The sequence below is a fragment of the Novosphingobium aerophilum genome, from assembly GCF_014230305.1.
In the GTDB taxonomy this organism is placed as follows: Bacteria; Pseudomonadota; Alphaproteobacteria; order Sphingomonadales; family Sphingomonadaceae; genus Novosphingobium; species Novosphingobium aerophilum.
The window spans coordinates 169471-225844 of the sequence record NZ_JACLAU010000001.1 but is presented as its reverse complement, the minus strand read 5'-3'; the positions used below and the strand labels follow the sequence as shown (position 1 = coordinate 225844).

Annotated in this window: 54 protein-coding genes (2 of these 54 running past the window's edge); 32 read left to right on the top strand and 22 right to left on the bottom strand. The window is 68.8% G+C overall.

What is annotated here, in order from left to right; all coding sequences use genetic code 11:
- The 13 genes in view from H7F49_RS01035 to H7F49_RS00975 are tightly spaced (at most 27 nt apart) and all read right to left on the bottom strand, a layout consistent with a single transcriptional unit that may run on beyond the window.
- Positions 1–182: the 5' portion of an acyl-CoA dehydrogenase family protein gene (locus tag H7F49_RS01035; RefSeq protein ID WP_185681695.1), read on the bottom strand. The gene continues 892 nt to the left of window position 1, outside the view; the window shows 182 of its 1074 coding nt (coding positions 1–182); the start codon lies at positions 180–182; the stop codon falls past the left edge of the window.
- 17 nt (positions 183–199) lie between these two features.
- A complete protein-coding gene (locus tag H7F49_RS01030; protein ID WP_185681694.1) occupies positions 200–1105 on the bottom strand; it encodes an SDR family oxidoreductase in 906 nt (301 codons plus the stop codon).
- 26 nt (positions 1106–1131) lie between these two features.
- Complete coding sequence (locus H7F49_RS01025) at positions 1132–1575, bottom strand: nuclear transport factor 2 family protein (protein WP_185681693.1); 444 nt, start codon at positions 1573–1575, stop codon at positions 1132–1134.
- Between the two features lie 19 nt (positions 1576–1594).
- Complete coding sequence (locus H7F49_RS01020; RefSeq protein WP_185681692.1) at positions 1595–2746, bottom strand: acetyl-CoA C-acetyltransferase; 1152 nt, start codon at positions 2744–2746, stop codon at positions 1595–1597.
- Entirely contained in the window at positions 2739–3770 is a 1032-nt protein-coding gene (locus tag H7F49_RS01015; RefSeq protein WP_185681691.1) for an acyl-CoA dehydrogenase family protein, read from the bottom strand. The genes H7F49_RS01020 and H7F49_RS01015 overlap by 8 nt, the downstream gene beginning before the upstream one ends.
- A gap of 17 nt (positions 3771–3787) precedes the next feature.
- Positions 3788–4948 (bottom strand): acyl-CoA dehydrogenase, encoded by a 1161-nt coding sequence (locus tag H7F49_RS01010; protein WP_185681690.1) that lies wholly within the window; start codon positions 4946–4948, stop codon positions 3788–3790.
- 14 nt (positions 4949–4962) lie between these two features.
- Positions 4963–5718 (bottom strand): enoyl-CoA hydratase family protein, encoded by a 756-nt coding sequence (locus H7F49_RS01005; RefSeq protein ID WP_185681689.1) that lies wholly within the window; start codon positions 5716–5718, stop codon positions 4963–4965.
- A 27-nt stretch (positions 5719–5745) separates the two neighbouring features.
- The gene (locus H7F49_RS01000) at positions 5746–6813 is read right to left on the bottom strand and encodes an NAD(P)H-dependent flavin oxidoreductase (protein WP_185681688.1); all 1068 of its coding nucleotides are present in this window, start codon (positions 6811–6813) and stop codon (positions 5746–5748) included.
- A complete protein-coding gene (locus H7F49_RS00995; protein ID WP_185681687.1) occupies positions 6813–7712 on the bottom strand; it encodes an enoyl-CoA hydratase in 900 nt (299 codons plus the stop codon). The genes H7F49_RS01000 and H7F49_RS00995 overlap by 1 nt, the downstream gene beginning before the upstream one ends.
- 10 nt (positions 7713–7722) lie before the next feature.
- Positions 7723–8526 (bottom strand): CoA-transferase subunit beta, encoded by an 804-nt coding sequence (locus H7F49_RS00990; protein ID WP_185681686.1) that lies wholly within the window; start codon positions 8524–8526, stop codon positions 7723–7725.
- Complete coding sequence (locus H7F49_RS00985; protein WP_407940277.1) at positions 8526–9419, bottom strand: CoA transferase subunit A; 894 nt, start codon at positions 9417–9419, stop codon at positions 8526–8528. Before H7F49_RS00985 ends, H7F49_RS00990 begins: the two co-directional genes overlap by 1 nt.
- On the bottom strand, positions 9416–10357 hold the full coding sequence (locus tag H7F49_RS00980; RefSeq protein WP_235981510.1) for a VOC family protein: 942 nt from the start codon (positions 10355–10357) through the stop codon (positions 9416–9418). Before H7F49_RS00980 ends, H7F49_RS00985 begins: the two co-directional genes overlap by 4 nt.
- Complete coding sequence (locus H7F49_RS00975; RefSeq protein ID WP_298196381.1) at positions 10354–11118, bottom strand: SDR family oxidoreductase; 765 nt, start codon at positions 11116–11118, stop codon at positions 10354–10356. Before H7F49_RS00975 ends, H7F49_RS00980 begins: the two co-directional genes overlap by 4 nt.
- Before the next feature lie 339 nt (positions 11119–11457).
- Between H7F49_RS00975 and H7F49_RS00970 the strand changes: the two genes are divergently transcribed.
- From H7F49_RS00970 to H7F49_RS00935, 8 genes are all read left to right on the top strand, one after another.
- Positions 11458–12288, top strand: a complete 831-nt coding sequence (locus H7F49_RS00970; protein ID WP_185681684.1) for an alpha/beta fold hydrolase — start codon at positions 11458–11460, stop codon at positions 12286–12288.
- Complete coding sequence (locus H7F49_RS00965; RefSeq protein ID WP_185681683.1) at positions 12275–13087, top strand: fumarylacetoacetate hydrolase family protein; 813 nt, start codon at positions 12275–12277, stop codon at positions 13085–13087. The genes H7F49_RS00970 and H7F49_RS00965 overlap by 14 nt, the downstream gene beginning before the upstream one ends.
- 11 nt (positions 13088–13098) lie before the next feature.
- Positions 13099–14034, top strand: coding sequence for an acetaldehyde dehydrogenase (acetylating) (locus H7F49_RS00960; RefSeq protein WP_185681682.1), 936 nt, complete (start codon positions 13099–13101; stop codon positions 14032–14034).
- A 110-nt stretch (positions 14035–14144) separates the two neighbouring features.
- On the top strand, positions 14145–15185 hold the full coding sequence (gene dmpG, locus H7F49_RS00955; protein WP_185681681.1) for a 4-hydroxy-2-oxovalerate aldolase: 1041 nt from the start codon (positions 14145–14147) through the stop codon (positions 15183–15185).
- A gap of 151 nt (positions 15186–15336) precedes the next feature.
- Positions 15337–16788, top strand: a complete 1452-nt coding sequence (locus tag H7F49_RS00950; protein ID WP_185681917.1) for an FAD-dependent oxidoreductase — start codon at positions 15337–15339, stop codon at positions 16786–16788.
- 25 nt (positions 16789–16813) lie between these two features.
- Positions 16814–17587 (top strand): SDR family oxidoreductase, encoded by a 774-nt coding sequence (locus H7F49_RS00945; RefSeq protein ID WP_185681680.1) that lies wholly within the window; start codon positions 16814–16816, stop codon positions 17585–17587.
- Positions 17588–17600: 13 nt separating this feature from the next.
- Positions 17601–18137 carry an SRPBCC domain-containing protein gene (locus tag H7F49_RS00940; protein ID WP_185681679.1) on the top strand — a complete coding sequence of 179 codons (537 nt, stop codon included), beginning with the start codon at positions 17601–17603 and terminating at the stop codon, positions 18135–18137.
- Positions 18138–18142: 5 nt separating this feature from the next.
- The gene (locus H7F49_RS00935; RefSeq protein ID WP_185681678.1) at positions 18143–18676 is read left to right on the top strand and encodes a nuclear transport factor 2 family protein; all 534 of its coding nucleotides are present in this window, start codon (positions 18143–18145) and stop codon (positions 18674–18676) included.
- 6 nt (positions 18677–18682) lie between these two features.
- Here H7F49_RS00935 and H7F49_RS00930 read toward each other — a convergent pair whose 3' ends face one another.
- The 3 genes from H7F49_RS00930 to H7F49_RS00920 all read right to left on the bottom strand — a co-directional run bounded on the left by H7F49_RS00930 (position 18683) and on the right by H7F49_RS00920 (position 22739).
- The gene (locus H7F49_RS00930) at positions 18683–19492 is read right to left on the bottom strand and encodes a sugar phosphate isomerase/epimerase family protein (protein WP_185681677.1); all 810 of its coding nucleotides are present in this window, start codon (positions 19490–19492) and stop codon (positions 18683–18685) included.
- A 52-nt stretch (positions 19493–19544) separates the two neighbouring features.
- Positions 19545–20300: an SDR family NAD(P)-dependent oxidoreductase gene (locus H7F49_RS00925; protein WP_185681676.1), complete on the bottom strand. Its 756-nt coding sequence runs from the start codon at positions 20298–20300 to the stop codon at positions 19545–19547.
- A 72-nt stretch (positions 20301–20372) separates the two neighbouring features.
- Positions 20373–22739, bottom strand: coding sequence for a TonB-dependent receptor (locus tag H7F49_RS00920; protein ID WP_185681675.1), 2367 nt, complete (start codon positions 22737–22739; stop codon positions 20373–20375).
- A 276-nt stretch (positions 22740–23015) separates the two neighbouring features.
- Between H7F49_RS00920 and H7F49_RS00915 the strand changes: the two genes are divergently transcribed.
- From H7F49_RS00915 to H7F49_RS00905, 3 genes are read left to right on the top strand one after another with little or no spacing between them, the layout of a single operon-like run.
- Positions 23016–24656, top strand: a complete 1641-nt coding sequence (locus H7F49_RS00915; RefSeq protein ID WP_185681674.1) for a choline dehydrogenase — start codon at positions 23016–23018, stop codon at positions 24654–24656.
- A gap of 5 nt (positions 24657–24661) precedes the next feature.
- Positions 24662–25768 carry a zinc-binding dehydrogenase gene (locus H7F49_RS00910; protein ID WP_185681673.1) on the top strand — a complete coding sequence of 369 codons (1107 nt, stop codon included), beginning with the start codon at positions 24662–24664 and terminating at the stop codon, positions 25766–25768.
- A complete protein-coding gene (locus tag H7F49_RS00905) occupies positions 25765–26613 on the top strand; it encodes a nuclear transport factor 2 family protein (protein WP_185681672.1) in 849 nt (282 codons plus the stop codon). The genes H7F49_RS00910 and H7F49_RS00905 overlap by 4 nt, the downstream gene beginning before the upstream one ends.
- Before the next feature lie 37 nt (positions 26614–26650).
- Here H7F49_RS00905 and H7F49_RS00900 read toward each other — a convergent pair whose 3' ends face one another.
- A complete protein-coding gene (locus H7F49_RS00900) occupies positions 26651–27430 on the bottom strand; it encodes an SDR family NAD(P)-dependent oxidoreductase (RefSeq protein ID WP_185681671.1) in 780 nt (259 codons plus the stop codon).
- 137 nt (positions 27431–27567) lie between these two features.
- Between H7F49_RS00900 and H7F49_RS00895 the strand changes: the two genes are divergently transcribed.
- Complete coding sequence (locus H7F49_RS00895) at positions 27568–28320, top strand: SDR family NAD(P)-dependent oxidoreductase (protein WP_185681670.1); 753 nt, start codon at positions 27568–27570, stop codon at positions 28318–28320.
- 49 nt (positions 28321–28369) lie between these two features.
- Here the strand turns inward: H7F49_RS00895 and H7F49_RS00890 are convergent, their stop codons facing one another.
- From H7F49_RS00890 to H7F49_RS00880, 3 genes are all read right to left on the bottom strand, one after another.
- Complete coding sequence (locus tag H7F49_RS00890) at positions 28370–29149, bottom strand: SDR family NAD(P)-dependent oxidoreductase (RefSeq protein ID WP_185681669.1); 780 nt, start codon at positions 29147–29149, stop codon at positions 28370–28372.
- A 49-nt stretch (positions 29150–29198) separates the two neighbouring features.
- Positions 29199–29651 carry a nuclear transport factor 2 family protein gene (locus tag H7F49_RS00885; protein WP_185681668.1) on the bottom strand — a complete coding sequence of 151 codons (453 nt, stop codon included), beginning with the start codon at positions 29649–29651 and terminating at the stop codon, positions 29199–29201.
- Between the two features lie 106 nt (positions 29652–29757).
- Entirely contained in the window at positions 29758–32283 is a 2526-nt protein-coding gene (locus H7F49_RS00880) for a TonB-dependent receptor (protein ID WP_235981508.1), read from the bottom strand.
- A 369-nt stretch (positions 32284–32652) separates the two neighbouring features.
- Here H7F49_RS00880 and H7F49_RS00875 point away from each other — a divergent pair, with 369 nt between their 5' ends.
- From H7F49_RS00875 to H7F49_RS00860, 4 genes are all read left to right on the top strand, one after another.
- Positions 32653–33072: a steroid Delta-isomerase gene (locus H7F49_RS00875; protein WP_185681667.1), complete on the top strand. Its 420-nt coding sequence runs from the start codon at positions 32653–32655 to the stop codon at positions 33070–33072.
- Positions 33073–33191: 119 nt separating this feature from the next.
- Positions 33192–34355, top strand: coding sequence for a sulfotransferase family protein (locus H7F49_RS00870; protein WP_185681666.1), 1164 nt, complete (start codon positions 33192–33194; stop codon positions 34353–34355).
- A gap of 215 nt (positions 34356–34570) precedes the next feature.
- Positions 34571–36313: an N-acyl-D-amino-acid deacylase family protein gene (locus H7F49_RS00865; RefSeq protein ID WP_185681665.1), complete on the top strand. Its 1743-nt coding sequence runs from the start codon at positions 34571–34573 to the stop codon at positions 36311–36313.
- 79 nt (positions 36314–36392) lie between these two features.
- Entirely contained in the window at positions 36393–37271 is an 879-nt protein-coding gene (locus tag H7F49_RS00860) for a Coq4 family protein (RefSeq protein WP_185681664.1), read from the top strand.
- Positions 37272–37515: 244 nt separating this feature from the next.
- Here the strand turns inward: H7F49_RS00860 and H7F49_RS00855 are convergent, their stop codons facing one another.
- Positions 37516–39207: an FAD-dependent oxidoreductase gene (locus H7F49_RS00855; RefSeq protein WP_185681663.1), complete on the bottom strand. Its 1692-nt coding sequence runs from the start codon at positions 39205–39207 to the stop codon at positions 37516–37518.
- Positions 39208–39363: 156 nt separating this feature from the next.
- Here H7F49_RS00855 and H7F49_RS00850 point away from each other — a divergent pair, with 156 nt between their 5' ends.
- From H7F49_RS00850 to H7F49_RS00800, 11 genes are all read left to right on the top strand, one after another.
- The gene (locus H7F49_RS00850; protein WP_185681662.1) at positions 39364–40125 is read left to right on the top strand and encodes an SDR family NAD(P)-dependent oxidoreductase; all 762 of its coding nucleotides are present in this window, start codon (positions 39364–39366) and stop codon (positions 40123–40125) included.
- A gap of 27 nt (positions 40126–40152) precedes the next feature.
- Entirely contained in the window at positions 40153–40866 is a 714-nt protein-coding gene (locus tag H7F49_RS00845) for an EthD domain-containing protein (protein WP_185681661.1), read from the top strand.
- 69 nt (positions 40867–40935) lie between these two features.
- Positions 40936–41808, top strand: a complete 873-nt coding sequence (locus tag H7F49_RS00840; protein ID WP_185681660.1) for an SDR family NAD(P)-dependent oxidoreductase — start codon at positions 40936–40938, stop codon at positions 41806–41808.
- A 119-nt stretch (positions 41809–41927) separates the two neighbouring features.
- Positions 41928–43352, top strand: a complete 1425-nt coding sequence (locus tag H7F49_RS00835) for a cytochrome P450 (protein WP_185681659.1) — start codon at positions 41928–41930, stop codon at positions 43350–43352.
- 13 nt (positions 43353–43365) lie between these two features.
- Entirely contained in the window at positions 43366–43698 is a 333-nt protein-coding gene (locus H7F49_RS00830) for a 2Fe-2S iron-sulfur cluster-binding protein (RefSeq protein ID WP_185681658.1), read from the top strand.
- Positions 43699–44055: 357 nt separating this feature from the next.
- Complete coding sequence (locus tag H7F49_RS00825) at positions 44056–44931, top strand: SDR family NAD(P)-dependent oxidoreductase (protein ID WP_185681657.1); 876 nt, start codon at positions 44056–44058, stop codon at positions 44929–44931.
- A gap of 2 nt (positions 44932–44933) precedes the next feature.
- Complete coding sequence (locus H7F49_RS00820; RefSeq protein WP_185681656.1) at positions 44934–45410, top strand: nuclear transport factor 2 family protein; 477 nt, start codon at positions 44934–44936, stop codon at positions 45408–45410.
- Positions 45407–46309: an NAD-dependent epimerase/dehydratase family protein gene (locus H7F49_RS00815; RefSeq protein WP_185681655.1), complete on the top strand. Its 903-nt coding sequence runs from the start codon at positions 45407–45409 to the stop codon at positions 46307–46309. Before H7F49_RS00820 ends, H7F49_RS00815 begins: the two co-directional genes overlap by 4 nt.
- Before the next feature lie 35 nt (positions 46310–46344).
- Positions 46345–47274, top strand: a complete 930-nt coding sequence (gene estDL136 / locus H7F49_RS00810) for a chloramphenicol hydrolase (RefSeq protein ID WP_185681654.1) — start codon at positions 46345–46347, stop codon at positions 47272–47274.
- A gap of 29 nt (positions 47275–47303) precedes the next feature.
- On the top strand, positions 47304–48182 hold the full coding sequence (locus H7F49_RS00805) for a Coq4 family protein (RefSeq protein WP_185681653.1): 879 nt from the start codon (positions 47304–47306) through the stop codon (positions 48180–48182).
- Positions 48182–49927, top strand: a complete 1746-nt coding sequence (locus H7F49_RS00800; protein ID WP_185681652.1) for an N-acyl-D-amino-acid deacylase family protein — start codon at positions 48182–48184, stop codon at positions 49925–49927. Before H7F49_RS00805 ends, H7F49_RS00800 begins: the two co-directional genes overlap by 1 nt.
- Positions 49928–50202: 275 nt before the next feature.
- Here H7F49_RS00800 and H7F49_RS19435 read toward each other — a convergent pair whose 3' ends face one another.
- Positions 50203–50754 carry a TetR/AcrR family transcriptional regulator gene (locus tag H7F49_RS19435; RefSeq protein WP_328806418.1) on the bottom strand — a complete coding sequence of 184 codons (552 nt, stop codon included), beginning with the start codon at positions 50752–50754 and terminating at the stop codon, positions 50203–50205.
- Positions 50755–50986: 232 nt separating this feature from the next.
- On the opposite strand from H7F49_RS19435, the gene H7F49_RS00790 reads away from it, so the two are divergent.
- The 5 genes in view from H7F49_RS00790 to H7F49_RS00770 are tightly spaced (at most 3 nt apart) and all read left to right on the top strand, a layout consistent with a single transcriptional unit that may run on beyond the window.
- A complete protein-coding gene (locus tag H7F49_RS00790) occupies positions 50987–52042 on the top strand; it encodes a zinc-dependent alcohol dehydrogenase (RefSeq protein WP_235981501.1) in 1056 nt (351 codons plus the stop codon).
- A 3-nt stretch (positions 52043–52045) separates the two neighbouring features.
- Positions 52046–53335 (top strand): sulfotransferase family protein, encoded by a 1290-nt coding sequence (locus tag H7F49_RS00785; RefSeq protein WP_185681650.1) that lies wholly within the window; start codon positions 52046–52048, stop codon positions 53333–53335.
- Positions 53336–53338: 3 nt separating this feature from the next.
- Positions 53339–54595, top strand: a complete 1257-nt coding sequence (locus tag H7F49_RS00780) for a DUF1214 domain-containing protein (protein ID WP_185681649.1) — start codon at positions 53339–53341, stop codon at positions 54593–54595.
- Positions 54595–55458, top strand: a complete 864-nt coding sequence (locus H7F49_RS00775; protein WP_185681648.1) for a sugar phosphate isomerase/epimerase family protein — start codon at positions 54595–54597, stop codon at positions 55456–55458. The genes H7F49_RS00780 and H7F49_RS00775 overlap by 1 nt, the downstream gene beginning before the upstream one ends.
- Positions 55455–56374 carry the 5' portion of a Gfo/Idh/MocA family protein gene (locus H7F49_RS00770; protein WP_185681647.1) on the top strand. Its footprint extends 214 nt past the window's final position, so the window shows 920 of its 1134 coding nt (coding positions 1–920); its start codon is at positions 55455–55457; the stop codon falls past the right edge of the window. The genes H7F49_RS00775 and H7F49_RS00770 overlap by 4 nt, the downstream gene beginning before the upstream one ends.

Here is a 56374-nt window from a genome sequence, read left to right as displayed (position 1 = left end):
AGTCCCACCCCGGCGAGCCCCAGTTCACCGGCGAAGGCGCTCCACAAGGCGCGGTCGAGCCCGGCGTCGCGGCCGGTCGCGGCCATGGCGGCGCGGGTGCGGTCGCTCGTCGCGTTGTCGGCGAAGAAGGTGCGCACCGTCTCGCCGATCATCGCCTGTTCTTCGGTGAAGGCAAATTCCATGGCTGCCGGGTTCCTGCTCAGGCCGTGCCCCAGACCTTGCGCGGCGGGACGCGCTCGGCCAGCAGGCGATCGACCACGGCGCCGACCTCGGCCGGCTGCCACTGGGCGCCCTTGTCGGCCACCGGGCCTTCCCGCCAGCCGTCCTCGAGCATGATCTTGCCGCCCTCCAGCTCGAACACGCAGCCGGTGACGTGCCCGCTCGCCGCGCTGCCCAGCCAGACCACGGTGGGGGCGACATTGGCGGGGTCCATCACGTCGAAGGCCTGGCCCTCGGTCGCCATCTTCTCGGCGAAGGCCTGCTCGGTCATGCGGGTCCGGGCCGAGGGGGCCAGCGCATTGGCGGTGATGCCATAGCGCGCCAGCTCGGCCGCCTGGACCAGGGTCAGCGCGGCGATCCCGCCCTTGGCGGTCGAATAGGCGGCCTGGGCGATCGACCCCTGCAAGCCGGCGCCGGACGAGGTGTTGATGATCCGGGCCTGCGGATCATGCCCGTCCTTCTGCTTGGCCCGCCAGTAATTGACCGCGTGCCGCGACAGGCAGAAGTGCCCCCGCAGGTGGACGTGCATCGTCGCGTCCCATTCCTCGACCGTGGCCGAGACGAACATCCGGTCGCGCACGATCCCGGCATTGTTGACCACGGCATGGAGGTCCCCGAAGGCGTCGAGCGCGGCCTGGACGATCCGTCCGGCGGCATCCCAGTCGGTGATGTCCTCGTAATTGGCGACGGCCCGGCCGCCGACCGCGCGGATCTCCTCGACCACCGCGTCCGCCGCGCTGGTGTCGCGCCCGTCGCCGCCCAGCGAGGTGCCGATGTCGTTGACCACCACGTTGGCGCCCTCGGCGGCGAAGGCCAGGGCATAGGCCCGGCCCAGCCCGCGCGCGGCGCCGGTGATGATGACGGTGCGGTTGTCGCAGATACCCAACGGAACTCTCCTTGAAATGCGATGGATCAGCCGACCGGCAGCAACAGGTGCTGCGAGACGTCGCCCAGAAAATCGAGCAGCGAGTAATCCCGGGTGGCGAAATGCCAGGTGCCGTCCTCGCCGCGCGCGAAACTGTCATGATAGCGACCGCCGCAGATCGCCTGGAACGGCAGGTCCGGGGTCTGCTGGAACACGGTGTAGCAGGACCGGCAGGTCGCCGTGCCGCCCGCCGCGTCGATCTCGACGATCGGGTTGGTCACCACGTGACGGGTCCGCGGCGTGCCGCAGGGATAGATCCGCACGAACCGCCGCCACTGCTCGAGCATGGGAGCCGCACCCTCCAGCACCACCCCGCCGCTCAGCGTCACCCGGGCCCGGGCGAACAGGGCGGCGGTCTCCTCCAGCCGGCCGGCATCCATCAGCTCGGCGTAGCGGTAGAGCAGGTTGGTGATGGGGGTTTCCGGGCTCATCGGAGCGTCCTGTCCCGCCTCACAGCCGTTCGATGATCGTGACGTTGGCCTGGCCGCCGCCCTCGCACATGGTCTGCAGGCCATAGCGCCCGCCGGTCCGCTCCAGCGCGCCGAGCAGCGTGGTCATCAACCGGACCCCGGTGGCGCCGATCGGGTGCCCCAGCGCGATCGCCCCGCCCTGGACGTTCACCTTCTCGTGCGGGATCCCCAGTTCCTGCATCCAGGCCATCGGCACCGAAGCGAAGGCCTCGTTGCATTCGAACAGATCGATGTCGGCCACGCTCATCCCGGCCTTGTGCAGCGCATACTGCGTCGCCGGGATCGGCCCGGTCAGCATCCACACCGGGTTCGCCGCGCGCACCGAAATGTGATGGATGCGGGCGCGGGGCTTCAGGCCCAGTTCCCTGACCGCCCGCTCACCCGCGATCAGCATGGCCGCGGCGGCATCGCAGTTCTGGCTCGCGACGCCAGCGGTGATCACCCCGCCCTCGCGCACGGGCTTCAGTGCGGCAAGACCCTCCAGCGTGGTGCCGGAACGGATCGTCTCATCGTGGTCGAGCCCCTCGAGCGGTGCCACCTCGTCCGCGAACCACCCGGCGTCCCAGGCGGCCTGGGCGCGCTGGTGGCTGGCCAGGGCGAAGGCCTCCATCGCCTCGCGGCTGATGCCCCACTTGGCGGCGATCATCTCGGCCGAGCGGATCTGGTTGACCTCCTCGTCGCCATAACGCGCGTCCCACCCGCGCGAACCGAGGAACGGACTGGTGAAGCCATAGGGCTCGCCCGCGAACATCGCGGCCGAGATCGGGATCGCGTTCATCGCCTGGCTTCCACCCGCCACCACCAGGTCCTGCGTGCCGCTCATCACCCCCTGGGCGGCGAAGTGTACCGCCTGCTGCGATGATCCGCACTGGCGATCGATCGTCACCCCGGGAACCTCCTCGGGCATGCCCGCGGCGAGCCAGGCGGTGCGGCCGATGTCGCCCGCCTGCGGCCCGATCGTGTCGCAGCAGCCCCAGACCACGTCATCGACCCGGGCGGGATCGATCCCGGTGCGGGCGACCAGCGCCTTGATCGGGTGCGCGCCAAGATCGGCGGGATGGACCTGGGCGAGCGTGCCCTTCTTGCGGCCGACCGGGGTGCGGACCGCATCGATGATATAGGCTTCAGGCATGTCTCGCCTCTCTGGCAAAGGTCTGGTCGGGGCCGGCGGTGCGGGTGAACAGCCGTTCGGCCACGCGGCCGCGATGATGGGCGGGCGTGCCCCAGGCATGGGTCAGCGCCAGGGTCCGCTTGAGGAACAGGTGGACGTCGACCTCCCACGAATAGCCCATGCCGCCATGGACCTGGATCGCCGACCGCGCGGCCAGGTCCGCCGCCTCGAGCGCGACGATCTTGGCGTGGCTCACCCGGGCGCGCGAATAGACGTCCTGCGCGCCGATCCCGGCGGCGGCCGCCAGCACCACCGGGCGGGCGAACTCGATGGCCACCTGGGCACTGGCGAGGTGGTGCTTGACCGCCTGATACGATCCGATCGGCTTGCCGAACTGGGTGCGATCCTTGGCATAGGCCACCGCCAGATCGACGCTGCGCTGGGCCATGCCCAGCCCTTGGGCCGCGGCGAACAGCGCCGCCCGGTCGTAGGCCAACCCCCAGTCGGCCGGGCCGAGATCCTCGGCGGTGGCGGGATTCCACTCGATCCGGAACACCCGGCGCAGCGGGTCGATGGTTGGCGCCGCAACCAGCGTCACCGCCTCGCGCGGGGCCAGCCAGGCATGGCCATCCCGCTCGATCAGGATCGCCCGGGCCTGGTCGGCCGCGGCCACCACCGGGTTGATCGCCGGGGCCGGGGCGACGATCGCGGCCGGATCGGCCAGCAACGGATGCTCGGGCGCCAGGGCCGCCAGCATCGGCATGGCCACCCCGGCGCTTTCGGCCAGCGGTTCGGGCAGGGCGACATAGCCGGCCTCCTGCGCGATCAGCGCCATGTCGAGCTCGGCCAGGCCCAGCCCGCCCGCGCTTTCCGGCAGCATCAGCAGGGTGAAGCCGTTCTCCACCAGCGCGGCCCAGCGCGCCGGATCGAAGGCGCTGTCCTGCTCCATCAGCTTGCGCCAGTGCTCGGAATTGCAGGTGTCGCCCAGCAGGGTGCGGGCGGTTTCGGCGAACATGATCTGCTCGTCGGATAGGGTGAAGTCCATCGCGCGCTCCTCCGGCCTTAGCGGGGCAGGCCGAGCATGCGCTCGGCGATGATGTTGCGCTGGATCTCGTTCGACCCGGCATAGACCGGCCCGGCGAGCGAGAAGATGTAATCGTCCAGCCAGTCGGGATCGCCCGCGGCGATGCGGGCCGGATCGGGCAGGAGTTCGGCCTCGGCCCCCAGGATCGCCAGCGCGGTGCGGTGGAGGTGGATGTCGAGTTCCGACCAGAAGATCTTGTTGGTCGAGGCTTCCGGGCCGATCCTGGCCCCGGCGATCAGCCGCGAGGCGGTCTGGTAGATCGACAGGGCATAGGCCTCGGCATTCATGAAGGCGCGGACCACGTCCGCCTCCAGCACCGGATCGGCGCCGGCCTTGCGGGCCTGCCACAGGTCGGCGAGCCGCGCCGCGGCCACCTGGTAGCGCGCCGGGCTGCGCAGCATCAGGCCCCGCTCGAAGCCCGCCGTGGCCATGCAGATGTGCCAGCCCTGCCCTTCCTCGCCCAGCCGGTTGAAGGCCGGCACGCGCACGTCCTCCAGCACGATCTCGGCGAAACCGGGGTGGCCGTTGATCTTGCGGATCGGGTTGCGGGTGACGCCCGGCTGGTCGAGCCGGAAGAAGATCAGGCTGGTGCCCTTGTGCCGCTCGCTGCCCGGTTCGCGGAACAGGCCGAAGGCCCAGTCGGCAAAGGCGCCGCGGCTCGACCAGATCTTGTGGCCGTTCAGCACATAGTCGTCGCCGTCCCGCTGGGCGGTGGCGCGGATTCCGGCGAGGTCCGACCCGGCCTGCGGTTCCGACCAGGCCTGGGCCCAGATTTCCTCGCCGGCGGCCATCGGCGGCAGGAAGCGCTGCTTCTGCTCGGGCGTGCCGAATTCCATCAGGGTCGGCCCCAGCAGGAAGATGCCGTTCTGGTTGACCCGGCCCGGCGCCCCGGCGCGGTAGTACTCCTCCTCGAAGATCAGCCACTGGATCAGGTCGACCCCGCGACCGCCGTACTCCCGGGGCCAGGTGACCATGCCCCAGTCGCCGCTCTTGAGCGTCGCCTCCCACTGACGATGGGCCTCGAACCCGGCGCGGTTGGCGTCAAAGTGTTCGAGCGGCTGGGCCGGCACATGGGCTTCCAGCCAGGCACGGACCTCGGCGCGGAAGGCCTGCTGTTCGGGGGTGTAAGTCAGATCCATGGTCGGGGCCTTGTTCAGAACGACGCGGCCTTGCCGGTCTCGACAAAGGCGTCGCGGCTCTTCTGGCTGTCCTCGTGCATGTACATCTCGAGCGTGAAGCCCTGCTCCCAGCGATAGCCGCGATCGACATCGCGCGCCTCGAGCCCGTTCAGCGCCTCCTTGGCGATGACCAGCGCCTTGCGGCTCTTGGCGGCGATCCGCGCGGCGAAGGCGCGGGCTTCGGTGACCAGATCGGCGCGGGGCACGACCATTTCCACCGCGCCCAGCCGATAGGCCTCCTCGGCGGGAATCTGGCCACCGGTGAAGAAGGCGGCGCGGACCTTGTGGAGCGGCAGCATGCGCGACAGGTGGCTGGCTCCGCCCATCGCCCCGCGATCGACCTCGGGCAGCGAGAAGTAGGCATCGTCCGCCGCGATGATCGTGTCGCTGGCCCCGCAGATGCCGATTCCGCCGCCGATGACGAACTTGTGCACCGCGGTCACGACCGGGATCTCCGCCTCGTGGATCGCCTTGAAGGTCAGGTAGTTGCCGCGGTTGAGCAGGGTGATCCGCTCGGGGTGAGCCTGCATTTCCTTGATGTCGACCCCGCCGCAGAACCCGCGCGCGTGCTCGGCGGCGCGGATCAGGATGACGTGGGCCTCGGGATTGGCGGCAGCCTCCTTCACGATCCCCGGCAGCGACATGTAGGTGGCGCTGTCGAAGGCGTTGACCGGCGGAACGTCGAACACGATTTCGGCGATGCGGTCCTGGACGGTAAGCGTGATGGGCATCGGTTTTCCCCTGGATCTCGGTTCGGTTCAGTCGCCGGCGCAGAGCGCGGCCAGCCGCCCGCGCGCCTCGGCAACCACGCGGTCGACCAGCTCCTGGCAGGTCGGCAGGTCGGTGATGCGCCCGCCGACCACGCCGGTCGCCATGGCGCCATTGACGATATCGCCCTCGACGATCGCCTTCTGGATCAGCATCGGCGCCGCGGCCGACAGCATGGCCTGGGCCAGCGGCATCTCGCCATGGGCGGTCATCCCGCGGGCGGAGCGGATCATCTGCAGCCACGATGCGCCGGTCTGGCGCTTCATCTCGGCCCCGGCCTCGATCGCGCGCAGCCACATGCCCAGCCTGCCCGAAGCCTCGATCCGGTCGACCAGCGGGGTGCGGACCATGCGCTGGGGCATGCCGTCGATCTTGGTGGTCAGGACGATCCCGTCGGTCCCGGCCGCCAGATAGGCCGCCTTGGCCTTGTCCGGCGCAGGGGATTCCCGGGTCAGGAGGAACCGCGTGCCCATGGCGATGCCGACCGCGCCATAGGCCAGCGCTGCCGCCAGCCCGCGTCCGTCGGCCATGCCACCCGCAGCGATCACCGGGATGCCGACCTTGTCGAGCACCTGCGGCAACAGCACCGTGGTGGGCACCGACCCGGTGTGCCCGCCGCCCTCGCCGCCCTGGACCACGACCATGTCGACGCCCAGTTGCTCCATCTTCTGCGCGTGCTTGACCGCTCCCACGGTCGGCACGCAGAGGATCCCGGCGTCCTTGAACCGCGCGATCATCCGCGCGTCGGGGCCGCGTCCGAACGAGACCGCGCGGACCTGGTCCTTGTTGGCGATGATCGTCTCGACGATCTCCGCCGCGCCGGGCTGGAACATGTGGAAGTTGACGCCGAACGGCCGATCGGTGCCGGCACGGACCCGGGCGATCTTGGTGCGCGTCTCGTCCGGGGTCATCACCGCCGCACCCAGGAAGCCGAAGGCGCCGGCGTTGCAGCTGGCGATCACCAGCGGCGGCTCGGCCACCCAGCCCATCGCGGTCTGGATGATCGGCGCGCGGCAGCCCAGCCGCTCGACCAGGACGGTGTGCAGGGGATCGCGCATCAGTCCTCGCCGGCCGCCGACTTGTTGGCGCTCGCGGCCGACTTTCCGCTCACCCCGGCGATCGAGTTGCCGGTGACCAGGTCGTTCTGGGCATGGGCGAAGTGGTGCATGTGATAGACCGCATCCATGGCGGTGCGCTTGCCGCGCAGCTCCTCGACGTGATTGATCGACTGCTTGGTCAGCCAGTTGCCCAGGCGGCCCTGCCCGGCCAGCTTCTTCGCCCAGGCGGCGGTCGCCTCGCGCAGTTCGGCGCGCGGCACCACCTTGTTGATCATGCCGAAGGAATAGGCCCGCTCGGCGCTCATCCGTTCGCCCAGCAGCAGGAATTCCTTGGCCACGCGCGGCGGCAGCTCGAAGCCATGCGCGAAGTACTCGACCCCCGGGATCCCCATCAGCGGATTGACCGGGTCCTGGAAGAAGGCATCGTCCGAGGCGACGATCAGATCGCAGACCCAGGCGAGCATCAGCCCGCCCGCCACGCAGGCGCCCTGGACCATGGCGATGGTCGGCTTGGGGATGTCGCGCCAGCGGCGGCACATGCCCAGGTACTGTTCGTGCTCGCGGGTGTAGAGCAGCTCGGCCGCGGGCTTGTTGGTGTGCGGCGGCAGCATCAGCCGCTTGTCGAATTCGTGGTGGAGATCGCGCCCGGGGGTGCCGATGTCGTGCCCTGCCGAGAAGTGCTTGCCCTCGCCCGCCAGCACGATGCAGCGCACCGCATCATCCTGGACCGCGCGGTTGAACGCATCGTCCAGGGCATAGGTCATCTGCCCGTTCTGCGCATTGTTGAACTGCGGACGGTTCAGGGTGATCCAGGCCACCCCCTCCTCGACCGCATAGCGCACCGGCTCGTCGGTTTCGTAAGCGATGTCCACCTGGCGGGGCTCGACAAGATCCTTCATCGCTGGTTCCTCACCCTTGTCGCGCCGGCGGATTGTCCTTGATCACGCTGGTCCGGATGCCATGCGGATCGAGCCGGGCGATGATCTCCAGCGCTGCGGCATCGGGCAGGGGCGTCTCGGTCAGGGTCTCGGCCCGGGCCAGTTCGAACCCGGTGGCGGCCTGCACCTCGTCGAAGGTCACCCCGGGGTGGAGCGAGACCACCCGGATCGCGTGGTCAGGGCCGCCGAAGTCCATCACGCACAGGTTCGTGACGATCAGCCGCAGGTCCACCCCGGTGAAGTTCCCGCCCGGCGTGCGCTTGGCCGGGTTGTGGCCGACGCCCGAGATCATGTCGACCTCGGGCACGAAGACGCGGGGCGAATGGGCCGGGAAGAAGAACGAGTTGGGGTGGTAGATCGTGTTGCCCGGGAAGCCGCGCACGCCCAGCATCTGGGTCTTCGGCTTGTCATAGGTCCCGCCCATGTAGGACAGGTTGATCTGGCCGAAGCGGTCGAGCTGGGTGGGCGTGACCATCGCATGGCGCCGCCCGGTCCACACCGCCGCGTCGAAGAAGCGCGAGAACGGCAGATAGCCGGCCGGCTTGCGATCGTCATAGGCGCGCGGGCCGATCGGGACCGGCTGCTCGACCAGGTAGGCCTCGCCGTCGGTCATCATCAGCTCGGGGCTGTGAGTCAGCTTGGCGAGGCCGGCGGCCAGGCGCGGCACCGGGCCGACCCCGGTGGCGATCACCTCGCCATTGCCGCGAAAGGCTTCCGAACAGGCGAAGATGCAGAGCTCTGCCAGGCTCGCTTCTGGGGGGCTGGGTTCAGTCATCAGAAAATCGGGAGCGGAAGAGCCGCCACCGCCTCCTTTCCGCCAAAGGTATCGCAATAGGCCGTTTCCGACGCGCCGACGAAGCGGTCCTGCACCGCTGCCCAGTCACCCGGATCGCGGGCGGCATCGGCATAGGCCTTGAACGCTTTCATGTCCCAGCCATAGTGCGGGGGCATCGAGCTGGGATGGGCCCCGCCCGGGATCTCGACCACGCCCGAAATGAAGCTGCGCTCGACGATGTTGGCCTGGGCCTGGTCGGGATAGTGATCCTCCATCCGATCGACCAGCTCCTCGCACGAGACATAGGTCTTGGCCGCCGCACGGGCGAACCATTCGTCATAGTAGACGTCCGGACCGAACACGTGGACGTTGCCGCGCCAGTCGCTGCGGTTGACGTGGAGCAGCGCCGCATCGAGCTTGAGCGCCGGCATGGCGATCAGCGTCTCGCCATCGGCATAGGGGCTCTGCACGGTCTTCAATCCGCCCAGCTCGGCGAGGTCGGTGCCCAGGCCGACCCGGGCGGGCAGGAACGGCAGACCGAAGGCCGCGGCCTTGAGCCCCCACTGGAACATGCCCTCGTCCAGTTCGAGCACCTCGAGGGCCCCGGACTCGCGGCTCTTGCGGAACCAGGGTTCCAGCGGAATGGCATCAAGGCTGACGAAGGCGAAGACCAGCTTGCGGACCTTGCCCGCGGCGCAGAGCATGCCGACATCCGCACCGCCATAGGCCACGACGGTCAGGTCCTTGAGATCGGACCGCAGGATCTCTCGGACCAGCGCCATCGGCTTGCGCCGGGGGCCCCAGCCGCCGATGCCCAGGGTCATCCCGTCATCCAGCTGCGCGACGATGTCGGCCGCGCTCATCCGCTTGTCGAGGCCGGCTGGCACCGTCACGCGTGTTCTCCTTGTTCCTGCTGCTGCTTCATCGCCTTCTGCCAGGCCCATTCGTGGCCCCAGACGCTGATTGCCTCGTGCCGGGTGGTCTGCCAGGTGGCCGGATCGATCACCAGGCTGTCGCACCCGATCTCCAGGTCGAAGCCGGACGGCGTCTGCACATAGAAACCGGTGGTCTCGTCATTGACGTGCCGCCCCAGGGTGGCGCTTTCGGGATAGCCCATCGCCTTCATCCGGTCGTGCGCCTTGCCCACCTCGATCAGGCTGGGCAGCTCGAGCATGATGTGCACCGCGCCCGAAGGCGGGATCGGGCCTTCGCCAAAGGCGATCGAATGGTGGCGGCCGTTGTCGGCGTGGAGGAAGGCAAAGCCCATCGAGGGGCCTTCCGGTCCGAACAGTTGGAAGCGCGGCATGTCGGTCTGGTGGAAACCCAGCACGTCGCAATGGAACGCAATCGTTTCGTTGAAGTTGGGCGCGGAGAACACCGCATGGCCCATGCCCATGGCGCCGGTGACGAAGCCCGGCACGCCGATCGGCGAGACGAAGGGTTCGGCAGTGCGGGCGTCGCCGCAATAGAGCTCCAGCCCGTTGCCCGCCGGATCGGTGGTGCGGAACAGCGCCTCGGCGCCGCGACCGGCGGCTTCCCCGGCGCTGGCCCAGTCGACCGGGCGTCCCGCCGCGGCCACCTTGTCGGCCAGGGCGTCGAGCGCGGCACGGCTGTCCACCTCGTAGCCCGCGGCGACGAACCATTCGCGCTCGCCCGGCTGGACGCGCAGGCGGAACACGCGGTCATCGACGCGGTACAGGGCTGCCCCGTCGGCCGCGTCGGCCACCCGCATGGTGCCGACGAAGGCCGTCAGGAAGCGGTCCCACTCCGCGGGACGGGCGGTCTCCACAACGACATAGCCAAGCGCCTTGATCCCCATGGCTGCATTCATCCTTTCACCAGGTCGAGGAAATAGGGCCGCTCGCCCCCGCCATCGACATTGATCCTTGCCCCGCTGACCCAGCCGGCCAGGTCCGAGCAGAGCCACAGCACCGCCCCGGCGACATCCTCGCCGGTGCCCATCCGCTGCAACGGCAGCGATCGACCGACGGCGGCCTGGGCCTCGCTGTCGCCATAGGTCTGGGCGCTGTCCTCGGTCTGCATCAGGCCGACGATGATGGCATTCACGCGCACCCCGTCGGGACCCCATTCCTGGGCCAGGCTCTGGGTGAGGTTGAGCAGGCCGGCCTTGGCCGCCCCGTAAGCCGCGGTCAGCGGCGACGGACGGATGCCCGAGACGCTGGCGATGTTGATGATGCTGCCCGACCCCGCCGCCCGCATCGGGCCGAATGCCGCCTGCGACATGAACATCGCGGAATGGAGGTTCAGCCGGATGATCGCATCAAAGAAGCGGGGCGAGGCCGTCGCCGCTTCGGCCTGGGGCGACCCGCCGGCATTGTTGACCAGGATATCGATGCGGCCATGCTCGGCCACCACGGCATCGACCAGTTCGCGCGCCTGATCGGCGTCCCGCACGTCGGCCGCCCGGAAGCTGACACCGGCGGGAAGGCTTTCGGGCGCATTCCGGCCGCACACGGTCACCCGTGCTCCGGCCGCCGCGAGGACGGCCGCCATCTGCCGGCCGAGCCCCCGGGTGCCACCGGTGACGATCGCCACCTGGCCAGTCAGATCGATCGCGGACCGCGCGGTCACCGGCATGCTCTCCCAGCTTGTTTCGGACTTACCGCCGTGACGGTACACCGGATTCGAAAATTGCCAATATCGAAAGCCAATGTGCTTTTCAATTGACGATTTGCGTACCCACTGGCAATTCAGATTACGAATGCGGCGGCATTCACGAAAAATGATTCGATCCTGGGAGACGCATCAGATCATGGTCACCCCTGCGGCGAGCATGCCGGCGGCGCGGACCGTCGGCGCAGCGGGATACCCCGGCCGCTTGGCCTGCGTCGCAGGTATCGACGCCCTGCCTGCGCCCCACCCCTTCTCGCCCGGCCCGAATGGCCCCGCGGACCAGTCCGGAGTGCGTCCATGACCGATATCGCCACGACCACGCACCGCGTCAGCGCGGGCTATGACATCGTGGTCGCCGAAGCGGGCGACCGCTCGGGACCCGCGGTGGTGTTCATCCACGGCAGCGGCCCCGGCGCTTCGGGGGCGTCCAATTTCCGCCAGAACATCGCCGCCTTCGTGGCCGCGGGCTATCGCGTGATCCTGCCCGACATGATCGGCTATGGCGGCTCGTCGAAGCCCGAGGGGATCGACTACACCCTGCAACTGTTCACCGACACCCTGTACGAGGCGCTGGTCGCCCATGGCCTGACCCGCGCCAGTCTGGTCGGCAATTCGCTGGGCGGCGGGGTCGCGCTGCAACTGGCGCTCGACCATCCGGACTTCGTCCACAACCTCGTGCTGATGGCGCCCGGCTGCGTCGCCCCGCGCGAGGCCTATTTCGTGATGCCGGGGATCACCAAGATGGTCTCCAGCTTCGGCGGGCCGGAGTTCGACCTGGCCGAGCAGAAGCGCCTGGTGACCAACCTGGTCCATCCCGATTTCGCCCCGCAGATCCCCGACGCGCTGGTCGCCGAACGGTTCGCCGTGGCGCGCACCCAGCCCAAGGACGTGCTGATGCGCATGCGCACGCCCGACCTGTCGCCGCGGCTGGCCGACATCACGCAACCGGTCTTCGTGCTGTGGGGCCTCAACGACGAGTTCTGCCCCGAAGCCCATGCCCGTCTGTTCCTGGACCATTGCCCCGATGTCCGCGCGATCACGTTCGGCCGCACCGGCCACTGGGTCCAGGTCGAGCGGGCGGCGGAGTTCAATGCCTATGTCACCGAGTTCCTCGATGCCCGCCGCTGAGGCCCCTGCCGGCGGCAAGGCCGCGCATTATGGCGCCGCGCTTTACGCGGCCCTGCGCGCCGGACGCACCATTGCGCCGCTGATCCAGCAGGATGCCTCGCTGACGGTCGACGATGCCTATGCGATCAGCCTCGATTTCCTCGGCCGGCGCCTGGCCGACGGGGAACGGGTGGTCGGCAAGAAGATCGGGGTGACCAGCAAGGCGGTGCAGGACATGCTGGGGGTCCACCAGCCCGACTTCGGCTTCCTGACCGACTGGATGCACGTTGATGGCCCCATCGACATCGCCGCCAAGGGCCTGATCGCCCCGCGCGCCGAGGCCGAGATCGCCTTTATCCTCAAGTCCGGCCTCAACGGCCCGGGGGTAACCGCCGCCGACGTGATCGCGGCGACCGAGAGCATCGTCCCCTGCTTCGAGATCGTCGACAGCCGCATCGACGACTGGAAGATCGCCATCGTCGACACGGTCGCCGACAATGCCTCCTGCGGGGTCTTCGTGCTGGGGGCCGAACGGCTCGATCCGGCCGGGCTCGACCTGCCCGGGCTGCATGTCGCGGTGACCAAGAACGGCGCCCCGCTGTCCGAAGGCTATGGCCATGCCGTGCAGGGCGATCCGGCCCAGGCCGTGGCCTGGCTGGCCAACACGCTGGGCGCCTATGGCGTCACCCTCGATGCCGGCGACGTGATCCTCTCGGGCAGCCTCGTCCCGCTCGCCCCGGCCGTGGCCGGGGACACCTTCGCCCTGACCCTCAGCGACGGAGACCGCGCGATCGGCTCCTGCGTCGCCCGCTTCGCATAGGACCAAACGGAATGACACGCGTGAAGGCCGCGATCATCGGCTCGGGCAACATCGGCACCGACCTGATGATCAAGATGATCAAGTATCCGCAGAACATGGAATTGGCGATCGTCGTCGGGATCGACGAGGCGTCCGAGGGGCTGGCCCTGGCCCGCCAGCACGGCATCGCCACCACGCACGAGGGGCTCGAAGGGCTGCGCGCGCATCCGCTCTACAAGGACATCGGCATCGCCTTCGACGCGACCAGCGCCTATGCCCACAAGGTCCACGACGCGGCGCTGCGCGCCGACGGGATCCAGGTGGTCGACCTGACCCCGGCCGCGCTTGGCCCCTTCACCGTGCCCCCGGTCAACATGGAGGCCCACCTCGACCAGCCCAACGTCAACATGGTGACCTGCGGGGGCCAGGCGACGATCCCGATGGTCGCCGCCGTGGCCCGGGTCTCGAGCAAGGTCCACTATGCCGAGATCGTCGCCTCGGTCTCGTCGCGCTCGGCCGGACCGGGCACCCGCGCCAACATCGACGAGTTCACCCGCACCACCGCGCGCGCGATCGAGGTGGTCGGCGGCGCGGCGCGGGGCAAGGCGATCATCATCCTCAACCCGGCCGAACCGCCGATGATCATGCGCGACACGGTGTTCACCCTGTCCGAGGGCGGCGACGAGGCGGCGATCCGCCAGTCGGTGGCGGACATGGTTGCCGAGGTGCAGAAGTATGTCCCCGGCTACCGCCTCAAGCAGGAGGTCCAGTTCGAACGCTATGGCGACAACAACCGCCTCAAGATTCCCGGTCTGGGCGAGTTCACCGGGATCAAGTCGATGATCATGCTCGAGGTCGAGGGCGCGGGGGACTACCTGCCGAGCTATTCGGGCAACCTCGACATCATGACCGCCGCGGCCAAGGCCACCGGCGAGCTGCTCGCCGCACGGCGGATGGCGGCAGCGTGATGCCCCTCCCCACCCCCTTCCCCACCCTCCCCCGTTCGGTTCGAGCGAAGTCGAGAACCGTTCGCGCCCCTCGTGTCTCGACTTCGCTCGACACGAACGGAGTGAATTGAATGACCGAGAAGTTTAACGTCGAGGCTGGCGACAAGCTCTACCTGCAGGACGTCACCCTGCGCGACGGGATGCACGCGATCCGCCACATGTACGGGATCGATCATGTCAAGGCGATCGCCGCGGCCATCGAGGCGTCGGGGGTCGACGCGATCGAGGTGGCGCACGGCGACGGCCTGTCGGGCGCCAGCTTCAATTACGGCTTCGGCGCGCACACCGACTGGGAATGGCTGGAGGCCGTGGCCGAGGTGCTCGACAAGTGCGTGCTGACGACGCTGATCCTGCCCGGCGTAGGCACGGTCGAGGAACTGCGCCGTGCTTACGATATCGGCGTGCGCTCGGTCCGCGTGGCGACGCACTGCACCGAGGCCGACGTGTCCAAGCAGCACATCGGCATCGCCCGCGATCTGGGCATGGACGTCTCGGGCTTCCTGATGATGAGCCACATGATCGAGCCCGAGGCCCTGGCGCAGCAGGCGCTGCTGATGGAAAGCTATGGCGCGCACTGCGTCTATGTCACCGACAGCGGCGGCGCGCTCGACATGGACGGCGTGCGGGCGCGGTTCGAGGCCTACGACCGGGTGCTGAAGCCCGAGACCCAGCGCGGCATGCACGCGCACCACAACCTGTCGTTCGGCGTCGCCAACTCGATCGTCGCCGCGCAGTGCGGCGCGGTGCGGATCGACGCCTCGCTGACCGGCATGGGCGCGGGCGCGGGCAATGCCCCGCTCGAGGTCTTCATCGCCGCCGCCGACCGCAAGGGCTGGAACCATGGGTGCGACGTCAACCTGCTGATGGATGCTGCCGAGGACCTGGTCCGCCCGTTGCAGGACCGCCCGGTGCGGGTCGACCGCGAGACCTTGAGCCTGGGCTATGCCGGGGTCTACTCCAGCTTCCTGCGCCACGCCGAGAAGGCCAGCGAGACCTATGGCATCGACACGCGGGCGATCCTGGTCGAGTTGGGCCGGCGCAAGATGGTGGGCGGACAGGAGGACATGATCGTCGACGTCGCGCTCGACATGCTCAAGGCGCGCGAGGGCTGAGCGGCGGCAAGACACAACGACATCCACCCCCGTTCGTGTCGAGCGTAGTCGAGACACATGGCGCGCGGCCTCTCGACGGCGCTCGAGGCGAACGGGGTTTGGGAACACGATGACCGGACCGGACAAGAATCCGGCGCGCATGGAGAGGATTATGGGCGACTATTCGCAGTACCGGCCGCTGAACGCCGCTGATGTCCCGCAGTGGGATTTCGAGACCGACGTGGCGGTGATCGGCTTCGGCGCGACCGGGGCCTGCGCCGCGATCGAGGCGCGCGGAGCCGGGGCCGAGGTCATGCTGTTCGAGCGCAGCTCGGGCAGCGGGGGCGCCTCGGCATTGTCCGGGGGCGAGATCTATATCGGCGGCGGCACCGATGCGCAGGTCGCGGCCGGGTTCACCGACACGGTCGAGGACTTCACCACCTATCTCAAGCTGGCCGGCGGGCCCTGCGTCGACGAGGCCAAGTGCGAACGCTATGGGCGTGAGGCGCTGGCCCATTACCAGTGGCTCAAGGACCAGGGCGTGCCCTATCGCGGCAATTACCTGCCCGGCAAGGTGATCGAACCGACCGATGATTCCACCCTGATCTGGTCGGGCAGCGAGGCGGCCGCCCCCTTTTACAAGCAGGCCAGGCCGGCGCCGCGCGGCCACGTCATCCAGCACATGGGCTGGGGCGGCGGGCGCCCGCTGGTCGACGTGCTGGAGGCCCGCGCCCGCGATCTCGGCACGACGATCGTCCCCGATGCCCGAGCGGTGGCCCTGATCGTCGAAGGCCCGCGGGTGGTCGGCGCGGTGGTGCGGATCGACAACCGCGACCGCTTCGTCTCCGCCCGCAAGGGCGTGGTGCTCGCCACCGGGGGCTTCGTGTTCAACGAGGCGATGCGGCGCAAGCACTGCCCCGAGACGTTCAAGCTGCGTGATCCCATTGGCGACAAGGACGACGGCGTCGGGATCGAGCTGGGCCAGTCGGTCGGCGGCGAGGCGATCCATATGGACCAATTCTTCACCACCTGCCCGTGGACCATGCCGGAAAGCCATGCCTACGGCGTCTTCGTCAATGTGATGGGGCAGCGCTTCATCAACGAGGACTGCTACCACGGCCGGGTCAGCCGCTGCGCGGTCGACCAGCCGGGGGGCAAGGTCTACCTGCTGCTCGACAATGCCCACTTCGTCCAGCCGATGGACTTCGCCCGCATGTCCATCGCCGGAACCGGCGAGACCTGGGACGAGGTCGAGGCCGAGCTGGAGATGCCGGCCGGCACACTGGCCGCGACCATGGACCTCTACAACCGCCATGCGCGGGAGGGCCGTGATCCGCTGTTCGACAAGCAGCCGCCGATCCTCACCCCGCTGGACCAGGGTCCGTTCGTGGCGCTCGAACTCAACTTCGAGGCGAGCTACTTCAGCTTCTTCACCCTCGGCGGGCTTCGCACCAGTGCCGATGCCGAGGTGCTGGACCACGGCGGGACGCCGATCCCCGGCCTGTTCGCTGCCGGCCGTTGCACCTCGGGCCTGCCGGCCTGGGGCCATGGCTACTCGTCGGGCATGAGCCTGGCCGACTGCACCTTCTTCGGCCGTCAGGCCGGCATCAAAGCGGCCGCCTGAGCCGCCGACAACGGGAGAGCCTGCCATGATCCTCAAGGACAAGGTCGTCATCGTCACCGGGGCAGGCCCCGGCATGGGCCAGGCCGCCTGCCGCGGCGCCGCGCGCGAAGGCGCCCGGGTGGTGGTCACCGCCCGTTCGAGAGAGGCCATCGAAGCCGTCGCCCACGACATCGTCAGCAGCGGCGGCGAGGCGATCGCCGTCCCGCTCGACGTGACCCAGCAGGACCAGTGCGAGGCCGCCGCCGCCGCCGCGCTGGCCAAGTGGGGACGGATCGACGGCCTGGTCAACTCGGCTTACTACCATCCCGACTGGGGCCCGCTGATCGAGCACGATCTGGAGCAGGTGCTCCAGGCGTTCAACGTGGGTGCAGCCGGGGCGCTCCGGATGTGCAAGGCGGTCTATCCGGCGATGAAAGCGCAAGGGTCGGGCGCGATCGTCAACATCTCGACCCTGTGCACCCGCAAGCCGTTTCCCGGCGAGGGCGGCTACGGCATGGCCAAAGGCGCGCTCAACCACCTGACCCGCCACCTCGCGATCGAGTTCGCCGGGACCGGGATCCGGGTCAACACCGCGCTGATGGGCTGGATGCTCGGCGCCCCCCTCCAGGGCTTCGCCGACACCATGGGCCCGGAGGCGGGCGCGGCCTTCCTGGCGCAGCGCGGCTCGGAGATTCCGGTGGGCCACATCCCGCCCGACGCGGACTGCGCCAAGGCGGTCTATTTCCTGCTGTCGGACTATGCCTCGGAGATCACCGGCGCCATGCTCGACGTCAACGGCGGCGACTGGGTCGCGGCCTGAGGAGGACCAAGCCATGCTGCTCGACTGGATGACAACGGCGCCGACCCTGGCCGAGGACCCGGTGCAGGGGTTCGACCCCGACGCGGTGACGGTCAGCGAGACCGTGGAGATCGCCGCCCCGGCGCGGGTGGTCTGGGACATCCTGTGCGACATGCCGCGCTACGCCGAATGGAACCCCTTCTGCGTCCGCGCGGTCTCGACGCTGGACATGGGGGCCGCGGTCGACATGACGCTGGTCAACTACGCCGTCCCGGGCACCCTGGTGCCCAATTGCGAGTACATCTGCGCCAAGGTGCCCGAGCGGCTGATCTCGTGGGAGATGAAGCATTCGGACTTCTGGCCCTACCCGGCCCGGCGCGACCAGGTGATCGAGCCGACCGGCGAGACGTCGTGCCGGTACTTCTCCACCGACGCCTTCCTCGGCGCCAACGGCATCCACGTGTTCCGCTTCGCCGGGCCCTGGGTGAAGCGCGCCTTCGATGACACCGCCCGCGCGCTGAAGGCCCGGGCCGAGGCGATCCACGCCGCCCAGACCAACCACGGAGCCTGACCACCATGCCCTTCACGCTGCAGCAGCTGTCCGACATGGAGGAGATCAAGATCCTCAAGCACCGCTACTTCCGCGCGATCGACACCGGCGACTGGGCCATGCTGCCCGACCTGTTCACCGCCGACGTGGCCTGCACTTACAACGGCGGCACCTACAAGGTCTCGCTCAAGGGGCGCGAGGCGATGGTCGAGTTCCTGTGCAACTCGTTCCATTCGGGCTGCCTGGCCATGCACCACGGGCACATGCCCGAGATCGCGGTGACCGGCGACAACTCCGCCACCGGCATCTGGTACCTGGAGGACGTGTTCATCGATCTGGAGAAGGACGATCACACCTTCGGCACGGCGATCTACACCGACGTCTATCGGCGCGAGGGCGGGATCTGGCGGATCGCCTCGACCTATTACGACCGGGTGATCGAGGTCCTGACCAAGTTCAGCGCGATGGGCGGCCGGGCCAGCGTCGCGCGCCTCGCCACCACCGGGCGCAAGCCGGAAGAGCGCACCGACATCAGCCACCTGATCACCTGGGAGGAGTAGGCCGCCTCAACCCTCGCCCAGGGCGCCGCGCAGGCTGGCGACCGCCGCCTTGGCCCGCGTCAGCGCGGGCTCCTGCCCGACCAGCGCGTCGCGCGGAATCTCGACGCCGATCGGGCAGTCGGAGGGCAGGGCCGCGACGAACCCGGCCACGTCGAAGACCCCGTCCCCCACCAGGCGACGCGCACCGCGCGCTTCGCCGGCGGGGTCGGACGGGGCCGCGATCGGGCCGTCGGCCACCTGGGCATAGAGCACGGTCCCGGCGGGGGCCGCAGCAAGCTGCGCCAGGGTGGTGTGGCTGCGCATCAGGTGGAGCAGGTCGACATTGATCCCGACCTCGCCCGGCCGGTCCACGGGTGCCACCAGGTCGATCGCGGCGGCCAGCGAGGGCACCTGGCTGGCCGGGAAGAACTCGACCGCGACGTTCAGCCCGCGCGCCCGGGCCAGATCGCAAAGCCCCGCGAAGTGATCGGCCCGCCGCGCCGGATCGCGATCATAGACCAGCACGTTGATCGCCTCTGCCTCCAGCTCGGCCGCGCAATCGAGCGTCGGGAGGAGCCCGGCCAGCTCGGTCCGGCTGGCCAGGGTGAACGGATAGGCCAGGTCGAGCGTCACGCCCCGATCGCGCAGCGCGGCGCGCAGCTCGCGCCGGGCCGGGGCGCTGCCGATCAGCTCGAACGCCGGCATCAGCGGCAGCACCTCCATCGGATGGAGGAACAGCCCGATCCCGGCACAACCGGTGGCGGCGGCAAGCTCGACCAGCGCCACCGGACCGGCATCGGGGACGGTGATATGGTCGAGCGCGAGGCGGCGGGTCATGATCCGGTCCTGATGGGCACGATCGGCAGCCTCATCGGCCCGGACCCGCCGGTCAACCCGCCAGTTGCCCGCCGTCGACGGCGAAGGTGGCCCCGGTGATCTTGCGGGCCCGATCGCTGGCGAGGAAGGCGAACAGGTCGGCAATATCGTCGGGCGAGCAGGACCCGTCGAGCAGCTTGGGCGCGTTGCGCATCACCAGCGCCCAGTCCATGTCGCCCTCCATCGGCGGGACCTGGGCGGTCATCGGCGTTTCGACGTGGCCGGGGCAGATCGCGTTCACGCGCACGCCCTTGGCCGCGAATTCGACGGCCATGCTCTTGGTCAGACCGACCACCGCGTGCTTGGACGCCGAGTAGGCGGCATTGTAGGCAATCCCGGACAGGCCTGCGGCCGAGGCGGTGTTGACGATCACCCCCTTGCTGCGGATCAGGTGGGGCAAGGCGGCCTGGCTGACCGCGAAGACGCTGGTGGTGTTGATCTTCAGGACGAGTTCGAAATCCTCGACCGCGAAGGTTTCCGAGGGCCCCCACTTGAGAATGCCGGCGATGTTGCACACCACGTCGAGCCCGTCGCCCGCCGCGGCCGCGACGAGGGCGCGGCAAGAGGCCGGATCGACCGCGTCATAAGGCTGGACGATCGGGGCACCGGCCATCATCCCGGCGGTCTCCTCCAGCCCGGCCACGTTCCGGTCGCCGATGGTGACCCGGGCCCCTTCGGCGGCGAAGCGGATCGCCGTGGCCCGGCCGATGCCGGAGGCAGCTCCGGTGACGAGAACCGTCTTGCCGGCGAATTCGCCTGTACCTGTCATTCTCTCTCTCCCGCAAAAACCGACAGCACCGGGCCCGGTTTCGCGGGTCTCGGTGCTGTCCCGGTCAGCCGATCAGAACCGGATCCCCGCCGTCACCCCGAAGGTGCGGGGATCAGGGAAGTAGCCCAGCAGCAGACCACCGAAACCGGGGCCGAAATCGATGAAGTTGCTGGGATCGCGTTCCTTGGTGAGGTTGCGGACGAAGGCCGAGACGTCGACCGTGGCACCGCCGAGCGGGATCTCGCCGACGGTGGCGCGCAAGTTGACGATGGTCCGGCCGGGCGACTCGGTGGTCCCGGCCACCTGGTCCGATCGGGCCGGAGCGGTCAGGGCATAGGGGAAGGTATAGTACTTCGAGACGTAGCTGAGATCGCCATAGATGTTGAGCTTGCCCCAATCGCCCTGGATGACCTTCCAGTCGATCCCGGCCGAGGCCGTGGTCTTGGGCGCATGGGGGAAGGCGCGGTTCTTGGACACGTCCACACCACCGTCGATGTAGCTCTTGTACGTCGCATCGAGGAAGGCGAGCGAACCGTTGATCGTGATCGCATCGATCGGCCGCAGCACGGCCTCGAACTCCAGGCCCTGGATCCGCGCCGCCGCCGCATTGCGCACGACCGAGGCGGCGCCGGTGCTGGCGGTGAAGATCGAAAGCTGGATGTCCTTGTGCTCATCCCGGAAGGCCGCGACGTTCAGCACCAGGCGGTTGTCGAGCAGGCGGGTCTTGAAGCCGATCTCGTAGCTGTCGACCTTCTCCGGCTTGTAGGGATTGCACAGTTCGGCCGCGCCCGAGGGGCAGGCCGCGGACGGCGCGCCGAACACGTTGGTTTCGCCGTTGAAACCGCCCGACTTGAAGCCCTTGGCGAAGCGCGCGTAGGTGTTGATCTCGGGCGTGATCTCGTAGCTCAGCGTCGCGGCGGGCGAGAAGTCGTTGTACTTGGCGTCGTTGACCTTGCTGTAGGGGATATCGGCGACCACCAGCGGGGTCAGGATGCCGTTGGCGACATCGCGGTTGACCCGGAAGAAGCGCGACATGTCCTTCTTCTCGTGGGTGTAGCGGGCCCCGAGCGTCAGCTTGAGCGCGTCGGTCAGCTTGTAGTCGGCCTGGGCATAGAGCGCGAAGGCCTTGGTCAGCGCCCCGTAGCGCGAATCCAGATCGGTGCCGCCGCCGAAATAGGACTGCGGATTGTTGGTGAAGGCGGTCTCGTCGAAATAGAACGCGCCGAGGACATAGGACAGGCGGTCGGCAAAGGCGTTGCCGGTCAGCTGCAGTTCCTCGCTCCAGGCATGGTAGTTGGTGATGCGCTGGGTGTAGGCGACCGGCAGCGGCGAACCATCGAGGTCGAGCCCGTCGGACCACTTGAGGTTGCGGTACGCGGTGATCGACTTGAGCGTCGCCGCGCCCAGATCGGCGGTGAGGGTCAGCGCATGGCCATAGCTGCGCGACCGTTCATAGACCTGCCCGTCGATCGAAGCGGTCTCCACCCGGGTGCGGTTGGTGTACTTGTCGAGCGGGAAAAAGGCCCCGCCGAAGGCATAGCTCGGCCCGGCCGGATCGAAGATATCCCGGGGATCGCGGTTGCGGTTGACCGACAGGAGCTGCGAGAACGGCGGGGTCTGGTCGGCCTCGGAATAGTCGAAGGTGTAGTCGGCGGTCAGCGCATCGGACAGTTCCGCGCGCAGCTGGACCATGAAGCTGCCATTGCGGATCGTGTCGGTCTCCGAGACCTTGGGGGCGCCGGCTGCGGGGACGCCCGGCACCGGGTTCGGCACAATGTTGATCAGGCCGTCGCGGCGGCGGTACTGGCCCGAGACCTTGGCCGAGAGGATGCCCATCTGCGGCAGGTCGAGCACGCCGCGGACCTTCACTTCGTTGAAGCTGCCATAGGTCACCTCGGCCAGGCCGCCGGCCTCGCCCGAGGGCTTCTTGGTGACCAGGTTGACCGCGCCGGCCAGCGCGTTGCGGCCATAGAGCGTGCCCTGCGGCCCGCGCAGCACTTCGACCCGTTCAAGGTCGGCGACATCGAAGATCGAACCCTGCGCCTTGGCGATGTAGACCCCATCCAGATAGAGCCCGACCGCGGGTTCCCAGGTGATCGCCGGATTGATCGTGACCGAGCCGCGGATCGAGATCTGCGAGATCGTCTTGGACGAGGGCGCGCGTTCGATCTTCACGTTCGGGGCAATCGCGCCGAGCTTGTCGATCGAATCGACCCCGCGGCTTTCCAGATAGGCCGTGCCCACCGCCGAGATCGCGATCGGCACGTCCTGCACGTTTTCGGCCCGCTTCTGCGCGGTCACCACGATCGCGCCGAGTCCGTCGTCCGCCTGATCCTGCGGGGAGGCCTGGGTCGCCGGCTGCGATGCGTTCTGAGCAGCCGCGGGAACGGCGAAGGAGGCCAGGGTGACAAGCGCCGTGGCGTTCAACAGGGTTCTCATGGTTTTCCTCTCCTGATGGGCAAGCGTCACTGACGACAGCCGCGTAGCCTTGATTGCGTTGGTCCTTAGTGTTTCTCGCAAGGAACCGCAATGTTGCTAGTTATTTCGCTGTGTGAATTGTCCATAAGCTACGCAATTCTGCAACACCCCGGCGTGACTGGGTCAGGACGCGGAGGATTTGACACGGCCCCGGGCTTGATCGAAACATGCGTCAGAGAGCGGATTATCTGCTACGCAAATGGGCAGACAATCGCTCCGTGTCGCGGGAGAGGCACAATGAACCAGGCTGCTGACCCGCTGGATTTCGATTACGTGATCGTCGGCGGCGGGGTCGCCGGATGCATTCTCGCCAACCGGCTGTCCACGGACCCAGCCCTTCGCGTCCTCCTGATCGAGGCCGGGGGACGCGATTCCAGCCCGCTGATCGCTGCGCCGGGCGGGCTGCTGCCGCTGATGATGTCCGGCCGCCACGCCTGGCCCTATGTCTCGGCGCCGCAGGAGCATCTGGACGGCCGCGTCCTTTACCTGCCGCGCGGCAAGGTGCTGGGCGGCGGATCGTCGATCAACGGCATGGCCTATGACCGCGGGTTCGCCTCGGACTATGACCGCTGGGCCCAGGCCGGCAACCGCGGCTGGTCCTTCGCCGAGGTCCTGCCCTATTTCCGCCGGCTGGAAAGCTTCCATCCGGCCCGGAATGCGTGGCACGGGGCGGAGGGGCCGATCCAGGTCACCCGCGCCGGCCAGGACCACCCCTTCGCCCGCGCGTTCCTGCAGGCCGGGGCCCAGGCGGGCTATCCGCTCAGCGACGATCTCAGCGGCGCCCAGCGCGACGGGTTCGGCGCGGTCGACCTCACCATCGGGCGGGGGCGACGGTCGAGCGCGGCATCGGCCTATCTGCGCCCTGTGCTGCGACGGCGCAATCTGACCGTGCTGACCGGGGCCCTGACCCGGCGGGTCCGGTTCGACGGGCCGCGGGCCACCGGGGTGGAATTCACCCAGGACGGCGCCTTGCGCACAGCGGTGGCGCGACGCGAAGTGATCCTCTCGGCCGGGGCGATCAACACCCCGCAACTGCTGATGATCTCGGGAGTCGGACCGGGTGGCCATCTTACCGAGCATGGCATCCCCGTCGTGGCCGATCTTCCCGGCGTGGGGCAGGGCCTGCAGGATCACCTCGCCACTCACGTCAAGCATCGCTCGACCAAGCCGTGGTCGATGCTGCGCTATCTCAACCCGCTGCGCGGGGCGCTCGCCATGGGCCAGTACCTGATGACCCGCCGCGGGCCGCTGGCCGATCCGGGCATGTCGGTGGCCTGCTTCGTCCGCTCCGATCCGGTGCTCGACGAGCCTGACATCAAGATGCTGCTGGTTTCGGCCCTGTTTGCGCACAACGGGCAGACGCTGGTGCCGATGCACGGCTTCTATGCCCATATCAACGTGGCCCGCCCCGAAGCGCGCGGGCAGGTGACTCTGGCGAGCCCCGACCCGACCATCCCGCCGGTTATCGATCAGAACTACAACGGCACCGAACGCGATCGCGAGGTCATGCGCGCGGGCATCCGCATCGCCCGGCACATCTTCGCCCAGCCCGCCTTCGACGAGGTGCGCGGCGAGGAGCTGGCACCCGGGCCCGAGATCCGGAGCGATGCCGAACTTGATGCCCACATCCGCGCGGCCGCCGAGGCGGACTATCATTCGACCAGCACGGCCCGGATGGGCGCGGACCGGTTGGCGGTGGTCGATGCCGAGCTGCGGGTCCACGGGCTGGCCGGGCTGCGCGTGGTCGATGCCTCGGTGATGCCGCACCTGCCCGGAGGCAACACGGCGATCCCCGTGGCGATGATCGCCGAGAAGGCGGCCGACCTGATCCTGGGCCGCCCCGCGCCCGCGCCCGAAGACCCCCGCCCAAGGAGCTGACAGGGATGAAGACCCACGCGATGGTGTGCCATGCGCCGAACGCCCCGCTGGTGCTGGAAGAGCTGGACCTTGCACCCCCCGGCCCGGACGAGGTGCTAATCGAGGTCATGGCCAGCGGGCTGTGCCACACCGATCTCAGCCAGATCGAGGGCAAGGCCGCGCCCTATCCCTTCCCCGTGGTGGTCGGACACGAGGCCGCCGGCGTGGTCCGCGCGGCGGGCGCGGCGGTGACCAGCCTGGCGGTCGGCGATCATGTCATCGCGCTGGGGATCGGCGAATGCGGGCAGTGCAGCCATTGCCGCTCGGGACGGACCAACCTGTGCGAACTGTTCCTGGCCGACATGGCAGCCCAGCCCTCGCCCTTCGCGCTGCACGGGCGGAAGGTGTCGGCCTACACCGGGGTCGGCGCCCTGGCCCGGCACCTGGTCATGGCCGAACGCAACGTCGCAAAGATCCGCCGCGACGTCCCGTTCGACCTCGCCTGCACGATCGCCTGCTCGGTCGCGACCGGGGTCGGCGCGGTGCTCCACACCGCCCACGTGACCGCCGGCTCCACGGTCGCCGTGTTCGGGCTGGGCGGGATCGGGCTCAACGTCGTCCAGGGCGCGCGGCTGGCCGGGGCGAGCCGGATCATCGGGGTGGACATCAATCCGCTGCGCGATGGCCAGGGCCGCCGCTTCGGGATGACCGACTTTGTTCATGGCGGCGAAACCGATACCGTCGCGGCGATCAGGGCCCTGACCGGCGGCGCGGGCGCGGACTATGCCTTCGAATGCGTCGGCAACGCGGCGCTGATGGCCCAGGCGGTCGATTGCACGCGGATCGGCTGGGGCTGCACCGTGGTGCTGGGGGTCCCGCCGGACGGCCAGACCCTGTCGCTGGTGCCGTTCCAGCTCCAGTTGGGGCGGACCGTGAAGGGATCGTTCATGGGCAACATGAAAGGCCGCAGCGAGCTCCCCGGCCTGCTTGACCACTATGTCGCCGGGCGGCTCAACCTGGCCGACCTGGTGACTCACCGCCTGCCGATGGATCGGGTCAACGAGGGGTTTGCGATGATGAAGCGCGGCGAGGCGGTGCGCACGGTGGTCCGCTTCGGCGGAGAGGGAGCATGAGCGGGCCCGCCCCCGGAGGGCGGCCGGTGAAGGCCATCGCGCTGCTGCGCTGCAAGCCGGGGCTGAGCCGGGAGGCGTTCGTGGCCTATTACGAAACCCGCCATGCCCCGCTGATCCGCGCGCTCCTCCCCGAGATCGGCGAGTACCGCCGCAACTACGTCGAGCCGGCGGGGGCCTTCACCAGTCCGGTGGCGGCGATCGACTTCGACTGTGTCAGCGAACTGCGGTTTGCCGATCGCGCGACCTACGACCGGTTCGTCGCCCGGGCGGCCGATCCGGCCATCGCCCGCGCCATCGCCGAGGACGAGGAACACCTGTTCGACCGGGCGGCGACGCGGATGTTCGTCGTCTCCGAGACCGCGGTGGGCGCCCTCCCCGCCGGGATCGCCGAGCTGGCCGACGAGCTGGCCGTGCTGCGCGCCGAACGGGCCGTGCGCGACGGGCTCGCGCGCTTTGCCCGCGTGCTCGACACCAAGGACTGGGCCGCCCTGGGCGACGTGTTCGCCGCCGACCTGACCTTCGACTATGGCCTGGGCGAGCAGGCCGGCATGGCGGCGTTGACCGCGAACATGCGGCGCTTCCTGGACCTCTGCGGCCCGTCGCAGCACCTGATCGGCAGCATCGTGGTGGAGATCGGCCCGGACCGGCAGAGCGCCGTCAGCCGGGCCTATGTCCAGGCCCGCCACCAGCGCCGTGACGATCCGGTCGGCCCGGTGTTCGATACCAACGGCGAATACCGCGACCGCTGGGCGCTGCGACCGGAGGGCTGGCGGATCGTCCGGCGCGACGCGGTCTGGCAGAGCCACAGCGGCGATCCCGGCGTGCTCTATCCCGCTCCGGACTGACGACCGGCCGCGCGCCCGCCGCTGCGCTGCCCAGCGCTCAGGGCCGCTGCGAGTGGCGGATGCCTCCGTCGACCAGGAACTCGCTGGCGGTGATGTAGCTGGCCTCGTTCGACATCAGGAAGCGGATCATGCGGCCCAGCTCCTCGGGCTGGCCGAAGCGGCCCAGCAGGATGCGCCGGTCAAAGACGCCGTGCATGTAGGCCTTGGTCTGCTCGTCCATGATCGGCGTGTCGATCATCCCGGGGCTGACCGTGTTGATGCGGATGCCATCGGCGGCGAGTTCGTCGGCCATGGACCGGACCAGCGAGATCACCGCCCCCTTGGCGGCGGTGTAGATCGGGATTCCGGCATTGCCGAACCAGGCATTGATCGAGGCGGTGGCAACGATGGCGCTGCCCGGATTGGCGCGCATGTCCTCGCGGAAGGCCTGGGCGAGCAGCACGATCGCGCGCACGTGCAGCGCCATGCCGGCATCGAACAGATCGGGAGTGACCCCGTCGATCCCGGTCATCGGGGCCGTACCGGCGCAGTGGACGAAGCCGCCGATCGGGCCCAGCGCCGCCCGCGTGGCGAGGGCCGCCGGGGTCACCGCCTGTGGATTGCGCAGGTCGACCGCGAGCCCGTTCGCCGCCACGCCATAGCGCGCGCTGATCGCCGCCGCCTCGGCGTTGGCGCCCTCGGCGTTGATGTCCCACAGCGACACCGGCCGCCCGACCGCGGCCAGCGCCCGCGCCGCCGCAAGGCCAATGCCCGAGGCACCGCCGGTCACCACCACCCCGGTTCCGGGGGCACCAAGCTGGGGATCGAGATCGGTCATCGTTCATCTCTCCAGTTCGTCACGCGATACGGCCTTGTTCTGCGCAATCGTTGGTCATCTATAGACCAATAATCATCATTCATGATAGCCGCAGCGCATCTGCAGAACGCATTTCGGCAATCAGAGGGGAATCGGAGATGAAGCAGCTCGACGGCAAGGTCGCGATCGTGACCGGCGGAGCCCGGGGCGTCGCCAAGGGGGTGGCCGCCGCTTTCGTCAAGGCCGGGGCCAAGGTGCTGATCGTCGATCGGGAACAGGACCTGGGCGAGGCGACCGCGGCCGAGCTGGGTGCCTTCGGGGATGTCGCCTTCCTGGCCGTCGACCTGATGGACCGGGCCGCCCTGCCGGGCGTGGTGGACGAGGCCGTGCGTCGCTTCGGCCGGCTCGATACCCTGGTCAATGCCGCCCAGGCCTCGCAGCAGTTGCTGCTCAAGGACACGACGGTCGAGGCGATGGACCTCGCCCTGGGGACCGGGCTGTGGGCCACCTTCCTGCTGATGCAGGCCGCCTATCCGCATCTGGTCGCCAGCCGGGGCAGCGTCATCAACTTCGGCAGCGGGGCCGGGATCGAGGGCATGCCGACCCAGGCCTCCTATGGTGCCGCCAAGGAAGCGATCCGCTCGCTGTCCAAGACCGCAGCGGTCGAATGGGGGCCCGAGGGGGTGCGGATCAACGTGATCTGCCCCTTCGCCAACTCCCCCGGGGTCGAGATCTGGCGTCAGCACTTCCCCGAGGCCTACGCCGCGCAGATCGGCAAGGTGCCGCTGCGCCGCATCGGCGATTGCGAGAGCGACATCGGCGCCGCGGCGGTGTTCCTGGCCAGCGAGGCCGCCAGCTATGTCACCGGCCAGACCCTGATGGTGGACGGCGGACAGGTCCGCTCGTTCTGACGGAGCGGGACCCCGGGGTCGCCCCCGGGGTCGCCCCTGCGGTCAGGCATCACACACCCGGGGCGCCGGGGAAGCCATCGTAGTAGGTGCCGACGATCATCCCGCCGTCGACGACGATCTCCGCGCCATTGAGATAGGAGGCATCGTCGCTCGCCAGGAACAAGCTGGCCGCGGCGATCTCCTCGGGGCCGCCGATGCGCTGCATCGGGACGTTGGTATAGGCCTTGTCGACCTCGGTCCGGGGCCGGTTGTCGTGGTTGGACATGATCGTATCGACCCCGCCGGGATGGACCGAGTTGACCCGCACCCCCTTGTGCCCCAGCTCCATCGCCGCAACCTTGGTCAGCCCGCGCACGCCCCACTTGGACGAGGCATAGGCCACCAGGCTGTTGGCGCCCTTCATCCCGTCGACCGACGAGATGTTGACGATCGAGCCCTTGCCCCGCGCGATCATGCCCGGGGCCACGGCCTTGATCCCCAGGAATTCGCCCACCAGGTTGACCCCGAGCACGCGCTCGTAATCGGCCTTGGTGGTGTCGAGCAGGCTCTTGAACAGCAGCACCCCGGCGTTGTTGACCAGCACGTCGATCCCGCCGAAGCGCGCCTCGACCGCGGCGACCACCTCGGCCCAGGCCGGTTCGCTGGTCACGTCGAGATGCCAGAAGGCCGCGGCCTCGCCCAGCTCGGCGGCCAGGGCCTGGCCGGCCTCGTCCAGCACGTCGGCAATGGCCACCTTGGCCCCTTCGGCCACGAAGCGCCGCACGGTCGCCGCACCCATCCCGCGCGCGCCGCCGGTCACGATCGCCACCTTGCCGTCCAGTCTTCCCATCTTGTCCTTGTCCTTTGCCTGCGTTTGCATGTGGGTGTCGGTTGGGCGCCTAGAGCCCCGGTGCCGGGCTCATCGCCGGCACGTTGTGAGCATAGGTCATCTCTTCGTGGCGTTCCGCGATCCGCCAGCCCGCATCCGTCCGGACCAGCCGGTCGCGATACCACAGGCCGATGAAGAACACCTGCTCCCGGCCCGCCTCGTCGCGGTGGACCATCGGATTGAACAGGATCGTCCGGGCCCGCGCGCCATCGCCTTCCAGCTCGAGCCGGGTCGTGGCGATCATGTGCTGGTAGGCGGGAAACCGTTCCAGCGCGCGGGGCAGCCAGGCCTTGATCTCGGGATAGGAGCCGGCGGCTCCGCCGGTTTCGGAATAGTCGATCCGCGCGTCGGGGGTGAACACCGCGTCCAGCGCATCCCAGTCGCGGGAATCGATCGCATGGCAATAGCGCGCCAGCAGATCGTCGATTTCCAGACGGTCGGAGATTTCCTGCAGACTGAGCATGGGCACTCTCCCGGGAAGATCCGGCGCAGCCCGCGGATCACCGCGCCGCGCCTCAGCAGAAGGGCCGGTTCTTGCGAACCGGCCCCCTGGTTGCGGTGCTGCGGGATCAGCCGCCGAAGTGGACCCGCAGACGGATGCCGTACATGCGCGGCTCACCGTACATGACGCTCTGCGCACCGATCGACTGGAACACACCGGTGTTGGTGATGATGTATTCCTTGTTCGTCAGGTTGGTGCCGAACAGGCTGAGGTCGAACGGCTGGCCCAGCACGTTCTTCCAGTCCAGCGTGGCGTTGAGCAGCCCGAAGCTGGGCAGCAGCACGCCCGGCTCGAGCGGGGTCCCGTTGGGGAAGGTTTCGACCGAGAGCGGCGCGGTCGGCTGACGGTCGGACCAGCTATAGCTCATCAGCAGGCTCATCTTGCCGGCCTTCTCGGGGATCGGCAGGCTGAACCGGGCATAGGCGGAGAAGATGTTCGGCGAGAGGTACTGCAGCGGACGGCAGGTCATGTTGGCATTGGCGAACGACAGGTCACCCAGCTGCTGCGACCGGCAGTCATAGACGCCCGAGCTCGAGTTGAAGACGAAGCTCTTGTACTTCGCCGAAATGTGGCTGTAGTTGCCCCCCACCTCGAGGAACTCGGCCGGACGGACCATGGCGTCGATTTCGACACCCTTGATCTCGGCCGAAGCGGCGTTGAGCGTGACCGCACCGTTGCCGCCGGTCGCCCGGTTGAAGTCGCCCGCGGCGCGCTGGATGTCCTTGTAGTCCATCCAGAAGCCATTGACGTTGAAGCGCCCGCGCATGCCGTTCAGGTTGAAGTCGGACTTGAAGCCCGCTTCGTAGTCGGTGACATATTCGGGCTGGAAGGTCCGGGTGGTCTCGAACACGGCGTAGCCGTTGAAACCGCCCGCCTTGTAGCCCCGGGTGACCTTGGCATACAGCAGCAGGTTGTCGCTCGGCCGGTAATCGAGCCCGATCGTCCAGTTCGGCGCCTTGCTGTTCAGTGTTGCCCCGAAGGCGCACTGGGTGCGCGGATCGGTGACCGTGCCCTGCTTCCACGAGCAGCCGTTCTGCACCTGGGTGCCGTTGGCGAGCTGGAAGTAGGACCACGACGAGTTGGTGCCGACCACCGAATCCCAGGTGTAGCGATAGCCGCCGGTCAGCCGCACCTTGTCGAGAGCCGGAGTGAGGGCCCCGAGATCGAGCGTTGCCTGGGCGTAAAGCGCTTTCGATTCGTTGGTGACCGCGATCTCCGACTGACCGATCGGGCAAGCCGCCGGGTTCTGCGAACCGCAGACGTTGGTCGAATAGGAGATCATCCGGCCCGCGGGCGACTGCTTGAAGTAGAAGCCGCCGACCGTGTAGGTCAGCTTGCCGTCCAGGCCGGTGCCCTGCAACTGCAGTTCCTCGGTGAACAACTTGTACCAGTCGCGGGGGGCAGTGCGGCTGAGCGCGGTCAAGCCCGTGTCGTAGATCGGAGCGATCGTGCCGTCCTGGTCGTTCGAATAGTAGGACTTCAGCTCGGCATAGCTGATGATGTTGCGCAACTTCAGCGCATCGTTCAGCTCGGCATCGGTGGTGTTGGTGATGCCCCAGCTTTCGACGCTGGCGAAATCGTCCACGCCGTGGGCGACCTTGCGGATGCCCAACTGCTGCTGCTGCGTGATCAGGTTGTTGTAGTAGCTGCAATTCGCCGGGCCAGTGCCGGCGCCGCAGAAGTTGAACTGCGGGGCGATCGCGCCGAGCGGCAGGTTGACACCCCCGCCGACCGGGATCGGGCGGGTCGCCAGGCCGATGAAGTAGGGCGTGTTGAAGCTCTTGGCGATCGAGCCGGAGCCATTGCTGTGCGACTTGCCATAATAGGCCATGGTGTAGTTCTCGACCCCTTCGACGGGTTCGAGCCACAGGCCGACGCGGGCCATGCGCCAGTGCTGGTCGTCACGGTCCTTGTTCCAGTTCACGTCGCGGGTGAAACCGTTGCGGTCGCGCGAGGCGGCGACCACGCGGATGCGCGCGCGGTCCGACAGCGGCACGTTGATCACGCCTTCCAGCTCGGCCATCCGGTAGTTGCCGAGCCCGCCCTGCAGGTAGCCCTCAAGCCGGTCGGTCGGCTTGGCCGGGGTCAGCAGGATCGCGCCGCCGGTGGTGTTGCGGCCGAACAGGGTGCCCTGCGCACCTGCCAGGATCTGGATGTTCTGAAGATCGACAAAGGTGCCCGGACCGCCCTGGCCCGACAGCGTGATCGCCGCCGGCAGCGGCACTTCGTTCATGTAGACCACGACCGCGGGCGAACCCTGGAACGAGGCGCTCTGGCCGCGGATGGAGGGCGACATCACGTCGCGTGAGGCCTGGCCGTTCGGTGCGACGACCAGCGAGGGGACCGAAGCCTGCAGGTCCTGCAGGCTGTTCAGGCCGCGCTCGCGGATCGAATCGCGGGAAATCGCGGTGATCGAGATGGGCACGTCCTGCAGGCGCTCTTCACGGCGCTGGGCGGTGACGATGATTTCGCTGGATGCGGCCTCGCCGGCCTCCTGCGCCATGGCGCCCTGGGGGGCGACCGTGCCCGCGCTCGCCAGCAGAGCGGCCACCAGGGCCTTGCGGGCCAGACCGTACTCCATTGATTTACCCATGCCTTTCCTCCTCCAAAACCCAAGTGCCCCGTGGGAACCACGGTCCGCCGGGCGCGGGGAGGAAAGGCTCATTGCCCAGGCGAGGCGCCACACAGTTTGGCAGCAGGCTCTCGCGCTCACGCAGCAGTCAGCATCCCTTGCCCATCGCTCGGATCCGGATCGTGCCAGCCCGGTCTTTTTTCGCTTCGGGGACAGTAGTCGTTACGCAAATTATGCGCAAGATCGAATTCGTCTTGAAGTTTGCGTAGCACCTCTCCCGCACGTGACAGCGATACGATGGTGTATTTGTGCAACATCGCAGCGCCCCCTTGCTCCGCTGCGGCGGATCGGCCACTTCCCTCCCGATCCCTTCCGGTACGGACCACGACCATGCCCAGCCCCGGCCCCGACGAAGCGACGATGAAGGCCGGGCTTCAGGCCTATGTCGACCGGATCAATGCCGGAGACGTGGCCGGCGTGCTGGCCCTGTTCGCCCCCGGCGCGGTGATCGAGGATCCGATCGGCAGTCCGCCGAAGCAGGGCGCGGACCTGCCCCGCTGGTTCGCCGACACCGTTGCCTTCGGCACCCGCATCACCCCGGTCGCCCCGCTGCGTGGCAGCCATGGCAACGAGGCGCTGGTGGTGTTCGACGTGGAGTTCACGCCGCCGGGCGGAGAGCGGCTGCGGATCCGCACGGCCGATGCCTGCACCTTCGATGCCGACGGCCGGATCACGGCGCTGCGGGCGTACTGGGGTCCGGGCGATCTCGCTCCGGCAACCGGCGCGGCCGGGGCGCAAAACGAGGGCTGAGCGCCGCAAGCCGCGTTGGAGGTTTGCGCGAAGCACGATGTCCTGCCATGATGCCTGCATAATGCGCATTGTGGCGCCATGCGCGCTACGCAAATTGGCGCGACTCGGGAGACTGGCCCATGATCGACTCCACCCCTCGTCTCGACCGCGATTGGCTGCTCACCGCCGCTCGCCAGCGGACCGGGTTGACCGATTTCGGGGACGAGTGGTTCATCGAACCGATGGACGCCTACATCGCGGCGGCCCATGCCGAGGGCAAGCTGACCCCTGAGGGCCTGGCCGGGCAGGTCGAGGGGATCGTCAAGGGCCTGGCCAGCCGCCTGCGGATGATCGACGACCTGCACCGCCACCCCGAGATTCGGGAGGAGCGGGTCGAGGTCGCCGGGATCATCCTGGGCCTGCCGCGCACCGGCAGCACGATCTTCCATCGCCTGCTCGCCAGCGCCCCGGGCATGACCGCGCTGCGCTGGTTCGAATGCCAGAACTTCGCGCCCTTCCCGGGCGAGGGTCGGGGCGAGGCGCCGCAGCGGCGCGCCTATGCCCAGGCGATGATCGACGGCTGGCTGCAACTGTCGCCGGAACTCGCCTCGATCCATCCGCTCGACCCGGATGCGCCGGACGAAGAGGTGATCGTGCTGGGCCAGATGTTCGTCGGCACCGCGGTCGAGGCGATGACCTTCGCGCCGTCGTTCGCCGCCTGGCTCGATGCCTACGACCAGAGCAGGGGCCATGAGGATCTGCGCACGATCCTGCAATACCTGCAGTGGCAGGACCCGTCGCGCCGCGGCGCCAAGTGGATTCTGAAGAGCCCGACCAACCTGCCCTACACCGAAGTCGCCGCCAGGGCCTTCCCCGACGCGCTGCTGATCATGACGCACCGCGATCCGCTGGACGTGGTGCCGAGCTACGTGTCGATGGAGGCGGCGCTCTACAAGCTGAACTCGGTACAAGATGACAAGGCTGTGGGCGCGTTCTGGTTTCCCCGGCTGGCGGCGTGGATGGACCGCTTCATGGCCGCCCGGGAGCGCATCGGCGAGGCGCGGTTCATCGACATCGACTACCGCGAGGTCGCGCGCGAGCCGCTGGCCCAGGCGCAGCGGGTACTCGAACGGATGGGGATTCCCGTGGACGATCGGATCGAGGCCGCGCTCGCCGAGTTCATGGCGGGCAACCAGCGCGAGCAGCGGCCGACTCACGACTATTCGCTCGCCCGGTTCGGTCTGGACGAGGCCGCCATCAACCAGGCCTTCGCGGCCTATCGCGAACGGTTCATCCACTCCTGAGGCGAAAGGCCGCGCCGCCATCGCGCCGCCAGCCTGGTGTTCGGCAAGGTGTTCGGCGAGGGGTGGCTGATCATCTGACCTTGCGGCATCGGATCGCCAGATGATCCGCAATGGATTACCAGACGATCCGATCACCCTGGCTGCGCTTCGGGAATCCCCTGCTGCACCTTATGCTGCGCACAATCGAAGAAGAACAACACAACGGGAGAATCACCATGTCCGATATCCTGATCAAGCACGGCACCGTCGTCGACGGCACCGGCGCTCCGGCCTTCAAGGCGGACGTGCGGGTGCGCGGCGGCGTCATCGCCGAAGTCGGCGAGAACCTCGCGCCGCAGGGCGAGCGGGTGTTCGACGCGACCGACTGCCACGTCACCCCGGGCTTCATCGAAAGCCACACCCATTACGACGGGACGATGTGGTGGCAGCCCGATCTCGATCCGCTGCCGGGCTATGGCGCAACCACGATGATCCTCGGCAACTGCGGATTCTCCCCGGCGCCGCTGCACCGCTACATGCCGGCCCAGCGCGAAATGATCGGGATCTTCTCGTTCTTCGAGGACATTCCCGAAGGCCCGTTCATGCAGAACCTGCCGTGGGACTGGAACACGTGGAGCGAATACCGCGCCTCGGTCGAGAAGAACGTCCGCGTGCCGCTGAACTATGCGGCCTATGTCGGGCACATCGCGATCCGCCTGGCGGCGATGGGCGTCGAGGCGTGGGACCGTGAGGCCACGCCGAGCGAGATCGCCAAGATGTGCGAGCTGCTCGACGATGCGCTCGCCGCCGGCGCGCTCGGCCTGTCGGACAACATGCACGATCATGACGGCCAGAACCGCCCGGTCCCGACGCTGAAGGCCAGCGACGACGAGTTCCTCGCCCTGTTCGACGTGATGGAGAAGTATCCGGGCTGCTGCTACCAGGTGATCGTCGACACCTTCATGCGGATGACCGGCCCGGCCAATCTCGAACGGCTGGCGAAGCTGCTCGGCGGGCGCAAGATCAAGTGCCAGATCGCCGGCGCCATCCCGACCCTGGAGTTCCAGAAGGGCATCCTGCCCGCCATGCAGGAATCGGTGCGCAAGATGCGCGAGGCCGGGGTCGACGTATGGCCGGGCTATGCCCACGTCTCGCCCACGTCCACGCTCAGCCTGGTCAAGTCGCTGATCTTCGCCCAGTCGAACGACTATGTCTGGCACGAGGTCGTGCTGGAGGACGATCACAGCAAGAAGGCGGCGCTGCTGGCCGATCCGGACTGGCGCGCCCGCGCCCGCGAGAGCTGGGACACCCAGGCCTGGGATCACTCGCCGCTCAAGAACCCGCACGAGCTGTTCCTGCTCGACAGCGAGAACGGCACCGGTCCGCTCGGCATCACGCTCAAGGAATATGCCGACAGCCTGGGCCTGCACCGCTCCGACGCGATGGCCGACTGGATCCTCAAGAACGGCACCCGCTCGACCGTGCACATGGCGCCCTTCCCCAAGGACGAGGAGCTGACCCTCGGGCTGATGAAGGACCCCAAGACCGTCGGCAACATCTCGGACGCGGGCGCCCACCTGCAGATGCTGTGCGGTGGCGGCGAGAACGCGCTGCTGCTGACCCAGTACGTCCGCGAGCAGGGCAAGCTCACCCTCGAGGAGGCCGTCAACGTGATGACCGGCAAGCTCGCCGATCACTTCAACCTGCATGACCGCGGGGTGATCGCGGTGGGCAAGCGCGCCGACATTGCGGTGTTCAACATGGACGAGATCCAGCGCCGCGAGATGGAAAAGGCCCACGACGTGCCCGACGGGCGCGGCGGCACCACTTGGCGCTTCACCCGCAAGGCGATGCCGACCCGCCTGACCCTGGTCAACGGCGTGCCAACCTTCGAGAACGGCGCCTACACCGGCGCCACCCCGGGCGAATTCCTTTCGCCCGCCAACGACGACGTGCCGGTGGCCGTCGCGGCCGAGTAACCGTGGCGGGGACGGGGGTGCCAGGCGGCGCCCCCGTCCACCGCGCCGAATCCAGAACAAGCGGAGAGAGGACCCCATCATGAGCGAAGCCCAGATCGGCGATGCGGATCGCGCCTACTTCAACGGCGGCATCAAGACCGTGACCACCGAAAGCTCGGTGCTGGTCAGTTCGTCCAAGTACCTGAACCACCCGATGCTGCGCGCGCTGATCGCGCAGGAAATGCTGCGCCGCAACGGCCCCGACCTGCCGAACACCGCCTATATCCCCGAGGTCGCGCAGATCCTCCACGATCTGGAGGACATGCCGCGGATCATCGGGCTGTTCGAGATGGAGAAGGCGCGCCTGCCGCGCTTCCGCGAATGGCTGGAGACGCGCAGCCTGTCGAACTTCACCCTGGCCGAGACCGAACACTGCGCCCCCGGCACGCTGGGCGCGGCGATCCACAACTTCATGGCCAATTCGGGCTACCAGCTCGACCTGTTCTTCCAGGAAATCCAGGTCGTCAACGATTTCACCTTCTACCTGCGCCAGACCGCGCTGACCCATGACATCGAACACATGATCACCGGCTTCGGCCCCAACCACGGCGGCGAGGTGGCGCTGCTCACCGCCAACATGCACGCCAAGGCGCGCTACTTCCACCCGGAGCTCACCGCCTTCTTCAACCGCATCGCCTACTACCTGAAGGCGAAGACGATCATGAAGGACGGCCTCCACTATCCCGAGGCCATGGTGGTCAACCTCGAGGCCGAGTACCTGGGCGCCGAACAGGGTCGCAACTGGGCCTATCCGCTGATGCTGGTCGACTGGCGGAAGTACGTCGACACGCCGATCGAGGACATCCGCCGCGAGCTCAACATCACCCCGGTGATCGACGACCGCTGGGACGACACCAACCGCCTCTGCAACGAGGACGATCCGCACTACGGCGAGCCGCTGGCCCAGGCGGCGGAGTAGAAACGGTCTGGGCCGGTGTGTGCGTTGCACCGGCCCTCACCCCTCCGCGCGCGGGTCAAGTGGCCCGGTCCTTCGGCGGCCCGCGGGCTCCGACAAGCTCAGCCTGAGCGGCGGTGGCGGGTCGGGTTGGCGAAGAAGGCGCAAAGCCAGACGCACGGCCGCCCCATTCCGCCGCGGGGATACCACCAAAATCCGCTCAGGCTGAGCCTGTCGACGCCCACACGCGAGCGGGGCTCCCGGCCGCTCAGGCGTTCGCCCCGGTCATCTCGCGCGCCGCAATGTAGCCGAAGGTCATCGCCGGGCCCAGCGTGACGCCCGCACCGGGGTAGGATTCGCCCATCGCCGATGACGTGGTGTTGCCCGTGGCGAACAGGCCGGGGATCGGCTGGCCGGCCTCGTCCAGCACGCGCGCGCGCTCGTCGGTGACGATCCCGCCGTTGGTGCCGATGTCGCCCGGATAGATCGGCATGGCATAGAACGGCGCCTCGGTCAGCGGCCGCAGGCACGGGTTGGGCTGGTGGCGATAGTCGCCGTACATCTTGTCGTAGGCGGCCTCGCCGCGATGGAAATCGGGGTCCTCGCCCTTCTCCGCGAACTGGTTGAAGCGCGCGATGGTCACCGCCAGGGTGGCGGGATCGACCCCCATCTCGCGGGCCAGCTCCTCGATCGTGCGGCCCTTCTTGAGGATGGTCTTGACCGCCCCGGCCTGGGCCCAGTCCGGCACCAGCGGCAGCAGCGGGCCCATCGGGAACTGCTGGCGGTAGCGCCCGTCGAACACCATCCAGCTCGGGCTGGCATCGCCATGTTCCAGGTGGCGGCGGGCCATGATCTGGCCGGTGACGTGGTAGGACGCGGCCTCGTTGAGGTAGCGCTGGCCTGCCTGGTTGACCATGATGCAGCCGGGCAGGGCCCGCTCGATCGTGCAGAGCCGGCCGCGATCCTCGCCGGGGACGTAGAACACCGGGGCCGCCCAGGCCGACTGCAGGTTGCGCGTGGCCGCGCCCAGCGCGGTTGCCGCGCGGATCCCGTCGCCGGTGTTGCTGCTCACCCCGCCCGACAGGTGGGTCTGGGTGTAGAGCGGGGCATGGGCCTCGCGCATCGCCTTGTTCTTGTCGAACCCGCCGGTGGCGATCAGCACGCCCTTGCGAGCCCGGATGCGGAAGGGCTTGCCCTGCCGCTCGATCACGATCCCGGCGACGCGGCCATCCTCCCGCACCAGCTCGCGCATCGGGGCGTTCAGCCACAGCGGCACGCCCGCCTCGTTGAGGGCCATGCGGATGCCGCCGGTCAGGGCATTGCCCAGGGTCAGCCGCCGGTCCTTGCCCGAGGTGAAGCGCAGCGGCCAGTCGAGCCAGTACTTGGCCATGTTGCGCGCCAGCCCCAGCGCCCAGCCCTTGCTGCGGTAAAGCAACTGGTAGGTTTCGGCGAAGGTCCAGTTGAGATAGCCGAACAGGCTTGCCGCGGGCGAGGGGAATTGCTGCGTCTTGAGGTCATTCCCCAGCTTCGATCCGTCGAGCAGTTCGGGCAGGTGCGTGCGGAAGCCGGTGACCGATCCGCCGGGATTTTCGGCATGGTAATCCGGATAGGGCTGCGCGGTGTAGACCACCGGGGTGTTCGCGGTCAGCCAGCGCAGCATCGGCGCGGCATTGTCGATGAAGGCGCGGATGTTGGCATCGGGCACGTTGTCGGCCGACAGCGCGCGGACATAGGTGAACGCGTCGTCCAGATTGTCCTCGAACCCGGCGGCCTTGGCCTGGTCGCTCCCCGGAATCCAGATGCCGCCGCCCGAGGTGGCGCTGGTGCCGCCCCAGCGCTTGTCCTTCTCGACGATCAGCACCTGCGCGTGGTTCTTCGCCGCGACCAGCGCCGAGAGCATCCCGCCCGCGCCGGAGCCCACGACGACCACATCGACTTCCTTGTCCCAGTTGCCCGTCATTGCATCCCGTCCATTGCCTTATGCAAAACGCAACTTGCGGCCTCCCTTGCCATGGTGTCAACTCCATGCGTAGAATGCGACAAGGTATTCTACGACATTCGACAAGCGGATGAACCGCTGCGGCCTCGTCCGGAAGGAGGGCCGGAAGGGAGAGCGATGACCGATCTGACGGGCAAGGTAGCATTGATCACCGGGGCCGGACAGGGGATCGGCCAGGGCACGGCGCTGGCCATGGCAGCCGCCGGAGCGGCCGTGGCGGTGAGCGGACGGACCCCCGAAAAGGTCGAGGAAACGGCCCGGCTGGTGCGCGAGCGCGGCGGCACCGCCCTGCCCCTCGCCTGCAACGTCAAGGCGGCAGACGATCTGGCCGCGGCGGTCGGTCGCACCGTGGCCGAACTGGGCGGCATCGATATCCTGGTCAACAATGCCCAGGAGGTGCCGCTCGGCAAGCTCGACGACGTGACAGACGAGGCCTTCCTGGCGGGGTTCGAATCCGGCCCCCTGGCGACCTTGCGCCTGATGAAGCTGGCCCGGCCGCACATGGTCGCGCGCGGCGGCGGGACGATCCTGAACTTCTGCTCCTCGGCCGGCATCCGCTGGGACATGACCGGCTATGGCGCCTATGCTGCGGTCAAGCAGGCGATCCGTTCGCTGACCCGCGCCGCCGCGGCGGAATGGGGCGGCGAGAACATCCGTGTCCTGACCATCGCCCCCCATGCCGAATCGCCGGGGCTGAAGTGGTGGATCGAGAACAACCCTGAAGAGGCGGCGGCGTTCTTCCGCACGATCCCGCTGGGCCGGGTCGGCGGGCTCGAGACCGACATCGGGCGGGCGCTGGTCGCGCTGTGCGGGCCGGACCTCGGTTACCTCACCGGGGCGACGATTCCGCTCGACGGCGGGCAGGCCAACTTCGACTGAGCGGAACCTGCGGGCGGGGAGAGAGCGATGGAAAAGGTCATCGGCGCGCTATGGGCTCCGGCGGGCGAAAGCCGCGAGGCCTTCGGCGCAGGCCTGCTGGCGAGCCTGCCCGACGCGCTCCACCGGGCGGGCGCCCGCGGTCTGCGGCTCAACCTCCGCGACGCCGCGATAGCCGCCGGTGACGGCCTGGTACAGCAGTGGCAGGCCCCGCAGCAGGATGCCGTGGTGCAATTCTGGCTGCCCTCGGCCAATGCCCGGTTCCGCGGTGCGATCGACGCGGTGCTGGCCGCGCACAGTGCCCGCTTCGCGCTGTGGCTGGCCTGCGAATCGACCATCATCGCGAATGCCGCCCATCCGGTGCAGCCCGGCGCGCGGACCTGGGGGTGGAGCCAGTCGAGCTTCATCGCGTTCCGGCCGGACCTGACCCGCGAGGCGGCGATCGCCCACTGGCATTCGCATCACACCCGGGTGGCGATCGAGACCCAGTCCAACTTCGAATATGTCCAGAACCTGTTCGTCCGCCCGCTGACCGAGGGCGCCCCCGATTATGCCGCCTTCGTCGAGGAGTGCTTCCCGCTCGAGGCCCTGACCCAGCCGGAGGTATTCTTCGATGCCGTGGGCGATCCGGCTCGGTTCGACGCCAACCTCGCCGCGATGATGGACAGTTGCCACGGCTTCCTCGACTTCACCAAGGCCGACATCATCCCGACCTCGCAATTCGATTTCACCCACCTCGATTGACGACGCCGGGGCCCGCACCGGACCCCAGCGCCTTATCCCCACCCCGATCCCGTTCAGGAGTATGCCTTGATGACCCAGCCCAAAGTCGCCCTCGTCACCGGAGCCAGCCGCGGAGCCGGCGCCGGCATTGCCCGTGGCTTCGGGGAGCTGGGCTATACCGTCTATGTCACCGGGCGCACTGTCACCCCCGGTGACGCCAAGGGCTGGGACGGCTCGGTCCTGCCCGGCACGGTCGCCGAAACCGCGCAGGAGGTGACCCGGCTGGGCGGCAAGGGCATTCCCGTGGTCTGCGACCATGCCGATGACGAGGCGGTCGCCCGGGTCTTCGCGCAGATCGCCGAGGAGCAGGGCCGGCTTGACGTGCTGGTCAACAACGCCGCCTACATGCACCATCAGTTGATCCAGCAGCTGCCCTTCTGGGAGAAGGAACTGGACGCGCAAAAGATCCTCGATGTCGGACTGCGCAGCGCCTATGTCGCCAGTTGGCATGCCGCCAGGATGATGGTGGCGCAGGGATCGGGGATCATCGCGATGACCTCGTCGTTCGGGGCCACCTGCTACATGCACGGCCCGGCCTATGGCGCGCAGAAGGCGGGCCTGGACAAGCTCGCGCATGACATGGCGCACGATTTCGCCGGAACCGGGGTGGCCGCGGTCTCGCTGTGGCTCGGCCCGCAGATCACCGAACGGTCGAAGATCGCCCTCCAGACCAACCCCGAACAGTATGCCGGCTTCCTCGAAATGGCAGAGAACCCGGAGTTCTCCGCGCACGTCATCGCAGCCATCGACCGGGCGGCCAACCGGGAGGACCTGTCTGGCCAGACCCTGATCGTGGCCGAAATCGCCAAGGAGCTGGGCGTGACCGACCGCGGCAACGAACGCCCGTCGCACCGCGCCATGCTCGGCAGCCCGCGCCCGAAGAACCCGGCCGCGGTCTACTGACCTTTGGGGCTGTCCCGGTCCATGGCGGGATGACGCGCCGCCCGCGCCGGGTTATGACAGGCGCAAGGCAAGGAGCCGGTCCCGCATGAACGGGCCGGCCCCATCTGGGAGACAAGCGCATGGCAAGCATTCCGCTGTCCGATCGTCCGGGCCTGCCGCTGGTGGAGGGTGGAGCACCGCTGCTCGGCCATTTGCTGCAATTCTTCCGCGATCCGGTCTCCGTCCTGACCCGCGGCTACCGCACCCGCGGGCGGCTGTTCGCGCTCAGCTTTATGGGCCGGCGGATGAACGTCATGCTCGGACCCGAGCACAACCGCTTCTTCTTCGAGGAAACCGACAAGCTCCTGTCGATCCGGGAATCGATGCCGTTCTTCCTCAAGATGTTCTCGCCGGAGTTCTACTCCTTCGCCGAGATGGAAGAGTATCTGCGCCAGCGGGCGATCATCATGCCGCGCTTCAAGGCGGCCTCGATGAAGCAGTACGTTCCGGTGATGGTCGAGGAATCGCTCAACCTGGTCAATCGGCTGGGTGACGAGGGCAGTTTCGACCTGATCCCCACCCTGGGCCCGGTGGTGATGGACATCGCCGCTCACAGCTTCATGGGGCGCGAGTTTCATGAAAAGCTGGGGCACGAGTTCTTCGAGCTGTTCCGCGACTTTTCCGGCGGGATGGAATTCGTGCTGCCGCTGTGGCTGCCGACGCCCAAGATGGTCCGCTCGCAACGGGCCAAGCGCAAGCTCCACGCGATCCTGCAATCGTGGATCGACAAGCGCCGCGCCGCGCCGCTCGACCCGCCCGACTTCTTCCAGGACATGATCGCGACGACCTATCCGGATGGTCGCCCGGTGCCCGACGAGATCATCCGCCACCTGATCCTGCTGCTGGTCTGGGCCGGTCACGAGACCACGGCCGGCCAGGTCTCGTGGGCCCTGGCCGATCTGCTGCAGAACCCCGGCTACCAGGCGGTCATCCGCGCCGAGCTGGCCGCCCAGATCGGGGGCGGAGACGGGCGCGAGCTGGGCTGGCAGCAGGCCATCGCGATGGAGAAGATGGACCTGGCCCTGCGCGAGACCGAGCGGCTGCATCCGGTCGCCTATCTGCTCAGCCGCAAGGCGCGCGAGGACATCGAGCGCGACGGCTACCAGATCCGCAAGGGTGAATTCGTCCTGCTGGCGCCTTCGGTCAGCCACCGTCTGGAGGAGACCTTCCCCGAGCCGGACCGCTATGACCCGGAGCGCTTCAACCCGGCCAATCCCGCGGCCAAGACCGAAAGCAACACCCTGATCGGCTTCGGCGGCGGGGTCCACCGCTGCGCCGGGGTCAATTTCGCGCGGATGGAAATGAAGGTGCTGCTGGCGATCCTGCTGCAGCATTACGATATGGAGCTGATCGACGAGGTCCGCCCGATCGCCGGGGCGGGCACCTACTGGCCGGCCCAGCCGTGCCGGGTACGCTACCGCAAGCGCCGGCTCGACGGGGCGTCCCCGACCGCGGCCCAGCCTGCCGCCACTGGCTGCCCGGTCCACGGCCAGCCCGCCGCCTGAACCGGAGCATCCGATGGCCACGATCACCTTCATCCAGCCCGACGGCACCGCCCGCGCCTGCGTCAACTTCGAGGGGATGACCCTGATGCAGCTGGCGGTGGGCAACCTGGTCGACGGGATCGACGCCCTGTGCGGCGGGATGATGCAGTGCGCGACCTGCCATTGCTGGATCGACGAAGCCTGGATCGACCGCACCGGTCCGGCCAGCCCAGACGAGCGCGCGATGATCGAGGGCCTGTCGGGCGTCGAGGTCCGGCCAACCAGCCGCCTCTCCTGCCAGGTCCAACTGGGCGAGGAGCTCGACGGACTGATCGTCCACCTGCCCCCGGACCAGCCGGGGATCTAGCGTGCGCGGTTGCGATCGTCCCGATCCTCCCTGTTTTTGCGCAGCACAAACGGGGAGGGGGACCGCGCTGCCGTAGGCAGCGGGGTGGAGGGGGACAGCAACCTGCCCCCTCCGTCATCCACCTGCAGCGGCTGACACCTGCGCTCCCCACCCTGTCCGGTCGTTCGCCCAACCGCAGGAATCGGCCAGGACCGCCCGGAACCGCCTAATCCCGACATGTACGTCGCGCAGATGGCATTTTTTCTGCGCATTGCATTGACATGACCTGCATTTGCGCAACACTATGCGTAGAAACATGGCCACTGCCCGGCGTGGAATCGCCGGACGGACAGAGCCCGAGAGAGGATGCCCCGATCGATGTCCGACGTGTCCGCACAGCCGGCCGCTGCCCTCCACACCGCGCTCGACTTCACCGGCAAGACCGTGCTGGTCACGGGCGGGGGCGTGGGTATCGGGCGCGCCATTGCCGAGGCTTTCGCGGCGGCCGGGGCCCGGCTGGTCATCGCCGAGATCGATCCGGCCAATGCCGAGGCGGTCGAAGCGGCGATCCCTTCGGCCCGGGTGATCCGTTGCGACGTGCGCGAGCGTGGCACGCCGCGGATCCTGGCCGAACGCATCGCCGACCAGGCTGGTCAATTGGACGTGCTGGTCAACAATGTCGGCCACTTCGTCCATGCCCGCGCCTTCGCCGACCTTGCCGAGGACGAGATCGAAACGATCCTCGATACCAACCTGGGCCAGGTGTTGCGGATGACCCATGCGATGATCCCGCTGCTGCTCAAGGCCGGGCCGGGATCATCGATCATCAACGTGACCTCGATCGAGGCGCATCGCGGCATTCCGGGCTGCACGGTCTATGCCGCGGGCAAGTGGGGGATGACGGGCTTCACCAAGAGCCTGGCGCTCGAACTCGCCCCCTTCGGCATCCGGGTCAACGACATCGCGCCCGAGACCACCGACACGCCCCAGCTTGCGCTGGACTATGTGATTCCGCCTGAGAACCGCACGCATGAGGAGCGCTGGATTCCGTTGGGCCGGTTCGGCCGGCCGAGCGATTGCGCCGGGGCCGCGCTCTACCTCGCCAGTCCGCTCGCCGCCTGGGTGACCGGCACCGCGCTGCACGTCGATGGCGGCGCCCTCGCCGCTGCCGGGTGGTACCGCACCCCGCAGGGCCAGTGGACCAACACGCCGCTGATCAGCGGCAATGGCATCGTCATCCCGGGGATGGGCTGACCGTGGCGCCCCCGTCCGACGATCACGCCGCCCTGCGTCGGACCGCGGAGATCTATGCCCGTGGCGCCGATCGGCGGTGCAAGGACGATTGGCGGGCGGTGCTGGCCGAGGACGTGGTGATTGCCGGGCCCGGCTTCACGATCGAGGGGCAGGAGGCCAACCTCGGCTCGATCGACTTTCTCGCCCTGTCGTACCGCGCGACGCGCCACATCGTTCACGCACAGTGGGTCGAGATCACCGGCGACCGCGCCCGGGGCGAGACGGTGGGCACCGCGGAGCATCGCATCGCGGGCGCCGATGGCACCGGCGACAGGCTGCTGTGCTGGGCGATCCGCTATCAGGACGAGTGGCGGCGGGACGACGGGGCCTGGCGCTTCACGCGCCGGGACCTGATCGTCGACTGGGAAGAGGTCCGCCCGGTTCACGACGTGGGCGGCCCCGTGGCCGCCGCGCACATGGAAAAGGAAACACCACAATGAAAGTTCTTGTCGTTGGCGGGACCGGCGCGCTGGGCGGGCATGCCGCGCTTCACCTGGCCGCACGGGGGCACGAGGTGACCATCACCGGACGCGGCGAGGGTGCCCATCCCGCCACTCCGCTCACCCGCCTGCCCTACCTGCGCGGGGACTATATCGCGGGGGATTTTCCGGCGGAGCGGCTGGCCGGGTTCGACTGGGTGGTTCACGCCGCGGGCAACGACCCGCGCCACGTTCCGCCCGGCGAGGACTTCGACGCCTGGCTCCACCGGGCCAACCATGTCGCCCTGCCCGCCTTCTTCGCCGCCGCGCGCGAGGCCGGGGTCAAGCGCGCGGTCCAGCTTGGCAGCTTCTACCATCAGGCCGCGCCCGGGCTGCTCGCCGGCAACTCGTACATCCGGTCCCGCCAGGCGGCCTGCGAGGGTGCGCGGGCCGAAGGCCGTCCCGGGTTCGACGTGATGAGCGTCAACGCGCCGTTCATGGTCGGCGTGGTCCCGGGCCTGCCCAGCGCGATCTTCGAACCTTACGTGCAATGGGCCAAGGGCCTGATCCCGATCCCGCCGTTCGCCCCGCCGGGCGGCACCAACTTCATGTCGTTCCGCTCGCTCTCCGAAGCGATCGAGGGCGCGCTGGAACGCGGCGAGCCGGGCAAGGCCTACCTGGTCGGCGACGAGAACCTGTCGTTCCGCGAATACTTCCAGCTGTTCTTCGCGGCGGTGGGCAACCCGGCGCCGATCGAGGAACAGGACGCGGAGTTGCCGCTGCTGCCCGACGTTGCAATTCCGCAAGGCCGGGGCCAGTTCATCCGCTATGAACCCGATCCGGCGGAGACGGCGCTGCTCGGCTATCGTCGCCATGATGTGGCCGCCGCGGTGGCCGAAGCCGTTGCCCAGTTCGGCTGATCCCCAGTTCGGCTGATTCGAGGAAGGACCATCCGATGCCGCTCAATCCCCAGGTTGCCGCCCTGCTCGAGATGTTCGCGGGCGTGCCCCCGGTCGACTATGCCACGGTGACCCCGCAGGACATGCGCGCGCTGAACGACCGGCCCATCCAGATGGGGCCGCCGCCCGCGGTGGCGCATGTCCGCGACCTGACGCTGGACCTGCCCGGCCGGACCATCGCGGCCCGGCTCTATGTGCCCGAAGGCGCGAGCGAAGCCCCGCCGCTGGTGGTCTATTACCACGGCGGCGGCTGGGTGGTGGGGACGCTGGAGACCCACGACGGGACCTGCCGGGCGCTCGCCCGGGCAAGCGGCGCGGCGGTGCTGTCGGTCGCCTATCGGCTGGCCCCCGAGGCGCGCTTTCCGGCGCCGCTCGACGATTGCTTCGAAGCCCTGGTCTGGGCCCATGCCCATGCCGGCGAGCTGGGGGTGGATGGCACGCGGCTGGCCGTGGCGGGGGACAGCGCCGGGGGCAATCTTGCCGCCGCGGTGGCGATCCGCGCCCGCGACGAACAGGGCCCGGCGCTGCGCCATCAACTGCTGATCTATCCGGTCACCGACACCGACTTCACCCGGCCGTCCTACCAGGAGAACGGCGAGGCCGGGGGCTTCCTGTCCACCGCGGCCATGCGCTGGTTCTGGGGCCACTATGTCGATGATCTCGACACGGTCCACCCCCATGCCGCGGTGCTGCGGCACGGCGACCTGACCGGGTTGCCGCCGGCCACGGTGATCACGGCCGAGCTCGATCCGCTGCGCGACGAAGGCATGGCCTATGCCGAGGCGCTGGCCGCTGCGGGGGTTGCGGTTGAGGCCGAGATCGCGCCGGGGATGATCCATGGCTTCTTCTCGCTGTTCGAACCGGTGCCCGATGTCCTGCCCTACATCGCCCGGGCCGGACAGCGCCTTCAGGCCGACCTGGCCTGAACGATCCGCGGGCAAGCAGGAGCATTGCGATGGCCGAAGTCGACACCCCCTATCTCGCCCGTGGCTGGCTGCCGGTGGAAACCCCCAGCAGCGTGCTGGTGTCATCGTCGAAGTACCTGAACAATGCCCGTTTGCGCGACTGGCTGGCGATGATCCTGCTGCGCCGCAACGGTCCGGACATGCCGCCCCAGAGCGAGATGTACGAGTTCCTGCCGATCCTGGAATCGCTGCGCGATCACGATCGGATCGAGGCGCTGTTCACGGCCGAGCGCAAGGAGAATCCGGCGCTGGATGCCTGGTTCCGCGAAGGCTTCGTGTCGCGGTACCGGATCGAGGATTTCGCGCAGTACGCGCCCGGCACGCTTGGCGGCATCTTCCACCAGTGGATCACCCAGGGCAGCTACGAGATCCAGATCGTGCCCTGGTCCGAGCCGAAGACCCAGCTCGAGTTCTTCAACCTGCGCAGCGGCCAGACCCATGACTTCGAACACATCCTGACCGGCGGCGGGTTCAACTTCATGGGGGAACTGGTGCCCTACTGGTACCGCCTGACCAACGTGTTCAAGTTCATCCGCAATCCCGAGCTCGCCGCCGAGGTCAACATGATCCAGATCTTCGGCTCGCTGCGCTACACGGTGCGGACCATGCTGCACTATCCCGAGGTCTGGCCCACCTGCGTCAATGCGATCCAGCGCGGGATGCGGGTGGGGCAGGAAAGCGACGCGCTGTTCATGGCCAGGCTGGAGGACCATTTCCATCTCCCCCTGGCCGAGGCGCGCGCCGCGCTGGGGGTGCGCGGGGCGGTCGATGTCGATACCGACGCCGAAGGGGCGTTCTGGGCCCAGCGCGGTCCCCTGCCCTCGCCCGCGCCGACGATGCAGCCGCTCGCCCCGGCAGAGCCCGCCTGATGGGCACGGGACAGCCCGCCGACCTGGTGATCGCGGGCGGGACCGTGGTCGACGGGACCGGCGCCGAACCCTATGTCGGCGACGTGGCGATCGCCGGAGGGCGGATCGTCTATGCCGGACCGCGCTTCACCGGCCCCGCGCGGGACCGGATCGACGCAGGGGGGCGGATCGTCACCCCGGGCTTCGTCGACATCCACACCCATTACGATGGCCAGGCGGCCTGGAGCGAGGAGCTGTCGCCCAGCTCGTCGCACGGGGTCACCACCGTGGTCACCGGCAATTGCGGCGTGGGCTTCGCGCCGTGCCGCACGGCCGACCACGACGCGCTGATCCGCCTGATGGAAGGCGTCGAGGACATCCCGGGCGTGGTGATGGCGACCGGCCTGCCGTGGACCTGGCAGACCTTTCCCGAATACCTCGCCGCGCTGGAGGCCAAGCCGCGCGACATCGATGTCGCCTGCCTGCTGCCGCACAGCCCGCTGCGCGTCTGGACCATGGGTGAGCGGGCCTTGCGCCGCGAGCCGGCCACTCCGGACGATCTGGCCGAGATGCGCCGGCTGGCGCATGAGGCGCTCGCCGCCGGGGCCATCGGCTTCGCCACCTCGCGGCTGAACATTCATCGGACCAAGGCCGGCGAACTGATCCCCACCTATGGCGCCGACCCCGCTGAACTGGCGGCCATCTGCGAAGCCCTGGGCGAGGCCGGAACCGGGGTGTTCCAGGCCGTGCTCGACGTGCCCTTCGCCAGTTGGGAGGATGAACTGGCCCAGCTGTTCACCGCGGTGGAACGCAGTGGCCGCCCCGCGACCTTCACCTTCGCCCTGGCCAATGGCGGGCCGCGCAACTGGGACGGCGCCCTGGCCATGGTCGATGCCGCCAATGCCCGCGGGCTCGAGATCTGGCCCCAGGTCCTGCCGCGGCCGGTCGGGATGATCTCTGGCTGGGCCCTGTCGACTCACCCGTTCTGCCTGTGCCCATCCTACCAGCCACTCGCCGCACTGCCGCTGGCAGAGCAGTTGCCGACCCTCGCCGACCCGGCCTTCCGCGATCGCATTCTGGCCGAGATGCCGCAGCCGGGGCACCCGCTGGCCATGCTGACCCGCAACTGGGAGTGGATGTTCCCCTTCGGCGATCCGCCCGTCTACGAACCCGCCCCCGACCAGAGCATCGCCGCCCTGGCCCGCGCCCAGGGGCGGAGCTGCGAGGCGGTGGCCTATGACGCGCTGATGGCGCGTGACGGCAACGGGATGATCCTGAACACCCTGGGGAACTTCCATGAAGGGCGGCTCGATACCCTGCTGCCGCTGCTGCGCCGGCCGGACACGGTGGTCGGGCTGGGGGATGGCGGAGCCCACTACGCGGCGATCTGCGACGCCAGCTATCCCACCTTCCTGCTGACCTACTGGGTGCGCGACCGGGCGGGTGAGCGGCTGTCCCTGGCCGAAGCGGTCCATCTCCTCGCCGAGCGCCCGGCGCGGGTCATGCGGCTGGAGGATCGCGGCCGGATCGCCCCAGGCTACAAGGCCGATCTCAATGTGATCGACCTGGCCGCGCTGACACTCCACACGCCCGAGATCCGCTTCGACCTGCCCGGCGGCGGGCGGCGGTTGGACCAAGGCGCGACCGGTTATGTGGCGACCATCGTGGACGGCACGGTGATCCGCCGCGACGACCGGGCCACCGGCGCCCGCCCCGGCCGGGTGGTGCGCGGCGCACAGCCGGTGCCCGCTTTCGTGCCCGCCTGAGGGTGATGTCCGGGATGGGTGGGAAGCGGACGCTGGTCGGATGGGTGGATAGGGTCACCAACAAGACAATCGTACATCACCACACTCCGCTCAGCCTGAGCCTGTCGAAGGCCACGCGCCGCCATCCGCCCCACACGCCTGCTACCCTGCCTCGCGGCGGAACCGCCTCGAACACCCAGTTCAACCGCCGCGCGAGGGCTTCGACAGGCTCAGCCTGAGCGGGGTTTGGTGCGGAAACAGAGCAGGAATCAACGCCCGCTCCCGGGCAAACCCTGTCATCCCAACCCATCCCCCCGCCCCGCCAGGAAGATCGCCACGCAGCGCGAGGCATGGGCCGCGAGCCCAGCCGCATCCGGCAGCGGCAGGCCGACCAGCATGGTGTTGTGCAGCGGTGACAGCGCCATGGCCACGAACAGCATGGTGCGCTCGGTCGAGCCGTCCTCCTCCAGGCCGTGGCGGCGCAGGAACGTGGCCAGCGGGGCGATCATGTAGTCCAGGTGGCCGCGCTGGATCGAGGCCGACAGTTCGGGAAACTCGGCCGCCTCGCGCTGGAACAGGACCCCCATGCCCAGGCTGTCCTCGCGGGTCAGCTCGGTGTGGAGATCGATCACATAGCGTTCCAGCACGGCGCGCAGTCCGCCCGGGTCCAGCAGATCGGGAGACAGTCGCGGGAACCGCTCGGCCCCGATCAGCACGCAGGCGCGGAACAGCGCCTCCTTGTCGCGATGCCAGGCATAGAGGGTGCGCTTGGTGACCCCGGCCGCGGCGGCGACCTCGTCCATGGTGGTGCCGCGATAGCCGCGCCGGACGAAGATGCCGCGTGCCACTTCCAGCAGCCGGGCCTGGCGGAGCCGGGTGCTGTCCGCCGAGGGTCGGCCGCGCCGGGTCGCCCCGGCCGGCCCCGCACCCGATTCCGCACCCGATTCCGCACTTGCCCTAGCCCCTGCCCTCACCCGCGTGCTCTCTCGTCCCCCGGACCGCCTTGCTAAGTACACTGCCGGGTATATTATCGCAACCGGGCCCGCGATTCGAACCAGCCGGGCCGGGAGAGGACGCGGCATGAGCACAGCTGCCGATGAGCCTGCGGTCATGCGTCTCGCGCGGGTCCATGGGCCGGGCGACGTCCGGATCGACCGGGTTCCCGTGCCCTCGCCGGGACCGGGTGAGGTGATCGTGCGGGTCGCAGCCTGTGGCATCTGCGGCAGCGATCTGGGCTACATTGCCCAGGGCAGCCTCGGCGGGGTCGAACCCCTGCGCGAACCGCTGGCGATCGGGCACGAGCTGGCCGGGACGGTCGCGGCGGTCGGGCCGGGGGTGGATGGCATCGCGATCGGCCTGCGCGTCGCGGTCAATCCGGACCGCGCCTTCATCGGCGGCGGCGGGCCCGACGGCGGCATGGCCGATTACCTGCGCGTATCGGCGGCGAAGCTGGGCGACACGCTGTTCGCCCTGCCTGAAGGCCTGTCCTTCGCCGCGGCGGCCCTGGCCGAACCGCTGTCCGTGGCGCTGCACGCGCTGCGGGTGGCCCGGGTTGGCCCGGCCGACCGGGTGGCCGTGCTCGGGGCCGGTCCGATCGGCCTTTCCGCCGTGATCATGCTGCGCCATCTGGGTGTGCAGGACGTGGTGATCTTCGATCGCGTGGCCGAGCGGCTCGACCGCGCCCGCGCGCTCGGCGCAGCGGCCGCGATCGACGTGGGGGAGGAGCCGGCACCGGCCGCCCTCGCCCGCCTGCACGGCGCGGGGGAACGGTTCGGCGCGCCCTGGGTCGGCACCGACGTGTTCGTCGACTGCGCAGGCTCCGGCGCGGCCCTGGCCGAGCTGCTCGGCATCGCGAAGTACCGCGCGCGGGTCGCCGTCGTTGCCCTGCACCACCGGCCGCTCGAACTCGACCTGTTCCGCCTGATGGCCAACGAGATCACGATCGCCGGATCGATCGCCGACAACCGGCCGGTCGAGTTCGGCGAGGCCATCGCCATGCTGGGCGAGCGCGCCATCGATCTCGCTCCGCTGATCAGCCACCGCTATGATTTCGGGCGGTTCGATGAAGCCCTGGCCACGGCGCGCGACCCCGCCCGGGCGGCCAAGGTCATGCTGACCTTCGACATGGCGGCCTGAGCGATGACCGGGTCCGCCCTGCCGGCCATCATCCGCATCGACGACATGGCCGATCCGGCGATTTCGCCCGAGCTGGCCGCGGCGCGCCTCGGCCCGTCCGACTGGCCCGATCGCCTGACCGTAACCGAGGTGCTGGACCGCGCCATGGCCGAGACCGGGCTGTCCGACTTCGGCCCGGACACGGGATTTCGCGAAAGGCTGGCTGTCATTCTCCGGGCCCTGGACGAGGATGCCGGACTGACCCGGGGCGGGCGCATCACCATCCTCCAGGGCGCGGTCCGGGTGATGGCCAACCGGCTGCGGATCGAGGACCTGGTCAAGCAGCATCCCGAGATCCTCGGGATCCCGATCGAGCGGCCCATCGTCATCGCCGGCCTGCCGCGATCGGGCACCACCCACCTGGTCAACTGGTTGTCGCGCGACGACCGGCTGCATGCCCTGACCTTGTGGGAATCCGAAGAGCCGGTCCCCGCGATCGAGGTGGCGCCCGGCGAAATCGATCCCCGGCTGGCCCGATCGGCCGCGGTGTGGGGAGCCTTCGGACGGCTGTTGCCGCACATGGCGGCCATGCACGAAATGGCCGCGACCGACATCCATGAAGACAACGAACTGATGTTCATGGACATGAACTGCTATAACTGGGAGTTCCAGAGCCGCCTGCCGCGCTGGATCGACCACTACCTGGCCCACGATCGCCGGGTGTCCTACGCTTACGAAAAGAAGGTGCTGCAGGTCATCACGTGGTATCGCGGCGACCGCGGCCGCGATCCGGAGCGGATGCGGCGGCGGTGGCTGCTCAAGTCCCCCCAGCACATGGAGAACCTGGCCGCGATCAAGGCGGTGTTCCCCGATGCGACGATGGTCATCACCCATCGCGATCCGGTTGACGTGCTGCGGTCACTGACGACGATGCTGGGCTACTCCGACCGCATCCGCCGTGACCCGACCGATCCCCCCGGACTGGCCCGGCACTGGGCCGGACGGATCGAGCGCCTCCTGCGCGAATGCGTGGCCCAGCGCGATGTCTGGGGGCCGGACCAGTCGATTGACGTGCTGTTCCATGACTACATGGCCGATCAGGAGGGCATGGCGCGACGGATCTACGCGCTTGCCGGGCTCGACCTGCCCCCCGCGACCGAGGCGAAGCTGCGTGGCTATCTGGCCGAGAACCCGCGCCATGCCGCGGGCAAGGTGATCTACGACCTGGAGGGAACCTTCGGCTCCGATGTGGCCGCGCTGCGCCGGCAGTTTGCCTTCTACTACGATCGTTTCCCGGTCGAGCAGGAGGGCTGATCCATGACCGACGATCCCGCCGCAACCGAACCGGCCCGCACCATCGCGCGGGAGCGCCTGCTGTCCGGCCAGGCCTGGGACGATTTCTGCGATACGCTGAAGGTGGCGGGGCGCCACATCGCCCAGGTCGAGGGTCCGCTGTCCGATCTGGACCGGGCCGAATGGTACCGGTTCATGACCCGGCTGGCCCGGTCGAGCATGGAGCGCCTGCTCGAGAACGCCGAGCCGACCCGGCCCCGGCTGCGCGACATGGTCTGGCGCCAGTCGATCAACGTCCAGACGGTCGATCAGGACCACCTGATGTGCCAGTTCGATGCGGCGCGGGACTATCGGATCACCGGCACACGCGGGACGATCCCCTATTTCGTCATGGCGGTGCTGACCTGCCCGGCCCCGGCCGTGGCCGGCGCCGAGGACTGGGCCACGCAGGGCGCGGCCGGGCTGGCGCGGTTCGATCCTGCCAACCTCAAGACCACCGGCTTCCTCCACTCGGGCCAACTGCGGGTGGAAGCCGACGGAACCTTCGCCATCGTGCTCTCCCAGAACGATCCCGGGCCGGGCCACAACTGGCTGCGGCTGCTGCCCGAGAGCAACTCCATCCTGATCCGCACCGTCTGGGGCGATCGTGTCACCGAGACCGCGCCCGCCTTCACCATCACCCGGATGGACGGGGCCGCGCCCGAGCCGGTCACGCCCGAGCTGATCGCCGACGGGCTTGCCTGGACCGCCCAGGCCGTGCTCGGCTATGCCGAGCTGGTCCGCAACTGGTGGCAGGGCAGCCAGGGCAATTTCGCCGCGCGGCTCAACCGGCTCGACTACAGCCGGGCCCAGTACCTGTCGAACGGCGGCGTGCCGGATCGCCATGTCGCCTTCGGGGGTTGGGAAAAGGGCCTCGACGAAGCCCTGGTGCTGGAATTCACCCCGCCACCCTGCGAGTACTGGAACTTCCAGTTGTGCAACATCTGGCAGGAAAACCTCGACACGTTCGAGGATGGCAACGGCTGGATCAACAACCGCCGCCATGTCGCAGAAGCCGACGGGACGGTGCGGGTGATCATCGCCGAGCGCGATCCTGGGCTGGGAGGCAACTGGATCGACAGCTATGGCCACGAACGGGGCATCTGGGGTCTGCGGTTCGTCCAGACCCCGGCCACCGCCCCGGTGCGGTTGTGGCGGCTGCCGCTGGCCGAGCTGGCCGCGCGCGGCCCGGCCGCGCTCGATCCCGCCGCGATGGTCCGGACCGGGGCGTTCATCGACTGATGGCGCTCGGTCCCGCCTCGCTGGTCTTCTGTTCGCCGCCGATGGCCCACGTTCCCCTGCTCGAGCGGATCGGCGCGGTCGCCGCTGCCGGGTTCGACGCGCTCTCGCTCCAGCCCGGGGACGTCTGGGCGCTCGAAGCCGCGGGCATGAGTGCCGGCGAGATCGCCCGGCGCATTGCTGACGCCGGATTGCAGGTGGCCGAGATGGATTGCACCGCCAACTGGATGGCCCGGCAGGACACGGCCGGCTGCCGGGTGCCCGAACTGGACACGCTGCTGCGGGGCCTGACCGCCCGCCGCGTGGTCGAAACCGCGGCGCGGATCGGCGCGCGGTCGGTCGCCGCGATCGACTTGTCCCCCACCCCGCCCAGCCTTGACGAGGCGGCCGAGGGCTTTGCCGCCCTGTGTGATCTGGCCGCGGAGCACGGGCTGAAGGCCCATATCGAATTCCTGCCGGTCAGCGCGATCGCCACCCTGGGCGAGGCCTGGGCGATCGTTTCTGCCGCCGGACGCGGCAATGGCGGGCTGACGATCGATGCCTGGCATCTGTTCCGCAGCGGATCGACCCTGGCCGATCTGGCGGCGATCCCGGGCGAGCGCATTCACACCGTCCAGCTCTGCGATGCGCCGGCGGCGGGGCCCCCGGACCTGTGGGCCGAACTGATGACCGGGCGATTGCTGCCCGGCGAGGGTGAGCTCGATCTGGCGGGCCTGGTCAGCACGCTCGACGCGATCGGCAGCACGGCCCCGATCGGGGTGGAGGTGTTCCATGCCCGCCAGGCCGGGCAGGCTCCCGAGGAGGTCGCCCGGGCCTGGGCCGGGACAACGCGGGCACTGCTTGCCCAGGTGAGGGGAGAAGCATGACGGATACACCAATCGCAGCCCCCATCGGCGCGGTCGTGGTCGGCACCGGCTTCGGCCTGTTCACCCATGTCCGCGCGCTGCGCGAGGCCGGCTTCGATGTTCGCGCGATCATCGGGCGCGATCTGGACAAGACCCGCCGCCGGGCCGCGCCGCTGGACATCCCACTGGCCGCCAATGACCTGCCCCGGGTTCTGGCCGAGGATCCGGCGATCCGGCTGGTGACCGTGGCCACCCCGCCCCATGCCCACCACACCCCGGTGATGCAGGCGATCGCGGCGGGCCGCCACGTGGTCTGCGAAAAGCCCTTCGCCCGCGATCTGGCCCAGGCCCGCGAGATGCGCGCCGCGGCCGAGCAGGCCGGGATCGTCCATGCGCTGGGTGCCGAGTTCCGCTTCGACAGCGCCCAGGCGCTGCTCGCCCGGGTGGTCCGTGCGGGTGCCATCGGCCAACCGTTGATGTTCCACCGCATCTACCAGCAGCCCGGCGGCGACCAGAGCGAGCCGCTGGCGGACTGGTGGACCGATGCCGCGCAGGGTGGCGGGTTCCTGGGGGCGTTCGGCACGCACATGATCGACCAGGCGCTGACCACCCTGGGCCCGATCGCACGGGTCAGCGCGGTGCTGCGCAAGCTGGCGACCGGGCGGCCGACGCAGACCTCGGACGATTACTATACGCTGCAGTTCCAGACCGCTGGCGGATGCATGGGCCTGATCGAGGCCGCGCTGTGCTTCCCGGGCCCCTTCGTGATGTCGACCAAGGTCGCCGGCAGCCACGGCGCGGCCTGGATCCAGTCGGGCGCAGCCTTTGGCGATCCGGAACAGGTGTGGCTGCAGGATGCCGCCGGGGCGCGGCAGGTCGAGATGCCCGCCGAGCTGGTCAACCCGCCGCCCGCGCCCTTTCCGATCAGCGAGCTGGT

Coding starts and splice junctions, on each gene's coding strand:
- H7F49_RS01025 (WP_185681693.1), bottom strand. CDS start 1,575: ATGAGCCCGGAAACCCCCATCACCAACCTGCTCTACCGCTACGCCGAG.
- H7F49_RS01020 (WP_185681692.1), bottom strand. CDS start 2,746: ATGCCTGAAGCCTATATCATCGATGCGGTCCGCACCCCGGTCGGCCGC.
- H7F49_RS01015 (WP_185681691.1), bottom strand. CDS start 3,770: ATGGACTTCACCCTATCCGACGAGCAGATCATGTTCGCCGAAACCGCC.
- H7F49_RS01010 (WP_185681690.1), bottom strand. CDS start 4,948: ATGGATCTGACTTACACCCCCGAACAGCAGGCCTTCCGCGCCGAGGTC.
- H7F49_RS01005 (WP_185681689.1), bottom strand. CDS start 5,718: ATGCCCATCACGCTTACCGTCCAGGACCGCATCGCCGAAATCGTGTTC.
- H7F49_RS01000 (WP_185681688.1), bottom strand. CDS start 6,813: ATGCGCGATCCCCTGCACACCGTCCTGGTCGAGCGGCTGGGCTGCCGC.
- H7F49_RS00995 (WP_185681687.1), bottom strand. CDS start 7,712: ATGAAGGATCTTGTCGAGCCCCGCCAGGTGGACATCGCTTACGAAACC.
- H7F49_RS00990 (WP_185681686.1), bottom strand. CDS start 8,526: ATGACTGAACCCAGCCCCCCAGAAGCGAGCCTGGCAGAGCTCTGCATC.
- H7F49_RS00980 (WP_235981510.1), bottom strand. CDS start 10,357: ATGAATGCAGCCATGGGGATCAAGGCGCTTGGCTATGTCGTTGTGGAG.
- H7F49_RS00970 (WP_185681684.1), top strand. CDS start 11,458: ATGACCGATATCGCCACGACCACGCACCGCGTCAGCGCGGGCTATGAC.
- H7F49_RS00965 (WP_185681683.1), top strand. CDS start 12,275: ATGCCCGCCGCTGAGGCCCCTGCCGGCGGCAAGGCCGCGCATTATGGC.
- H7F49_RS00960 (WP_185681682.1), top strand. CDS start 13,099: ATGACACGCGTGAAGGCCGCGATCATCGGCTCGGGCAACATCGGCACC.
- dmpG (WP_185681681.1), top strand. CDS start 14,145: ATGACCGAGAAGTTTAACGTCGAGGCTGGCGACAAGCTCTACCTGCAG.
- H7F49_RS00950 (WP_185681917.1), top strand. CDS start 15,337: ATGGGCGACTATTCGCAGTACCGGCCGCTGAACGCCGCTGATGTCCCG.
- H7F49_RS00945 (WP_185681680.1), top strand. CDS start 16,814: ATGATCCTCAAGGACAAGGTCGTCATCGTCACCGGGGCAGGCCCCGGC.
- H7F49_RS00940 (WP_185681679.1), top strand. CDS start 17,601: ATGCTGCTCGACTGGATGACAACGGCGCCGACCCTGGCCGAGGACCCG.
- H7F49_RS00935 (WP_185681678.1), top strand. CDS start 18,143: ATGCCCTTCACGCTGCAGCAGCTGTCCGACATGGAGGAGATCAAGATC.
- H7F49_RS00930 (WP_185681677.1), bottom strand. CDS start 19,492: ATGACCCGCCGCCTCGCGCTCGACCATATCACCGTCCCCGATGCCGGT.
- H7F49_RS00925 (WP_185681676.1), bottom strand. CDS start 20,300: ATGACAGGTACAGGCGAATTCGCCGGCAAGACGGTTCTCGTCACCGGA.
- H7F49_RS00920 (WP_185681675.1), bottom strand. CDS start 22,739: ATGAGAACCCTGTTGAACGCCACGGCGCTTGTCACCCTGGCCTCCTTC.
- H7F49_RS00915 (WP_185681674.1), top strand. CDS start 23,016: ATGAACCAGGCTGCTGACCCGCTGGATTTCGATTACGTGATCGTCGGC.
- H7F49_RS00910 (WP_185681673.1), top strand. CDS start 24,662: ATGAAGACCCACGCGATGGTGTGCCATGCGCCGAACGCCCCGCTGGTG.
- H7F49_RS00905 (WP_185681672.1), top strand. CDS start 25,765: ATGAGCGGGCCCGCCCCCGGAGGGCGGCCGGTGAAGGCCATCGCGCTG.
- H7F49_RS00900 (WP_185681671.1), bottom strand. CDS start 27,430: ATGACCGATCTCGATCCCCAGCTTGGTGCCCCCGGAACCGGGGTGGTG.
- H7F49_RS00895 (WP_185681670.1), top strand. CDS start 27,568: ATGAAGCAGCTCGACGGCAAGGTCGCGATCGTGACCGGCGGAGCCCGG.
- H7F49_RS00890 (WP_185681669.1), bottom strand. CDS start 29,149: ATGGGAAGACTGGACGGCAAGGTGGCGATCGTGACCGGCGGCGCGCGC.
- H7F49_RS00885 (WP_185681668.1), bottom strand. CDS start 29,651: ATGCTCAGTCTGCAGGAAATCTCCGACCGTCTGGAAATCGACGATCTG.
- H7F49_RS00880 (WP_235981508.1), bottom strand. CDS start 32,283: ATGGGTAAATCAATGGAGTACGGTCTGGCCCGCAAGGCCCTGGTGGCC.
- H7F49_RS00875 (WP_185681667.1), top strand. CDS start 32,653: ATGCCCAGCCCCGGCCCCGACGAAGCGACGATGAAGGCCGGGCTTCAG.
- H7F49_RS00870 (WP_185681666.1), top strand. CDS start 33,192: ATGATCGACTCCACCCCTCGTCTCGACCGCGATTGGCTGCTCACCGCC.
- H7F49_RS00865 (WP_185681665.1), top strand. CDS start 34,571: ATGTCCGATATCCTGATCAAGCACGGCACCGTCGTCGACGGCACCGGC.
- H7F49_RS00860 (WP_185681664.1), top strand. CDS start 36,393: ATGAGCGAAGCCCAGATCGGCGATGCGGATCGCGCCTACTTCAACGGC.
- H7F49_RS00855 (WP_185681663.1), bottom strand. CDS start 39,207: ATGACGGGCAACTGGGACAAGGAAGTCGATGTGGTCGTCGTGGGCTCC.
- H7F49_RS00850 (WP_185681662.1), top strand. CDS start 39,364: ATGACCGATCTGACGGGCAAGGTAGCATTGATCACCGGGGCCGGACAG.
- H7F49_RS00845 (WP_185681661.1), top strand. CDS start 40,153: ATGGAAAAGGTCATCGGCGCGCTATGGGCTCCGGCGGGCGAAAGCCGC.
- H7F49_RS00840 (WP_185681660.1), top strand. CDS start 40,936: ATGACCCAGCCCAAAGTCGCCCTCGTCACCGGAGCCAGCCGCGGAGCC.
- H7F49_RS00835 (WP_185681659.1), top strand. CDS start 41,928: ATGGCAAGCATTCCGCTGTCCGATCGTCCGGGCCTGCCGCTGGTGGAG.
- H7F49_RS00830 (WP_185681658.1), top strand. CDS start 43,366: ATGGCCACGATCACCTTCATCCAGCCCGACGGCACCGCCCGCGCCTGC.
- H7F49_RS00825 (WP_185681657.1), top strand. CDS start 44,056: ATGTCCGACGTGTCCGCACAGCCGGCCGCTGCCCTCCACACCGCGCTC.
- H7F49_RS00815 (WP_185681655.1), top strand. CDS start 45,407: ATGAAAGTTCTTGTCGTTGGCGGGACCGGCGCGCTGGGCGGGCATGCC.
- estDL136 (WP_185681654.1), top strand. CDS start 46,345: ATGCCGCTCAATCCCCAGGTTGCCGCCCTGCTCGAGATGTTCGCGGGC.
- H7F49_RS00805 (WP_185681653.1), top strand. CDS start 47,304: ATGGCCGAAGTCGACACCCCCTATCTCGCCCGTGGCTGGCTGCCGGTG.
- H7F49_RS00800 (WP_185681652.1), top strand. CDS start 48,182: ATGGGCACGGGACAGCCCGCCGACCTGGTGATCGCGGGCGGGACCGTG.
- H7F49_RS00790 (WP_235981501.1), top strand. CDS start 50,987: ATGAGCACAGCTGCCGATGAGCCTGCGGTCATGCGTCTCGCGCGGGTC.
- H7F49_RS00785 (WP_185681650.1), top strand. CDS start 52,046: ATGACCGGGTCCGCCCTGCCGGCCATCATCCGCATCGACGACATGGCC.
- H7F49_RS00780 (WP_185681649.1), top strand. CDS start 53,339: ATGACCGACGATCCCGCCGCAACCGAACCGGCCCGCACCATCGCGCGG.
- H7F49_RS00775 (WP_185681648.1), top strand. CDS start 54,595: ATGGCGCTCGGTCCCGCCTCGCTGGTCTTCTGTTCGCCGCCGATGGCC.